General features: G+C 61.5%; 64 protein-coding genes and 1 pseudogene (1 of these 65 running past the window's edge). 34 read left to right on the top strand and 31 right to left on the bottom strand.

The window, feature by feature from the left end; translation table 11 throughout:
* Positions 1-123 precede the first annotated feature (123 nt).
* A complete protein-coding gene (locus tag ABX75_RS09600; RefSeq protein WP_047881828.1) occupies positions 124-1,545 on the bottom strand; it encodes a cbb3-type cytochrome c oxidase subunit I in 1,422 nt (473 codons plus the stop codon).
* A gap of 3 nt (positions 1,546-1,548) precedes the next feature.
* Complete coding sequence (locus ABX75_RS09605; RefSeq protein WP_040268608.1) at positions 1,549-1,989, bottom strand: cytochrome c; 441 nt, start codon at positions 1,987-1,989, stop codon at positions 1,549-1,551.
* Between the two features lie 239 nt (positions 1,990-2,228).
* Between ABX75_RS09605 and ABX75_RS29955 the strand changes: the two are divergent.
* Positions 2,229-2,315: pseudogene (locus ABX75_RS29955) on the top strand (type II toxin-antitoxin system RelE/ParE family toxin); the annotation flags it as partial.
* Position 2,316: 1 nt separating this feature from the next.
* Complete coding sequence (locus tag ABX75_RS09610; protein WP_047881829.1) at positions 2,317-2,706, top strand: addiction module antidote protein; 390 nt, start codon at positions 2,317-2,319, stop codon at positions 2,704-2,706.
* Positions 2,707-2,812: 106 nt separating this feature from the next.
* On the opposite strand, the gene ABX75_RS09615 is transcribed toward ABX75_RS09610, so the two are convergent.
* The 3 genes from ABX75_RS09615 to ABX75_RS09625 are packed head-to-tail and all read right to left on the bottom strand — an operon-like array spanning position 2,813 to position 4,369.
* Positions 2,813-3,040, bottom strand: coding sequence for a cytochrome C oxidase subunit IV family protein (locus tag ABX75_RS09615; RefSeq protein ID WP_047881830.1), 228 nt, complete (start codon positions 3,038-3,040; stop codon positions 2,813-2,815).
* Complete coding sequence (locus ABX75_RS09620) at positions 3,037-3,609, bottom strand: cytochrome c oxidase subunit 3 (protein ID WP_034114058.1); 573 nt, start codon at positions 3,607-3,609, stop codon at positions 3,037-3,039. The genes ABX75_RS09615 and ABX75_RS09620 overlap by 4 nt, the downstream gene beginning before the upstream one ends.
* Positions 3,593-4,369, bottom strand: coding sequence for a CbbQ/NirQ/NorQ/GpvN family protein (locus ABX75_RS09625; RefSeq protein WP_034098482.1), 777 nt, complete (start codon positions 4,367-4,369; stop codon positions 3,593-3,595). Before ABX75_RS09625 ends, ABX75_RS09620 begins: the two co-directional genes overlap by 17 nt.
* 327 nt (positions 4,370-4,696) lie before the next feature.
* Between ABX75_RS09625 and nirS the strand changes: the two genes are divergently transcribed.
* From nirS to ABX75_RS09680, 11 genes are read left to right on the top strand one after another with little or no spacing between them, the layout of a single operon-like run.
* The gene (nirS, locus tag ABX75_RS09630; RefSeq protein ID WP_236238674.1) at positions 4,697-6,238 is read left to right on the top strand and encodes a nitrite reductase; all 1,542 of its coding nucleotides are present in this window, start codon (positions 4,697-4,699) and stop codon (positions 6,236-6,238) included.
* Between the two features lie 24 nt (positions 6,239-6,262).
* A complete protein-coding gene (locus ABX75_RS09635; RefSeq protein ID WP_034098486.1) occupies positions 6,263-6,577 on the top strand; it encodes a c-type cytochrome in 315 nt (104 codons plus the stop codon).
* A 16-nt stretch (positions 6,578-6,593) separates the two neighbouring features.
* Positions 6,594-6,911, top strand: a complete 318-nt coding sequence (locus ABX75_RS09640; protein WP_034114060.1) for a cytochrome c — start codon at positions 6,594-6,596, stop codon at positions 6,909-6,911.
* A complete protein-coding gene (locus ABX75_RS09645) occupies positions 6,908-8,077 on the top strand; it encodes a cytochrome D1 domain-containing protein (RefSeq protein ID WP_034138476.1) in 1,170 nt (389 codons plus the stop codon). Before ABX75_RS09640 ends, ABX75_RS09645 begins: the two co-directional genes overlap by 4 nt.
* Position 8,078: 1 nt before the next feature.
* Positions 8,079-8,537, top strand: coding sequence for an Lrp/AsnC family transcriptional regulator (locus tag ABX75_RS09650; protein ID WP_034098492.1), 459 nt, complete (start codon positions 8,079-8,081; stop codon positions 8,535-8,537).
* A gap of 23 nt (positions 8,538-8,560) precedes the next feature.
* The gene (locus ABX75_RS09655) at positions 8,561-9,049 is read left to right on the top strand and encodes an Lrp/AsnC family transcriptional regulator (protein WP_034099829.1); all 489 of its coding nucleotides are present in this window, start codon (positions 8,561-8,563) and stop codon (positions 9,047-9,049) included.
* Positions 9,042-9,485: an Lrp/AsnC family transcriptional regulator gene (locus ABX75_RS09660; RefSeq protein ID WP_034098493.1), complete on the top strand. Its 444-nt coding sequence runs from the start codon at positions 9,042-9,044 to the stop codon at positions 9,483-9,485. Before ABX75_RS09655 ends, ABX75_RS09660 begins: the two co-directional genes overlap by 8 nt.
* Entirely contained in the window at positions 9,460-9,960 is a 501-nt protein-coding gene (locus ABX75_RS09665) for an Lrp/AsnC family transcriptional regulator (protein WP_047881832.1), read from the top strand. Before ABX75_RS09660 ends, ABX75_RS09665 begins: the two co-directional genes overlap by 26 nt.
* 13 nt (positions 9,961-9,973) lie before the next feature.
* Positions 9,974-11,152, top strand: a complete 1,179-nt coding sequence (gene nirJ / locus ABX75_RS09670; protein WP_034114063.1) for a heme d1 biosynthesis radical SAM protein NirJ — start codon at positions 9,974-9,976, stop codon at positions 11,150-11,152.
* A gap of 43 nt (positions 11,153-11,195) precedes the next feature.
* Positions 11,196-12,017: a uroporphyrinogen-III C-methyltransferase gene (gene cobA, locus ABX75_RS09675; protein WP_047881833.1), complete on the top strand. Its 822-nt coding sequence runs from the start codon at positions 11,196-11,198 to the stop codon at positions 12,015-12,017.
* On the top strand, positions 12,014-13,468 hold the full coding sequence (locus ABX75_RS09680) for a nitrite reductase (RefSeq protein ID WP_047881834.1): 1,455 nt from the start codon (positions 12,014-12,016) through the stop codon (positions 13,466-13,468). Before cobA ends, ABX75_RS09680 begins: the two co-directional genes overlap by 4 nt.
* Here ABX75_RS09680 and ABX75_RS09685 read toward each other — a convergent pair.
* The 4 genes from ABX75_RS09685 to ABX75_RS09700 form a co-directional block, all read right to left on the bottom strand.
* The gene (locus ABX75_RS09685) at positions 13,465-14,721 is read right to left on the bottom strand and encodes a coproporphyrinogen III oxidase (RefSeq protein WP_034114068.1); all 1,257 of its coding nucleotides are present in this window, start codon (positions 14,719-14,721) and stop codon (positions 13,465-13,467) included. The genes ABX75_RS09680 and ABX75_RS09685 overlap by 4 nt on opposite strands.
* Before the next feature lie 77 nt (positions 14,722-14,798).
* Positions 14,799-15,242: a membrane protein gene (locus tag ABX75_RS09690; RefSeq protein ID WP_034098503.1), complete on the bottom strand. Its 444-nt coding sequence runs from the start codon at positions 15,240-15,242 to the stop codon at positions 14,799-14,801.
* 67 nt (positions 15,243-15,309) lie between these two features.
* Entirely contained in the window at positions 15,310-15,831 is a 522-nt protein-coding gene (locus tag ABX75_RS09695) for a putative natural product biosynthesis protein (protein ID WP_034114070.1), read from the bottom strand.
* Positions 15,832-15,893: 62 nt separating this feature from the next.
* Entirely contained in the window at positions 15,894-16,277 is a 384-nt protein-coding gene (locus tag ABX75_RS09700) for a DUF2946 domain-containing protein (protein WP_034114072.1), read from the bottom strand.
* A 195-nt stretch (positions 16,278-16,472) separates the two neighbouring features.
* On the opposite strand from ABX75_RS09700, the gene ABX75_RS09705 reads away from it, so the two are divergent.
* Together ABX75_RS09705 and ABX75_RS09710 are read left to right on the top strand one after the other, a co-directional pair.
* Positions 16,473-17,078, top strand: a complete 606-nt coding sequence (locus ABX75_RS09705; protein WP_034098508.1) for an SCO family protein — start codon at positions 16,473-16,475, stop codon at positions 17,076-17,078.
* The gene (locus tag ABX75_RS09710; protein WP_034098510.1) at positions 17,078-17,545 is read left to right on the top strand and encodes a copper chaperone PCu(A)C; all 468 of its coding nucleotides are present in this window, start codon (positions 17,078-17,080) and stop codon (positions 17,543-17,545) included. Before ABX75_RS09705 ends, ABX75_RS09710 begins: the two co-directional genes overlap by 1 nt.
* A gap of 42 nt (positions 17,546-17,587) precedes the next feature.
* Here ABX75_RS09710 and ABX75_RS09715 read toward each other — a convergent pair whose 3' ends face one another.
* Positions 17,588-17,917 (bottom strand): DHCW motif cupin fold protein, encoded by a 330-nt coding sequence (locus ABX75_RS09715; RefSeq protein ID WP_034098512.1) that lies wholly within the window; start codon positions 17,915-17,917, stop codon positions 17,588-17,590.
* Positions 17,918-18,056: 139 nt separating this feature from the next.
* On the opposite strand from ABX75_RS09715, the gene ABX75_RS09720 reads away from it, so the two are divergent.
* The gene (locus tag ABX75_RS09720) at positions 18,057-18,542 is read left to right on the top strand and encodes an HIT family protein (protein ID WP_034114076.1); all 486 of its coding nucleotides are present in this window, start codon (positions 18,057-18,059) and stop codon (positions 18,540-18,542) included.
* 122 nt (positions 18,543-18,664) lie between these two features.
* Positions 18,665-18,934: a hypothetical protein gene (locus tag ABX75_RS09725; protein ID WP_034114078.1), complete on the top strand. Its 270-nt coding sequence runs from the start codon at positions 18,665-18,667 to the stop codon at positions 18,932-18,934.
* Positions 18,935-18,955: 21 nt separating this feature from the next.
* Here ABX75_RS09725 and ABX75_RS09730 read toward each other — a convergent pair whose 3' ends face one another.
* Both ABX75_RS09730 and ABX75_RS09735 read right to left on the bottom strand, forming a co-directional pair.
* Entirely contained in the window at positions 18,956-19,432 is a 477-nt protein-coding gene (locus ABX75_RS09730) for a DUF488 family protein (protein ID WP_047881835.1), read from the bottom strand.
* 150 nt (positions 19,433-19,582) lie between these two features.
* Positions 19,583-20,050 carry a GNAT family N-acetyltransferase gene (locus ABX75_RS09735; protein WP_034098518.1) on the bottom strand — a complete coding sequence of 156 codons (468 nt, stop codon included), beginning with the start codon at positions 20,048-20,050 and terminating at the stop codon, positions 19,583-19,585.
* Positions 20,051-20,407: 357 nt separating this feature from the next.
* Between ABX75_RS09735 and ABX75_RS09740 the strand changes: the two genes are divergently transcribed.
* Both ABX75_RS09740 and ABX75_RS09745 read left to right on the top strand, forming a co-directional pair.
* Positions 20,408-20,899, top strand: coding sequence for a GNAT family N-acetyltransferase (locus tag ABX75_RS09740; protein ID WP_034098519.1), 492 nt, complete (start codon positions 20,408-20,410; stop codon positions 20,897-20,899).
* A 17-nt stretch (positions 20,900-20,916) separates the two neighbouring features.
* Positions 20,917-21,342, top strand: coding sequence for a GNAT family N-acetyltransferase (locus ABX75_RS09745; RefSeq protein WP_034099831.1), 426 nt, complete (start codon positions 20,917-20,919; stop codon positions 21,340-21,342).
* Between the two features lie 14 nt (positions 21,343-21,356).
* Here the strand turns inward: ABX75_RS09745 and ABX75_RS09750 are convergent, their stop codons facing one another.
* Positions 21,357-22,556: a YgcG family protein gene (locus ABX75_RS09750; protein WP_047881836.1), complete on the bottom strand. Its 1,200-nt coding sequence runs from the start codon at positions 22,554-22,556 to the stop codon at positions 21,357-21,359.
* Positions 22,557-22,683: 127 nt separating this feature from the next.
* On the opposite strand from ABX75_RS09750, the gene ABX75_RS09755 reads away from it, so the two are divergent.
* The gene (locus ABX75_RS09755) at positions 22,684-23,499 is read left to right on the top strand and encodes an alpha/beta fold hydrolase (protein ID WP_047881837.1); all 816 of its coding nucleotides are present in this window, start codon (positions 22,684-22,686) and stop codon (positions 23,497-23,499) included.
* Positions 23,489-24,631, top strand: a complete 1,143-nt coding sequence (locus ABX75_RS09760; RefSeq protein WP_047881838.1) for a PAS domain-containing sensor histidine kinase — start codon at positions 23,489-23,491, stop codon at positions 24,629-24,631. The genes ABX75_RS09755 and ABX75_RS09760 overlap by 11 nt, the downstream gene beginning before the upstream one ends.
* Here the strand turns inward: ABX75_RS09760 and dapF are convergent.
* The gene (dapF, locus tag ABX75_RS09765; RefSeq protein WP_047881839.1) at positions 24,619-25,422 is read right to left on the bottom strand and encodes a diaminopimelate epimerase; all 804 of its coding nucleotides are present in this window, start codon (positions 25,420-25,422) and stop codon (positions 24,619-24,621) included. The genes ABX75_RS09760 and dapF overlap by 13 nt on opposite strands.
* A gap of 78 nt (positions 25,423-25,500) precedes the next feature.
* Between dapF and ABX75_RS09770 the strand changes: the two genes are divergently transcribed.
* Positions 25,501-26,001 (top strand): AAA family ATPase, encoded by a 501-nt coding sequence (locus ABX75_RS09770; RefSeq protein WP_047881840.1) that lies wholly within the window; start codon positions 25,501-25,503, stop codon positions 25,999-26,001.
* A 166-nt stretch (positions 26,002-26,167) separates the two neighbouring features.
* Here ABX75_RS09770 and ABX75_RS09775 read toward each other — a convergent pair whose 3' ends face one another.
* The gene (locus tag ABX75_RS09775) at positions 26,168-27,769 is read right to left on the bottom strand and encodes a murein L,D-transpeptidase (RefSeq protein ID WP_034098530.1); all 1,602 of its coding nucleotides are present in this window, start codon (positions 27,767-27,769) and stop codon (positions 26,168-26,170) included.
* 38 nt (positions 27,770-27,807) lie between these two features.
* On the opposite strand from ABX75_RS09775, the gene ABX75_RS09780 reads away from it, so the two are divergent.
* Both ABX75_RS09780 and ABX75_RS09785 read left to right on the top strand, forming a co-directional pair.
* Positions 27,808-28,521, top strand: a complete 714-nt coding sequence (locus tag ABX75_RS09780) for a murein L,D-transpeptidase catalytic domain family protein (RefSeq protein ID WP_034098532.1) — start codon at positions 27,808-27,810, stop codon at positions 28,519-28,521.
* Between the two features lie 30 nt (positions 28,522-28,551).
* The gene (locus tag ABX75_RS09785) at positions 28,552-29,298 is read left to right on the top strand and encodes a creatininase family protein (protein WP_034098534.1); all 747 of its coding nucleotides are present in this window, start codon (positions 28,552-28,554) and stop codon (positions 29,296-29,298) included.
* 48 nt (positions 29,299-29,346) lie between these two features.
* Here ABX75_RS09785 and ABX75_RS09790 read toward each other — a convergent pair whose 3' ends face one another.
* Positions 29,347-29,688: a hypothetical protein gene (locus ABX75_RS09790; protein WP_034098536.1), complete on the bottom strand. Its 342-nt coding sequence runs from the start codon at positions 29,686-29,688 to the stop codon at positions 29,347-29,349.
* A 34-nt stretch (positions 29,689-29,722) separates the two neighbouring features.
* Positions 29,723-30,367, bottom strand: a complete 645-nt coding sequence (locus ABX75_RS09795; RefSeq protein ID WP_040268640.1) for a hypothetical protein — start codon at positions 30,365-30,367, stop codon at positions 29,723-29,725.
* Between the two features lie 130 nt (positions 30,368-30,497).
* Here ABX75_RS09795 and ABX75_RS09800 point away from each other — a divergent pair, with 130 nt between their 5' ends.
* Positions 30,498-30,770, top strand: coding sequence for a hypothetical protein (locus tag ABX75_RS09800; RefSeq protein ID WP_034098540.1), 273 nt, complete (start codon positions 30,498-30,500; stop codon positions 30,768-30,770).
* On the opposite strand, the gene yfcF is transcribed toward ABX75_RS09800, so the two are convergent.
* Positions 30,745-31,377, bottom strand: a complete 633-nt coding sequence (yfcF, locus tag ABX75_RS09805) for a glutathione transferase (RefSeq protein ID WP_047881841.1) — start codon at positions 31,375-31,377, stop codon at positions 30,745-30,747. The two genes, ABX75_RS09800 and yfcF, sit on opposite strands and share 26 nt — an antisense overlap.
* Before the next feature lie 94 nt (positions 31,378-31,471).
* Positions 31,472-32,032 (bottom strand): DUF924 family protein, encoded by a 561-nt coding sequence (locus ABX75_RS09810; protein ID WP_047881884.1) that lies wholly within the window; start codon positions 32,030-32,032, stop codon positions 31,472-31,474.
* A gap of 118 nt (positions 32,033-32,150) precedes the next feature.
* On the opposite strand from ABX75_RS09810, the gene ABX75_RS09815 reads away from it, so the two are divergent.
* A complete protein-coding gene (locus ABX75_RS09815) occupies positions 32,151-33,305 on the top strand; it encodes a DUF1624 domain-containing protein (protein ID WP_047881842.1) in 1,155 nt (384 codons plus the stop codon).
* A gap of 55 nt (positions 33,306-33,360) precedes the next feature.
* Here ABX75_RS09815 and metE read toward each other — a convergent pair whose 3' ends face one another.
* Positions 33,361-35,649: a 5-methyltetrahydropteroyltriglutamate--homocysteine S-methyltransferase gene (metE, locus tag ABX75_RS09820; protein WP_047881843.1), complete on the bottom strand. Its 2,289-nt coding sequence runs from the start codon at positions 35,647-35,649 to the stop codon at positions 33,361-33,363.
* A gap of 117 nt (positions 35,650-35,766) precedes the next feature.
* Positions 35,767-36,432, bottom strand: coding sequence for a DUF2268 domain-containing putative Zn-dependent protease (locus tag ABX75_RS09825; protein ID WP_034098547.1), 666 nt, complete (start codon positions 36,430-36,432; stop codon positions 35,767-35,769).
* Positions 36,433-36,616: 184 nt separating this feature from the next.
* Here ABX75_RS09825 and ABX75_RS09830 point away from each other — a divergent pair, with 184 nt between their 5' ends.
* Entirely contained in the window at positions 36,617-37,714 is a 1,098-nt protein-coding gene (locus ABX75_RS09830; RefSeq protein ID WP_034098549.1) for a carboxynorspermidine decarboxylase, read from the top strand.
* A gap of 28 nt (positions 37,715-37,742) precedes the next feature.
* On the top strand, positions 37,743-38,987 hold the full coding sequence (locus tag ABX75_RS09835; RefSeq protein WP_047881844.1) for a saccharopine dehydrogenase family protein: 1,245 nt from the start codon (positions 37,743-37,745) through the stop codon (positions 38,985-38,987).
* Between the two features lie 232 nt (positions 38,988-39,219).
* On the opposite strand, the gene ABX75_RS09840 is transcribed toward ABX75_RS09835, so the two are convergent.
* Positions 39,220-39,999 carry an IclR family transcriptional regulator gene (locus tag ABX75_RS09840; protein ID WP_034098552.1) on the bottom strand — a complete coding sequence of 260 codons (780 nt, stop codon included), beginning with the start codon at positions 39,997-39,999 and terminating at the stop codon, positions 39,220-39,222.
* Between the two features lie 212 nt (positions 40,000-40,211).
* On the opposite strand from ABX75_RS09840, the gene ABX75_RS09845 reads away from it, so the two are divergent.
* From ABX75_RS09845 to mddA, 5 genes are all read left to right on the top strand, one after another.
* Positions 40,212-40,994 carry an ABC transporter substrate-binding protein gene (locus ABX75_RS09845; protein ID WP_034098554.1) on the top strand — a complete coding sequence of 261 codons (783 nt, stop codon included), beginning with the start codon at positions 40,212-40,214 and terminating at the stop codon, positions 40,992-40,994.
* Complete coding sequence (locus tag ABX75_RS09850; RefSeq protein WP_034098556.1) at positions 40,991-41,659, top strand: amino acid ABC transporter permease; 669 nt, start codon at positions 40,991-40,993, stop codon at positions 41,657-41,659. The genes ABX75_RS09845 and ABX75_RS09850 overlap by 4 nt, the downstream gene beginning before the upstream one ends.
* Positions 41,656-42,408, top strand: coding sequence for an amino acid ABC transporter ATP-binding protein (locus ABX75_RS09855; protein ID WP_034098558.1), 753 nt, complete (start codon positions 41,656-41,658; stop codon positions 42,406-42,408). The genes ABX75_RS09850 and ABX75_RS09855 overlap by 4 nt, the downstream gene beginning before the upstream one ends.
* Positions 42,405-43,673, top strand: coding sequence for an FAD-binding oxidoreductase (locus ABX75_RS09860; protein WP_034098561.1), 1,269 nt, complete (start codon positions 42,405-42,407; stop codon positions 43,671-43,673). Before ABX75_RS09855 ends, ABX75_RS09860 begins: the two co-directional genes overlap by 4 nt.
* Before the next feature lie 133 nt (positions 43,674-43,806).
* Positions 43,807-44,574: a methanethiol S-methyltransferase gene (gene mddA / locus ABX75_RS09865; protein ID WP_047881845.1), complete on the top strand. Its 768-nt coding sequence runs from the start codon at positions 43,807-43,809 to the stop codon at positions 44,572-44,574.
* A gap of 1 nt (position 44,575) precedes the next feature.
* Here the strand turns inward: mddA and glsB are convergent, their stop codons facing one another.
* The 3 genes from glsB to ABX75_RS29355 all read right to left on the bottom strand — a co-directional run bounded on the left by glsB (position 44,576) and on the right by ABX75_RS29355 (position 46,339).
* Positions 44,576-45,484 carry a glutaminase B gene (glsB, locus tag ABX75_RS09870; protein ID WP_034098563.1) on the bottom strand — a complete coding sequence of 303 codons (909 nt, stop codon included), beginning with the start codon at positions 45,482-45,484 and terminating at the stop codon, positions 44,576-44,578.
* 55 nt (positions 45,485-45,539) lie between these two features.
* Positions 45,540-45,884 carry a hypothetical protein gene (locus tag ABX75_RS09875; protein WP_034098564.1) on the bottom strand — a complete coding sequence of 115 codons (345 nt, stop codon included), beginning with the start codon at positions 45,882-45,884 and terminating at the stop codon, positions 45,540-45,542.
* Between the two features lie 74 nt (positions 45,885-45,958).
* Positions 45,959-46,339: a hypothetical protein gene (locus ABX75_RS29355; protein WP_158248575.1), complete on the bottom strand. Its 381-nt coding sequence runs from the start codon at positions 46,337-46,339 to the stop codon at positions 45,959-45,961.
* A gap of 230 nt (positions 46,340-46,569) precedes the next feature.
* Here ABX75_RS29355 and ABX75_RS09885 point away from each other — a divergent pair, with 230 nt between their 5' ends.
* The gene (locus ABX75_RS09885; protein ID WP_143506393.1) at positions 46,570-47,184 is read left to right on the top strand and encodes a hypothetical protein; all 615 of its coding nucleotides are present in this window, start codon (positions 46,570-46,572) and stop codon (positions 47,182-47,184) included.
* 27 nt (positions 47,185-47,211) lie between these two features.
* Here ABX75_RS09885 and ABX75_RS09890 read toward each other — a convergent pair whose 3' ends face one another.
* The 6 genes from ABX75_RS09890 to ABX75_RS09915 all read right to left on the bottom strand — a co-directional run.
* Entirely contained in the window at positions 47,212-48,399 is a 1,188-nt protein-coding gene (locus ABX75_RS09890; RefSeq protein ID WP_034114111.1) for a sugar transporter, read from the bottom strand.
* Between the two features lie 111 nt (positions 48,400-48,510).
* Positions 48,511-48,873 (bottom strand): hypothetical protein, encoded by a 363-nt coding sequence (locus ABX75_RS09895; protein WP_047881847.1) that lies wholly within the window; start codon positions 48,871-48,873, stop codon positions 48,511-48,513.
* A 94-nt stretch (positions 48,874-48,967) separates the two neighbouring features.
* The gene (locus ABX75_RS09900; RefSeq protein ID WP_034114113.1) at positions 48,968-49,369 is read right to left on the bottom strand and encodes a hypothetical protein; all 402 of its coding nucleotides are present in this window, start codon (positions 49,367-49,369) and stop codon (positions 48,968-48,970) included.
* Positions 49,366-50,592 carry an EAL domain-containing protein gene (locus ABX75_RS09905; protein WP_034114115.1) on the bottom strand — a complete coding sequence of 409 codons (1,227 nt, stop codon included), beginning with the start codon at positions 50,590-50,592 and terminating at the stop codon, positions 49,366-49,368. Before ABX75_RS09905 ends, ABX75_RS09900 begins: the two co-directional genes overlap by 4 nt.
* A gap of 109 nt (positions 50,593-50,701) precedes the next feature.
* Positions 50,702-51,793 (bottom strand): fimbrial protein, encoded by a 1,092-nt coding sequence (locus tag ABX75_RS09910; protein WP_034114117.1) that lies wholly within the window; start codon positions 51,791-51,793, stop codon positions 50,702-50,704.
* Positions 51,790-54,334, bottom strand: the 3' portion of a protein-coding gene (locus tag ABX75_RS09915; RefSeq protein ID WP_052229576.1) for a fimbria/pilus outer membrane usher protein. The gene runs 53 nt beyond the window's last position; 2,545 of the gene's 2,598 nt are visible here — the last part of the coding sequence; the start codon falls outside the window, past its right edge — the gene reads right to left on this strand; its stop codon occupies positions 51,790-51,792. Before ABX75_RS09915 ends, ABX75_RS09910 begins: the two co-directional genes overlap by 4 nt.

Consider the following 54,334-nt stretch of genomic DNA (forward strand, 5'->3'; position numbering starts at 1 on the left):
CAGCCAGGCGCCTCGGTATACCAGATGAAACGCATCGTCTGGAATGGGACTGCTTCGCAGCCCAGCGCAGGGCAAGCCTGCTCACTACAACAAATCTGCTCCCACATTGGGATCGCGTTACTTTCAGTAGACGATCGGCACCGCTGCTCCAGCCATCCGGGCGCGTTGCCGGAAGCTGTACAGGTAGCAGAGCAGCCCAAGCAGGAACACCAGGCCGCAAACCAATCTGGCCCAGAACAGCAGGCGCAGATGCTCCACCGTGGCCATGAACGGCAGTGCCACGCCATCCACCGGCCAGCGCTGCAACCACACTTGCACGGCGCCGGCGGCGGTGAGGAACAGCGTGATCATCACCATCGACAGCACCATCATCCAGAAGCCCCACACTTCGACGGTCTGCGAGCGCGCATCCGGCGCTTCACCGATTCCGCGCAAGCGCGGCATGGCGTAGCTGATCAAGGTCATCACGATCATGGCGTAGGCGCCGAAGAACGCCAGGTGGCCGTGAGCCGCCGTGAGCTGAGTGCCGTGGGTGTAGAAGTTGACCGGTGCCAGGGTATGCAGGAACCCCCACACACCCGCGCCGAAAAACGCCGTGACCGTGGTGCCCTTTGCCCACAACGTCGCCGCGCGATTGGGGTGCTGGCGCCGCCGGCGTTTGACCATGGTGAAGGCGAACATCACCATCGCCAGGAACGGCAGCGGTTCCAGGGCCGAGAAGATCGAACCGACCCACAGCCACACCTCCGGTGCGCCGATCCAGAAAAAGTGGTGGCCGGTGCCGATGATGCCGGTGATCAAGGCCATGGCGATGATCACGTACAGCCATTTTTCCACCACTTCGCGGTCGACCCCGGTGACCTTGATCAGCACGAACGCCAGCATCGAGCCCATGATCAATTCCCACACGCCTTCCACCCACAGATGCACCACCCACCACCAGTAGAACTTGTCCCGTGCCAGGTTGCCGGGGTTGTAGAAGGAGAACAGGAAGAACACCGCGAGGCCGATCAGACCGGTCATCATCACCAGGCTGACCGTGGTTTTGCGGCCTTTGAGCAGGGTCATGCCGATGTTGTAGAGAAAGCCCAGGCACACCATCACGATGCCCATTTTAGTGATGGTCGGTTGCTCAAGAAACTCACGCCCCATGGTCGGCAGCAGTTCGTTGTGGGTCAGTTTGGCCAGCGCCGCATACGGCACCAGCAGGTAGCCGAGAATGGTCAGCACCCCCGCCACGGCGAACACCCAGAACAGCAGGATCGCCAGTTTGGGGCTGTGCAGTTCACGGTCGGCCTCTTCGGGCACCAAGTAATACGCGGCTCCCATAAAGCCGAACAGCAGCCACACGATCAGCAGATTGGTGTGAACCATCCGTGCCACGTTGAAAGGAATCAGCGGGAACAGAAAATCGCCGATTACGTATTGCAGGCCCATGATCAGCCCGAACAGCACCTGGCCGACGAACAGCATCAGCGCAAACACGAAGTAGGGTTTGGCCACGGCCTGGGATTGGAATTTCAGATAGGGGTTGGCGCTGCGCATGGCTCAGCCCTCCTTGTTCGGTGGCCAGTTATTGGTATCGATCTTCGAACTCCATTTAAGGAACTCGGCCATGTCATCCACCTCTTGGTCAGTGAGGTTGAATTGCGGCATGGCCCGGCGCCCCGGTACACCCAGGGGCTGCATTTTCATCCAGGCATGCAGGAACGGTTTAAACCCCTCTTCACCGCCGCGCCGCTTGAACACATTGCCCAGCTCCGGCGCAAAGTACGCGCCCTCGCCGAGCAGGGTGTGGCAGCCGATGCAATTGTTGCGCTCCCACACACCCTTGCCACGCACCACCGATTCGGTGAGCTGATCAACGTTGCTGCGGGTGGGAAAGGTTTGTTCGGTGTGATAGGTCAGGGCCAGGAAAATCAGGAAGAAGAACACGCTTCCTCCGAAGTAGATATTCCTGGCCATGCCCTTGGTGAAGGTATCTGACATGGTCGCTTCCTCATGGCTTGGCGGGGGTCATGATAGGAAGGCGGCGGGCGAAAACGGCTTGATGGCGATCAAGAAATGTTGATGGTTTTAGTCGGGTATGGAACGGACCCACCTGCCACTTCATTCGGCACAAATGGGAGTGCTCTAAACGAGCTTCAGCGCATGAAGGCAGAAGGAGAAACACGCGCTAATAGTCTCGTCTGGCCGCACGTACGACCTCTGGACTAGGTATTTTCTAATTGATGCTTTGGGGCAGTGATAAAACCGACCGGAAAAGAGCGATCAAACGGGCAAAAGAGATTCTCGATGCCCTGAGAGGTGGATGAAATGACTGAATCGAAATTCAAACCCGAGGACATGCCGGTCCTCGATCTTGATACATCCGGCACAAGCGTTTATGAGGCTTCGCGCTTCCTCGACAGCCCGGAAACCATCAGCGCTTATCTGGCGCAAAGCATGCACTCGCACGAGCCGCAGTTGCTGATGAAAGCGCTTGCCGAAGTGGCCAAGGCCCAAGGTGTGAACAAGGTGGCGGAGGCCGCGGGAGTTAATCGCGAGAGCCTGTATAAAACGCTCAAGGGTGGCTCGAAAACCCGTTATGAAACGGTCCAGAAGCTGATGCTGGCCTTAGGTGTCGAACTGACTGTACAGCCGATTGCAGCAGCGAGACTCAAGAGAACTGTACGAACCAAGCCGGCGGCGCCCGGTAAGCTCTGAGCGAACGACCGTCCTCAGTGGGAGGCTCGCCTCCCAGCGCCCCAGGCCACGAGGCGTGCGGTTCAGGCATTGGTGTCCTACCAGGTCCTTAAGGGTGATCGAATTCTCAAGCGCTCAACCCCACAATCCCCGCCAACACCACCAGCCCCCACCCCAGCATCGCCACCCTCCACTTCCAGGGCCCGTGCCGCAACTCCATAAACCCATCCACAATCACCCAGCCCTTGACCATCGCCAGCAACACCACTACCCCCGCCGCGCCACTCCACACGGTGCCGAGGCTCATTACCATCAGGCCCGCCCAACACAGCCACAACCTCACTGAGGTGTTCATCGGATCACATACACCAGCGCAAACAACACCACCCACACCAGGTCGACCATGTGCCAATACAACACGCCGGATTCCAGCCCACTCAAGTGTGGTGCCAGGTACTGCCGTTGCCAGCAGCGCCACCCGAGCCAAGCGAGAATCACCAGGCCCAGCAGCACATGCAAAAAGTGAAAGCCGGTGACGATCCAGTACAAGGTGAAGAATGTGCTGCGCTCAAGCCCCAGCCCTGCGTCGATCAGATGGCGGTATTCGGTGAGTTTGATCCACACATACACCAGCGCCACCAGCCATGCGCCGAGCAGCAAGACACTACCGCGCCGCGCGCGACCCAAGCGCACCTGCTGCACGGCCAATGCGGCCAACGCACCCGCGCTCAACAGGCTGTAGGTCATTGCCAGGCCGGTCGAGGTATCCAGTTGCGCGCGCCCTTGGGCGAACACCTCGGGTAGGAGCCGCTGGGTCACGGCAAACGCCAGGATCAATATCGCGAACACGGTCAGTTCAGCGAGGATGAACAACCACATCGCCACGTCCCCCGGCAGGCGCCGGGGCTCAGGCAAAGTGCACATCCACCACGTCCATCAGCGCCGCGATGGTTTGCGGGTCGTCGCTCAGGGCCTGGGCCAGGCAGGCCATGCACGCTTCGCGCGGCGGCATGCCGGCGGCGATCAGGCGCGCGGTAAAAATCAGCAGGCGGGTGGAGGCCACTTCCTCCAGGTCGTGCTGATCGAGGCGCCGCAAGGCTTGGCCAAGGCGCACCACCTGGCTGGCCAGGGCGTTATCCACCTGCGCTTCGCGCGCGACGATACGCGCTTCGTCCGCCGCCGCCGGGTAGTCGAAACGCAGCGCCACGAAACGCTGGCGAGTGCTGGGTTTCATGCCCTTGAGCAGGTTCTGGTAACCGGGGTTATATGACACCACCAGCATGAATGACGGCGGCGCCTTGACCACTTCGCCGGTGCGTTCCAGGTACAGCTCGCGACGGTCGTCGGCCACCGGGTGCAGGACCACGGCGGTGTCCTGGCGCGCTTCGACCACTTCATCGAGGTAGCAGATGCCGCCCTCGCGCACAGCGCGGGTCAGCGGGCCGTCCTGCCACCAGGTGCCTTGGCTGCCGATCAGATGGCGACCGACCAGGTCGGCGGCGCTCAGATCGTCGTGGCAGGCCACGGTGTACAGGGGCAGGTTCAGGCGATGCGCCATGTGCTGCACGAAGCGGGTCTTGCCGCAGCCGGTGGGGCCCTTGATCAGCACCGGCATGCGGTGCTGCCAGGCGTGTTCGAACAGACGCTGTTCGTTGTCGAGAGGCTGATAGAAAGGCGCGTTCATCGTGTATATCCGAGGCGGGTTCGAGGGCCACGCTAAGGGCGCCTGCGACAACCTGGCAAGCGCTAACCCAGGCAAACTTGATCGCCGTCAAGCGAGCTTTGCGAGGCCACGCCATAGTCTGGCCCGGCACTAAGAACCTGCGCCCCGCACCGTGTTGCGAGGCACCGCAAAGGTCTCGCCTGAGGAGTAAATGGAATGCTGACTCGCCGCACGAACCCCTTCACCTTAAGCCTCGCCAGCCTCGGCTGCGCACTGGCCCTGACCCTGCCCCTGAGCGCCCACGGCAACGCCCAGCCCGCCGTGGTCAAGACCGCCGGCGCGCCGGACATGAGCCAGGCTGATTTCGACGCGTCCAAACAGATCTATTTCGAACGCTGCGCCGGCTGCCACGGCGTGCTGCGCAAGGGAGCCACCGGCAAGCCCCTGACGCCGGACATCACCCAGGCCCGCGGCCAGGCCTACCTGGAAGCGCTCATCACCTACGGCTCGCCCGCCGGCATGCCGAACTGGGGCACCTCCAATGCGCTGACCAAAGCGCAGATCAGCAGCATGGCTACCTTCATCCAGCACACCGCGCCGACCCCGCCGGAATGGGGCATGGCCGAGACGCTCAAGACCTGGAAAGTGCTGGTCAAGCCCGAAGACCGCCCGAAAAAACAGCTCAATCACCTCAACCTGCAAAACCTGTTTTCGGTGACCTTGCGCGACGACGGCAAGATCGCCCTGGTGGACGGCGACACCAAGCAGATCGTCAAGCTGATCGAAACCGGTTATGCCGTGCATATTTCGCGGATCTCCGCCTCGGGTCGCTACCTGCTGGTGATCGGCCGTGACGCCAAGATCGACATGATCGACCTGTGGCCCACCGAGCCCACCAAAGTCGCCGAAATCAAGGTGGGTATCGAGGCGCGGTCGGTGGAGACCTCGAAGTTCAAGGGCTACGAAGACAAGTACACGATTGCCGGGTCCTACTGGCCGCCGCAGTTCACCCTGATGGACGGCGAGACCCTGGAACCCAAGCAAATCGTCTCCACCCGCGGCATGACCGTCGACAAGCAGGAGTACCACCCAGAACCCCGTGTGGCGGCGATCATCGCGTCCCACGAGTGGCCGGAGTTCATCGTCAACGTCAAGGAAACCGGCAAGGTCATGCTGGTCAACTACCAGGACATCAAGAACCTCACCATCACCACCATCGACGCCGCGCCGTTCCTGCACGACGGCGGCTGGGACAGCACCCACCGCTACTTCCTCACAGCGGCCAACAACTCGAACAAGGTGGCGGTGATCGACTCCAAGGCGCGCACCCTGGCCGCGCTGGTGGACGTGGGCAAGACCCCGCACCCCGGGCGTGGCGCCAACTTTATCCACCCCACCTACGGGCCGGTGTGGGCCACCAGCCACTTGGGCGACGGCGGTATTTCGGTGATCGGCACCGACCCGATCAAGCACCCGCAATACGCCTGGAAACAGGTGGAAACCCTCAAGGGCCAGGGCGGCGGTTCGCTGTTTATCAAGACCCACCCCAACTCCCATCACCTGTACGTGGACACCACCCTCAACCCCGACGCCAAGCTCAGCCAGTCGGTGGCGGTGTTCGATATCAACCAGCTCGACAAGGGCTACACCGTGCTGCCGATCGCCGAATACTCGGGGATCAAGCAAGGCGCTATGCGCGTGGTGCAACCGGAATACAACAAGGCCGGCGACGAGGTGTGGTTCTCGGTGTGGAACGGCCAGACCGAAGAATCGGCGCTGGTGGTGATCGATGACAAAACCCTGAAGCTCAAGCAGGTGATCAAGGACAAACGCCTGATCACCCCGACCGGCAAATTCAACGTTTACAACACCCAACACGACATTTATTGAGCCCCATCAACACGAGGTCCGCCCATGAAAAATATGCTCCTCGCACTGCTGGCTTGCAGCGCTGCGTTCAGCCTGCAACCGGCCCTGGCTCAAGACGGCCAAGCCCTGTTCAACAGTAAACCCTGTGTCGGCTGCCACACCCTGGACAGCAAGTTGGTAGGCCCGGCCATGAAGGAAGTCGCCGCCAAGAACACCGGCGTGAAAGACGCCGCCGCGACCCTGGCCAGTCATATCAAGAACGGCACCCAGGGTAACTGGGGGCCGATCCCTATGCCGCCGAACCAGGTCACCGATGAAGAAGCCAAGGTGTTGGCCGATTGGGTCCTGAGCTTGAAATAACCACAAGGAGCACGCCATGAAAGCATCGATGTTCGGTTCGGCCATGGCGCTGCTCATGCTGGTCCCCGCGTGGGCGACGGCGACACCCGACGCCGCCCGCCTCGAACACCTGCTGACCCAGGACTGTGGCGCCTGCCATGGCCTGCACCTGACCGGCGGCCTCGGCCCGCCCCTCACGCCCCAGGCCCTGGCCGGCCAACCCCGCGCCAGCCTGATCGCCACCATCACTTACGGTCGCCCAGCCCGCGCCATGCCCGGCTGGGGCCCACTGCTCAGCGCCGGCGATATTGCCTGGCTGGCCGACCGCCTGCTGCAAGGACGCCCCACCCCATGATGCGACCCGCCGTGTTCTCCCTGTGCCTGCTGCTCGGCGCCTGTGCCCAACCGACGCTGCGCGGCAGCGGCGACCTGGGTCTGGTGATCGAACGTGCCAGCGGCAGTGTGCAGATCGTTGAAAGCAGCGGCATGACCGAGCTGGCGCGCATCGAAGGGCTGGGCGATCTGTCCCACGCCTCGGCGGTGTTTTCCCGCGACCAACGCTATGCCTATGTGTTCGCCCGCGACGGCGGCTTGACCAAGGTCGACTTGCTGACCCAGCGCATCGCTAAACGCATCATCCAGGGCGGCAACAGTATTGGCGGCGCGATCAGCCAGGATGGCCGCCTGATTGCCGTGTCCAACTACCAGCCGGGCGGGGTCAAGGTCTTCGATGCCGTCACCTTGGAGCAGGTCGCCGACATTCCCGCCACGCCCCTGGCCAACGGCAAACGCTCGCGGGTGGTGGGGCTGGTGGACGCGCCGGGGCAGCGTTTCGTGTTCAGCCTGTTCGACACCGGCGAGATCTGGAGCGCGGACTTCAGCCACGGCAACACCCCGACCCTCACCCGTTTCACCGACATCGGTGAGCAGCCCTATGACGCACTGATCACCGCCGACGGTCGCTACTACATGGCCGGTCTGTTCGGCGAGGACGGCATGGCCCAGCTCGACCTGTGGCACCCGGAGCGCGGTGTGCAACGGGTACTCAAGGACTACGGACGCGGCCAGGCCAAGTTGCCGGTGTACAAAATGCCGCACCTGGAAGGCTGGGCCGTAGCCGACAACCAAGCGTTCGTGCCCGCCGTGGGCCGACACCAGGTGTTGGTGATGGACGCGCGCAGTTGGCAGCAGAGCGCCGCGATCGCCGTGGCCGGCCAACCGATCTTCGTCACCGCACGGCCGGATGGGCGCCAGCTGTGGGTCAATTTCGCCTACCCGGACAACGACCGCGTGCAGGTGATCGACAGCGAAACCCACCAAGTGGTCGCCGACCTGCGCCCCGGCCCCGGCGTGCTGCACATGGAGTTCACCGGGCGCGGCGAACAGCTGTGGCTGTCGGTGCGCGACGGCGAGCAGGTGCAGGTCTGGGACCCGTATCGAATGACCTTGCTCAAGACCTTGCCGGCCTTGAGCCCCAGCGGAATTTTCTTCAGCACTCGTGCACAAAAAATGGGGTATTGAGATGGACCTTGATCGACTCAGCCAGCACTTGATCGAACGCTACCAGCACGGCATGCCGCTGTGCGCCGAACCGTACCGGGAAATGGCCCAGGTCTTGAAATGCAGCGAGGCCGAATTGATGACCTGCCTGCAACGCCTGGAACTGGCCGGCGCCCTCTCGCGCGTCGGCCCGGTGTTCGAACATACCCGCGCCGGTGCCAGCACCCTGGCCGCCCTGGCAGTCCCGGCCGAACGCCTGGAACAGGTGGCGGCGCGGGTCAGCCAATACCCGGAAGTCAATCACAACTACGCCCGCGAGCATCACTACAACCTGTGGTTCGTGGTGACCGGCCCGCACCGTCAACATCTACAGCAGATCCTCGATGAGCTGGAACAAGACACCGGCCTGACACCGCTGGATCTGCCGATGCTCAGCGCCTACCGCATCGACCTCGGGTTCTCCCTGGGAGGGCATCCGTGATCGCGCCGCTGACCCAGGAGCAGATGCTCGACCTGCGCCAGTGCCTGGAGCGCGGTTTGCCACGGGTCTCGCGGCCTTACGACGCGCTGGCGGAGCAGATCGGTGCCCATCACGACCAGGTGTTGCAGCAAATGCAGCACTGGCATGAACAAGGCTTGTTCCGGCGCGTCGGGCTGGTACTCAACCATCGCGCCCTGGGTTTTGTGGCCAACGCCATGCTGGTGCTGGATGTGCCGGATGCCTTGGTGGATAACGTCGGCCAGCGCCTGGGCCGCGCGCCGGGGGTGAACCTGTGTTACCAGCGTCCGCGCCGCCTGCCGCAGTGGCGCTATAACCTGTTTTGTATGGTCCACGGCCGCGAGCGGGCGGTGGTCGAGGCGCACATCGAGACGCTATTGGCCGAGCACCTGCTCAACGACCTTCCCCACCAGGTGCTGTTCAGTACCCACGCGTTCAAACAATGCGGCGGACGTTTTGCGCCGCCACCGTCGCAGGTGTGGGCCCATGGATGAACGGGATCGCCAATTGATCAATCGCCTGCAACACGGCCTGCCCCTGGTACGTCAGCCCTGGCAGTCAGTGGCGCAGGAACTCGGCTGCGCGCCCGGTGAGGTACTCGACCGCCTGCACGCGTTGCTTGAAGACGGCGTGCTCACCCGGTTCGGCCCGATGTTTGATATCGAGCGCGTCGGCGGGGCATTCACCTTGGCCGCGCTGGCAGTGCCCGAGGCGCGCTTCGATGCCGTCGCCGAGCAGCTCAACGCCCTGCCCCAGGTGGCCCACAACTACCGCCGCGAACATGCCTGGAACATGTGGTTCGTGCTGGCCTGCGCCAGCCCTGAGGAACTCGACGCCACCCTGTCGCGCATCGAAACCCTGACCGGGTTGACGGTGCTCAACCTGCCCAAGGAGCACACCTACCATGTCGGTCTGCATTTCCCGGTCTGACAGCCCCCTGGCCCTGCGGCTGATCGCCCTCACCCAAGACGGCCTGCCGCTGCTGGAAGACCCGTGGGCGTGGCTGGCCGAGCAGTTGGGAATCAGCGTCGAGTCGACCCTCGACCTGCTCAAGCGCCTGCAAACCGAGGGCGTGATCCGGCGTATCGCGGCGGTGCCCAACCATTACCGCCTGGGCTATCGGCATAACGGCATGACTGTGTGGGACGTGGCCGACGAGCAACTGCCGCGCCTGGGCGAACTGATAGGCGCGCAGCCGTTCGTGAGCCACTGCTACCGCCGCCCCCGGCGCGCGGGCTGGCCCTACAACTTGTTCGCCATGGTGCATGGGCGCAGTCGTGAAGAAATCGACAGCTACCGCGAGCACCTGCGTTTTTTGCTTGCCGATGCCTGCCGCGCCGACGAGATGCTGGTGAGCAGTCGCATCCTGAAAAAAACCGGCCTGCGCTTGCCGCCGGCGCACTGAAAAGGAATAGCCCATGCTGCGAATCAGTCAGTACTTGCGCACCCTGGCCGGCCAATGCCCGGCGCCGCGCGTCTCGGCCCCCGGCAGCGAGCGGCCGCCAGTGGTGATCTGGAACCTGCTGCGCCGGTGCAACCTGACCTGCAAGCATTGCTATGCCACCAGCGCCGACAGTGTGTTCCGCGATGAGCTGGACACCGCCACCGCGCTGCGGGTGATCGATGACCTGCACGAAGCCGGCGTGCGCGTACTGATCCTTTCCGGCGGCGAGCCGCTGCTGCGCGCAGATATATTCCAGCTGAGCGCCTACGCCCGCGACAAAGGCTTTTTCGTGGCGTTGTCCACCAACGGCACGCTGATTGATGAGCGCAATATCCAGCAGATTGCCGACGCGCATTTCGACTACGTGGGCATCAGTATCGATGGCCTGGAGGCGACCCACGATGCCTTTCGCCAGTCACACGGCAGCTTCCAGCGCTCGTTGCATGGCATACGTCTGTGCCGCGAAGCCGGCATCCGCGTGGGCCTGCGGACCACCCTGACCCAGGACAACCACGCGCAGCTGCCGCAATTGCTCGCGCTGATGCGCGCTTACGACGTGCAGAAGTTCTACCTGTCGCACCTCAACTACAGCGGGCGCGGCAAGCGCAGCCGCCAACTGGACGCGCACCGGCAGATCAGCCGCGACGCCATGGCGCTGATTTTCCAGCAAGCCTGGGAGGACATCGAAAACGGCGTGGCCAGCGATTTTGTCAGCGGCAACAACGACGCCGACGCGGTGCTGTTGCTGCAATGGGTACATCGCCATCTGCCTGAGCATTACCCGCAGCTGGAGCACCTGTTGCACGGTTGGGGCGGCAATGCGTCGGGCTGCGGCATCGCCAATATCGACAACACCGGCGAGGTGCATCCGGACACCTACTGGTGGCAGCACTCGGTGGGCAATGTGCGCAACACCACGTTCCGCCAGCTCTGGCTCGACCAACCCGACCCCTTGCTGCAGCGCCTGCGCGAATACCCGCGCCGCATCGGCGGGCGCTGCGCCGAGTGTCGCTGGCTACCGATCTGCAACGGCAACACCCGTACCCGCGCCTGGGCCGATGGCGACCTGTGGGGCCCGGACCCGGGTTGCTACCTGAGCGACGATGAAATCGCCATGCGCTCGCCCAACCTGATTCCGTGCTCCACCCGGTGACACAACCGGGGCAGCACTCCTGATGATCGACCAAGGATGTCCCATGCACACCACTGCCCTCCCCCCCAGCCTGCACAGCCCGTTGCACCCCGGTGAAGTTGCGCTGGTGGGCGCCGGACCCGGCGACCCACGCCTGCTTACCTTGCGCGCCTGGAGCCTGCTGATGCAGGCCGATGCCGTGGTGTTCGACCGGCTGATCAGCGCCGAACTGCTCACGCTGATCCCGCTCACCTGCGCCCGCCATTACGTGGGCAAGGCCAGCGGCCATCACAGCCTGCCCCAGGATCAACTCAACGAACTGCTGGCGGAACTGGCCGGCGAAGGCCAGCGCGTGGTGCGCCTCAAGGGCGGCGACCCGTTTATTTTCGGGCGCGGCGCCGAGGAGCTCGAATACCTGCTGGCGCGGGATATTCCGTGCCAAGTGGTGCCAGGGATCACCGCCGCGTCCGGGTGCAGCGCCTACGCCGGAATCCCGTTGACCCATCGCGATCTGGTCAACTCGTGCCGTTTCGTCACCGGGCACCTGCAGCGCGACGGTGCGCTGAAATTACCCTGGGCCAGCCTCGCCGAGCCGAGCCAGACCCTGGTGTTCTATATGGGCCTGTCGAACCTGGCGCTGATCGCCGAACACCTGGTGGCTGCCGGTTTGTCGGCGGATACCCCGGCGGCGCTGATCAGCAACGGTGCGCGCGCCGATCAACAAGTGGCCCGTGGCACCTTGCGCCAGTTGCCGACCCTGGCCGCCGACTGCGAACCCGGCGTGCCAACCCTGACGGTGATCGGCCAGGTCGTGGACCTGTTCGCCGGCGCCGTCCTGCACTTCCCGGCCAGCCTGGCAGCGCCGCGCGCAGCGGTGGCGATATGAAACGCCTGCTGCTGGTGCCGCTGTTGTGGGCCAACGTCGCCAAGGGCACGCCAGCTGAGGATTACCGCCAGTACTGCGAGCAGTGCCACGGCCTCAACCGCATCGGCGCCACCGGCCCGGCGTTGTTGCCCGAAAGCCTGGGGCGGATCAAGCCCGACGAGGTGCGCCAGGTGATCCGCGACGGCCGCCCCGCCAGCCAAATGGCCGGATTCGCCGCGCAATTGGACAGCGCGCGCATCGACGGCCTGGTGGATTTTCTGCAACAGCCGCCGGCATCGCCACCGACCTGGGATGCCCAGGCGATCCGCGCCAGCCACACCGTACTGGCGAACCTGAACCAACTGCCGACCACCCCGCAGCACCACGCCGACCCGCTCAACCTGTTTGTGGTGGTGGAATCGGGGGATCACCACATGGACATTCTCGACGGTGACACTTTCAACGTGCTGGACCGCTTCCCCACCCACTTCGCGGTACACGGCGGGCCGAAGTTTTCCCCGGATGGGCGCTTTGTGTACTTCGCCTCCCGGGACGGCTGGATCAGCCAATACGACCTGCATAACCTCAGGCTGATCGCCGAAACCCGCGTTGGCCTCAACACTCGCAACCTGGCGGTGAGCAAAGACGGGCGCTGGGTGCTGGCGGGCAACTACCTGCCGGGCAATCTGGTGTTGCTGGATGCGCGCGATCTGTCGCTGGTCAAGATTCTGGACACTGGTTCGCGGGTCAGCGCCGTGTACACCGCACCGCCGCGCAACAGCTTTATCGTCGCGCTCAAGGATCTGAACGAGGTGTGGGAACTGGCGTATGCCGACGCGCAACCGCGCTTCGAGCCCCGGCGCATCCAGGCCCAGGACGTGCTCGATGACTTTTCGTTTTCTCCCGATTACCGACAGTTGGTCGCCACCTCGCGCAAGGCCGGGGGCGGCCAGGTAATCGACCTGGACAGCGGCGCGGTGGTCACCGATATCCCGCTGGCGGGCATGCCGCACCTGGGCTCGGGCACCTATTGGCAACGCGATGGGCACTGGGTGTTCGCCACACCGAATATCAGCAAAGGGCAAATCTCGGTGATCGACCTGAACACCTGGGCGCTGATCAAACAGATTCCCACCCTGGGGCCAGGCTTCTTTATGCGCAGCCATGTGAACTCACGCTATGTGTGGAGCGACGTGTTCTTCGGCCCGGACAACGACGCCATCCACCTGATCGACAAACAGACCCTGGAAATCGCCCACACCTTGCGCCCGGTGCCGGGCAAGACCGCCGCCCATGTGGAATTCACCCGCGACGGGCGCTACGTGTTACTGAGCATCTGGGCCACGGACGGCGCGTTGATCGTCTACGACAGCCAAACCCTCAAGGAGGTCAAGCGCCTGCCCATGAACAAGCCGTCGGGCAAATACAACGTGGGCAATAAAATCGAGTTCGCCGAAGGCACCTCCCACTAGGCCTGTTCGAACAACCCACACAGCTCATCCACCTGCCGGCGCCCGTCCGGCAGCACACACAGAAACTGCGCCGACAATTCGATCAGGCCGTCCCGCGCCCATTGCTCCAATAGCGGCCAGAGCGTGGCGAAATACTGGGAAAACACCAACCCGTAACGCCGCTCAATCGCCTGGATATCCAGTTCCAGGTCGCAGGCCAAGCGCTCCACCACGTATTCGCGCAACCCGTCGCCGACCTGGCGTTGCCAGCCCTGGCAGGTGGGGAGCTGGCCATTGTGCAGGGCTTGGGCGTAGGCAGGTTCGGTGCTGCTGTTTCGCGCGCACAAGCCGTCGATCTGGCTGATGGCGCCCAGGCCCAGGCCGATATGGTCGCAATAGCCGTGCAGGGTGAAGCCTTCGCTGGTGCGGCTCAGGCGGCCGCGCTCCTGGGCCTGGATCAGGTCGTCGTCGCCACGGGCAAACAGGCCCAGGCCGATGTAGTGGTAACCCGCCGCGCCGAGGCGCTCGAAGCACAACTGGCGCATCTGGGCTTTATCCGCCGCGCTGCATTGCGCCTGGGCAGGCTGGGCCAGATAACGGCTGGGCGGCCGGGCGTAGTCAAACACCTGCAGGCGGTCCGGCTCCAGGGCGATCAGGCTGGCGAGCTTGGTATCGAAGCTGGCGAGGGTCTGCCAGGCGCTGCCGTAGCCGAGATCGACGCTGACCGAACGGAAATCGAAAGTGCGCGCCGCATCGATCAAGGACTGGATCGGCGCAGGGTCGCGGTACCAGGCCAGGGCGTGCACCCCTTCGGCACGCGCGTCGGGCACGCCGATACAGACGTGGTTGAAGCCCAGGTCACGCAGCAGACCCATGCCGGCCCAATCGGTGTGGTACGGGTCGAGGTCGATGCCGTAGTCACCACGGCCGGGGGCGAGAAAATGAAAGCGCTCGCGCATGGCCGCCATCAGCGTTTGTACCGCGCCGATGCTCGCCGCGCCGCGCCACTGGAAGTACTCCAGCGGCTGGCGAGCGCCCAGGTGGCAGCCGACCAGCTGGATCTCTTGGGCCAGGCTGCGTGAGTACTCGTCACTCGGTGGGTTGGCCGGCCAATGCAGGGTCACGGCCAGCGGGCGTTGCCGTTGGCGGCTGGTGCGCAGGGCGCGCAACATATCCAGGGAGCCTATGCCGGGGTGGAAACGGCGGATATCGGCCTGGCCATTCAGGTCCAGCACGCCTGGACCGTGACGAGCGAGGGGGATGACAGTGTGCATGGCAGGCTCCGGATCAAGGGGCGGTGAGCCATTGTCCGGCGGCGGGGCTCGACGCACCTTGATGTGCATCAAGGGCCCTACCAGCTGAGGTAGAACATGCTCTTGGCCAACAGCACGATGGCGACCATATGCGCAAACAGGCTCAGGTGTACCCCGCGCAGGTAGCGCTCGCTGGCGCGGCCACGGCGCATAAGCAGTAAGGTCGTCACAAAATGCAGCAGCACACTGGCGGCCAGTAGCAGTTTGAGCGAAAGCAACATGCCAAAGGACGACGCCGTAGGCGCGGCCAGCACCGGCAGGTATCGCAGCCAGACCATCCCGAGACCGGCACCGAACAGCACCAACAGCACCCACGGCATCAGCGCCCGGGCGCGGCGGCCGATGCCTTGTTCCACCAACACCCGCGCCCGGGCGGGCAATTGCGCCTGTACCTTGGCCAGGATCAGCACTTCGAAAAACACCGTGCCGATAAAGATCAGCGCCGCGAACAGGTGGGCCAACAGAAACAGCAGATAGAGCATGATGGCCTCACAGGTCGCGCCGGGATTGCAGTGTGGCGCGCGCGGCGGCGGGCCACCTTGATGCCGATCAAGTCAGCACCTGCCAGCCGCAGCACTCACCGCGCCGGCTCAGCGGGCTCCAGGCGAAATCCCAGCCGGACGCTGGCAATGGCGGTTGCTCAACGGCGGCGGGCGGCGTGACTTTCCAATCGAATACCCGCAGCGCGCGCCACGCCAGCACGATGCCCTCGGCCTGGCTGTGGTCGGTATTGATCCAACTCGCCGCAGCGGCGGCCATGAACGCTTCGATGGGTTCTTCATTGATGCGCGTGCGGTAGGCCGAGCCGAGCAACCAACGGCACACGTTCAGGTGGTAGGTCCAATCCGCGGCCGGCTGGTTGCGGTAGGCCCAGGTCATAAAGCTGCGAAACAGGTTCAGGCCTTCGGGCGGGTCGAGCTTGAGCAGCGCCGGGCAGATGTCGAACAGGCTGTGCCAATACGGCAACAGACGCGCGTCCAAGTGGACGAAACAGCGGGCATTACTGGGGTATTGCGCAGGCGCCGGTGCTGCACGCAGGCGCAGGGCGCCGGCTGGCGATGGATGATTCATGGAACGCACTCACACTCGTGACGATAGAACGCCCCCTGGTCACAAGGGGCCCAAGGCACACGTCAGCAGGCGGGAGAAGCGCGGGGGTTGGCCGAGGGCCAGGCGTAGCGCGGCGGCGCTTTGTTGCGCTGGGTATGGGCTGCGCGCGGGGTTTGACCCAGGCCGAGCAGCCAGGCCAAGCCGATCAGGAACACCAGGGCGACGGTCAAGGCGGCGCACACCGGGCAGGCAAAGTAGTTCGAAATGTTGCTGGAAGCCGCGTCGCCCGACCCTTTATCGGAAAGTGGCGCCGGTTTGCCGTCCACCGAACAGAACGCCCCGCCGATTCCATTGAGCTGCTGGCCGAGCATCTGGCCATGGCTCAAACCGCACACGAACAGGTTCATCAGCACGCAGCAGTACAGGATCCAGGCGATCAGCGAACGGTCGGGCAGGCTCAATTTCATGGCCGCGACTCTACCATCCCAGCCGCCAACGGATGAAGCGCGACGCGCCCCTGTGGCAGAACGTCGCAGATTACGCAGGCCGGCGTGGGTTGGTAGACTTGCCGCCCTCCTCGTTTCTTACTTCAAATGCCTGCTTTTTCACGGCCTGATGGGTAGATCCAGCGCAATGCAGGCGTTTCACAGGATGCACAGTTGATGAGTACGTTATTCACCCGCCGCAAGGTCCTGACCGGTATGGGCTTGTTGGGCCTGGGCCTGCTGGCCGGTTGTGACAACAGCCCCAAACTGAATTTCAAGTACGGCAAGGACTTGAGCGACAAGATCATGGGCCGCACGTTCAAGCTCAAGAACACCGAGGGCGAGACGGTCACCCTCAGTTCCTACCGTGGCCTGATGCCGGTAGTGTTCTTCGGCTTCACCCAATGCCCGGCGGTGTGCCCCACCACCCTTGCCCGCGCGGCCCAGGCCAAGAAACTGATGGGCCGTGACGGCGAGATCATGCAGGTGATCTTTATCACCCTGGACCCAGAACGCGACACGCCGGAGATTCTCGACAAATACGTAAAAGCCTTCGACCCCAGCTTCGAAGCGCTGTACGGCACCCCGGAAGAAATCGCCGTGGCCGCTAAGGAATTCGGCATCTTTTATGAAAAGATCCCGGCCGGCGACACCTACACCCTGTCTCACACCGCCACCAGTTTTGTCTTCGACACCCGTGGCAACCTGCGCCTGGGGCTCCAGGCATCCCTTACCGCTCAAGAGTGCGCAGAAGACCTGCTCACCGTCATGGAGGTCTGCTAATGACTGCCGTTCAACACCTCAAGCGCCTCACCCTCGGCCTGACCCTGCTGGGCCTCGCCGCCCACGCCAGCGCCCAGGTGCAGGTCAGCGACGCCTGGGTCCGCGCGACCGTCCCAGGCCAACCCGCCAGCGGCGCATTCATGACCGTCACCGCCGACGTCGACAGCAAGCTGCTGCGCGTGGCCTCGCCGGTGGCCAAGGACGTGCAGATCCATGAAATGAGCATGCAAGACGACGTGATGCGCATGGGCCCGGTGGACTCGGTGGCCCTGCCTGCCGGCAAAGCCGTCACCCTCGACCCCAATGGCTACCATGTGATGCTGATGGGCCTGACCGGCCAGATCAAAGAAGGCGATCCGGTGCCGCTGACCCTGACCGTGGAAAACGCCAAGGGCGAGCAGCAAGCCGTTGAAGTCAAAGCCATCGCTCGTGGCGTGGACGGCACGGCCCCTAGCCATAAGCACTAATTGCACCCGTTCGGTTCGGGTTGGCTCACCTCAACCCGCCCATCAATCCACGATAAACAGCTTCGCACCGTCCAGCGTCGATGAACGGTGCGCTTCCATCTCATTGCCCACCTGATAACTCATCCCGGCCGTCAACGTAAACCGACGCCCATCCGCCAGCTCGGTGTGCAACTCGCCCTCCAGACACAGCAGCACATGCCCGCGGGTGCACCAATGATCCGCCAGGTACCCGGCGCTGTACTCCACCATACGCACACGAGTCGTACCAAAGTGCCCGGTGCGCCAGGTAGCGCTGCCGGTCACACCGGGGTAGATGACCGGTTCAACAGTGGACCAATCGGTGGTGCAAAACGGGACGGCGGTAAGATCCATGGGGGACTCGGTCGTGGGTTAGGGTAGCTTGAGGCTAACTGGCTGATTGGGGGGCGGGTAGACACAGATGGAGTGGTTTTGCGGCATACAGGCAAGCGTGCTTGTTATTCTGCTCGCCCATCTCCGAAGAGACATGCTGATGCTGATCGACCCCGCTTACGTCTTGTTTGAGACCGACCATTGGCAGCTCAATCATCACCTGACGTCCAGGCTACCGGGTTACTTGATACTGGGCGCCAAGGCGCCGATAGATTCTCTTGCCGACATGCCCGACGCCGCACTGGCCGAACTGGGGGGATTGCTGGCGAGAGCCCAGCGGATTATGCAGACGCAGTTGCGGCCAAAGTGGCTCTATATCAGCCGCTATGGGCATATGCCGGGCTTCCCGTTGCATTTTCATTTGATCCCGGTGTACGACTGGGTGGAAGACGCGTTCTGGCAGGATGAACGTTATCGGCAGTTGCAACGCTTTGGCTCGCATAACCCGACCCAACTAGTGACCGACGGGGCTGAGTTGACGCTATTTGTATGGCGCGAGTTCGGCGAGAGTCCGACGACGCCGGCGACTCAAGGTCCGTCCGTCGCGCAGGTCATCAACCGCCTGCGCGCCTGTATGCGCGATTGATACCGACCTTTGCGTGAACTGACATAGCGGTAATGCAGGCGATCTGCATATGCGGTTACACGTCTATCTGGCAGTTTTCCGGTCTCTGGATACAGTTCAAATAACGTCTGGATATGGCCCGCATGAAACGCAAAGTTCGGATATTGATCGGTGTGGACAGCATTTGTGCGGGGAGAGTTTTGCCCGCAGGTGATTGGTGCGAGCGGCGCGTGTTGCTGGACAGGCTGAAAATTTATGAGAATTTTGACGCCTTGGATAAAGCCAGGGCTGAGCATAACGTCACGCTAGGCCTGATCAAACCTGCACGCGTCACCGCACTTCGCATTCAGAAGTCAGCCTCGAAAGCATGGACTTCGGAGGAAATTGACAAGCTGCAATCAACCAGTGGTTGATCGTGAGCCTGATTTATCCGCCTAAGCCACAGAAAGAAGACGATCATCAAATAGCGTTGTTTTGAAGGGTAGGTGTTGAATGTCGAGCGAGGGCTTCAATTCCTGCGCGGCTTCAGCGATCAAACTGCGATGGCAAAAACGGGCGTCCGCCTCATAACAGACCATACAAATCCGCTGCTGGGCTGCATTGCAAACCAGCTCGTTCAACACCGTGCCTTGGGTGCGGATATAAGCCCTGAACTCGCGCGCATACGTTGTCCAATCACCGTCTTCCTTGTACTGCTTGCGTATGGGCTTTGGGCAGCCGAGCGACGGGTTATGCTCGTAAGCGATCCCCTGTGCGGCCAGATCCCGGGCAAAGGCATTTTTGGAAAAACCTTTTTTCCGCGATAACGGGTATTCACGCACATCCAATACTCTGTCGATCCCGGCCTGCTTGAGTCGTGCAATGAATGCGTCGATGGTCAGTCCCTCGTAGCCTGCGGTGTAGAGGTTCATGCAGATTCTCCTAAGGCCTGCCGGCGCGATCAAATGGTAAAAAAACGCCGGGGCTATAACATCGGCTGAAATTGACGAGCCGTGGCGAGTGACGAGCGGAGCCAATTATTGCGTAACAAACCTATTGCCCTCGCCCATCAGGCCATCGGTTCAGCCAACCCGCTTCTTCATCGGGATACACGCCAACTGCAACCCCGACGGTGAGTGGTAAATGGCCTGTTCATCCCCGACATAACCACATGCTCGATAGAAACTCGCGGCGTTCAACGTCGCATCCAGCACCACCTCTTCAATCGCCAGTTCCCGCGCGAGACTTTCAAGGTGATCCAGCATCGCCTTGCCATAGCCACGCCCGGTGAAAGCGGGCAACACGAACAGCGCACCGATTTCGTTGTTGTCCAGGTCAAGCATGCCGGTGGCGACAGGCTCGTCGTTGAACCAGCCCAGATAAAACGATTTGTCCATCAGTGCGCTGTAGCCGTCCTCAGCGTTGCCACGCGTCCAGAGTGCCATTTGTTCAGCGGTGTAGGCGCCGACGCATTGGCTGCGGATGGCTTCGCGGCGGATGTCAAACGCGGCATCGGCATCGTTGAGGGTGGCGCATTTTATTTCCAGCATGAGGTCCTTCCTTCATACGTATTCATACCCGCTCGGGTGAATGAATAACGGTCGCTATCCGTGCGTAGTTGGTAAGCCTGGTTTCGCCAATTATATGCGGCGCGGGGTCAGTGATAGATGCGCTGACCGACATGCCGCCATCGGGGGCAAGCCCCCTCCCACATTGGTATCACGGTTACCGTCAGGTTTCACACTGCCTGCTTGACGTCGACGACCATGGCCAAAATCGTCGAAAAAGTATCCGTTACCATGCTTGACGCGAACAAGCCCCTTCCCATTTTTTGAGCCCTGTTCAGCGCAGAGGCCCAGCGAGGCCGCTATGATGTGGCCTTTCGCTCAATGTCCCAGGAAACACCGATGCCTGCCCTAACCCTGCGCAACGCCCTCCCCACTGATGCCGCTCGCTGCTATGCAATCGAAATCGCCGCCTACGAAGGCGACGAAGCCGCGACGCTGGAAAAGATCGCCACGCGCATTGCGCAGTACCCCCAGGGGTTTCTGATCCTGGAGGCGGATGGCGAGGTGGTGGGGTTTATCAACAGCGGCTGCGCCCATCAGGTGGTGATGTCGGACGAGGCGTTCAAGGAGTTGGTGGGCCATGCGCCCGAGGCGCCGAATGTGGTGATCATGTCGGTGGTGGTCGACCCGGCACATCAGGGCCACGGCTATTCCAACGTGCTGATGACCGAGTTCGTGCAACGCATGCGCGTCATGGGCAAACAGACGATTCATCTGATGTGCAAAGAGCAGCATGTGCCGCTGTATACGCGCATGGGCTACACCTATGTACGCCCATCGCCTTCGGATCACGGCGGGATGGCGTGGCATGAGATGGTGATGGCGCTGTAATCCAGGGAGGATCGATGATGACCGCACCGCGCATTGAAATCAGCGACCAACCCAACCCCGAAGCCGAGCGCATTCTGGGTGGCGGTCTGGCCGCGTTCAACGAGGCCATCACCGGTTACAACGACCGCGTGCCGCTCACGCTGTTGATCAAAGATCCGGACACCCAGCAAATCCTTGGCGGCATCAGCGGTAAAACCACCCTCGGCATGGCGTTCCTCGATCTGTTCCACCTGCCCGACTCACTGCGCGGTGCCGGGTTGGGCCGGCAGTTGCTGCACGCTTTCGAGGATGAAGCCCGGCGCCGAGGCTGCCGGCAGGCGGTGCTGTATACCCTCAGTTTCCAGGCGCCGGGGTTCTACGAAAAACACGGGTGGGTGCGGTTTGGCGAGATCCCGTGTGACCCCGTCGGCAGTAGCCGGGTGTTCTTGTCCAAGACCCTGTGAACGCTGGCGTGACTTCACCAACTCCCCGACGCCCCGCCACCGCCGCTGGAACCGCCGCCACCGGATGAACTGCTGCTGGAACTGGAACTGGAACTGGAACTGCTGGAGTTTGACCCGCCACCCGACCCGGTCCCCGCGCTGCCTTGGATAAACACAAACAGCGCCAGAAACGATGCGATCGGCACCGCGATCAGCCAGCCCTGGGCGCCGTGCCCCAGCAGCAGCCCCGCCGCTGCGTAGATCGCCGCCACCGCAAACAATCGCAGCAGGAACCCGCGCGGGCTGTTCTTCCAGGAAGCCTTGATCAGCAGAAACAGCAGGACGTACAACCCCAGGACCACCAGGCCACCCAGCGGCCACGCCAGCCAGTGGACATAGCTGACCTCCACAAACCGATTGGCTATCACCACCCCGAGGATATAGGTCAACAGCCCTATCACGCCGTAGAAGGCCGCGCGCGCCAGCCACAATGCGCCGAATGTCGCGCCGCCGATCAACAGGGTCAGCGGCACCACCAGCAGATACATTAGCCATTCGCGGCCACCGGCAAATATCGCCAATCCGACGGTAATCACTAGTGTGGCGATCAGCGCAGCGCGCCAATCCAGCTTGCGCGCCGCGAGCAGCACACCACCGATGGCGCCGAGGATAAATGCCAGCAACACCGCGATAGCGCCGGGCGCAATGGCGGTATCGGCGACCGCGGGCAGATCGCCGCCATCCACTAATGTGGTCAGGTCATCGACCGCTTGTTGTATCCCGCCTGCATAGTCGCCCTGGCGAAAAGCCGGGGTGATATGTTCCGCGATGATGCGGTGCGCCAGCAGGTCGGTGACCGTGCCTTCAAGGCCGTAGCCTACTTCGATGCGCACCTTGCGATCGTCCTTGGCCACCAGCAACAGGATGCCGTCGTTAACGTCCTTGCGCCCCAGCTTCCAGGCGCGGAACAGTTGATTGGTATAGTCCTCAAGGTCCGCGCCGCCTAGGGTGGGCACCAACAGCACGGCGACTTGCGCGCCTTTGCGCTGTTCCAAGTCAGCCAATTGTTGCTTGAGACCGGCGGTAGTAGTGGCGTCCAAGGTATCGGTCAGGTCGATCACCCGCTGGTCCAAGGCGACGCCGATGGGAGAAGTCTCGGCGCGAACGGTCAGCAACAGGCTGGCACACACAAGCACCAGCAGACTCAAAAGTGTTTGCCGCAACCGACGCATCATATTTGTTACCTGAGGTTTCTTCCTGAAGGCGCCGACTTTACCCCATCGGCGCTATAACGCGTGACCCAATGCGCCTGACTATCTAAACTGGCCGCCAATAGCGATACGCCATAATCTTGAGATGCCCATGGATCTACGTCACCGCAACAACGTCAATGTCATGGGCAACGGGACCTCGACCCTGGTGTTCTCCCACGGTTTCGGCTGCAACCAGGCCATGTGGAACGACTTGGCGCCACCGTTTCTAGAGCACTTTCGCGTAGTGCTCTATGACTTGGTGGGCGCGGGCCTGTCGGACCTGAGCGCGTTCGACAAGACCAAGTACGGCACGCTGGACGGCTACGCCCACGACTTGAACGAGATTATCGCCGCCTATGCCCAAGGCCCGGTGATTCTGGTCGGGCACTCGGTCAGTGCGATGATCGGCACCCTCGCCGACCGCCTGGCGCCAGGGCGTATCGCGGCCCATGTGATGATCGGCCCGTCGCCGCGCTATATCGATACGGACGGTTACGTGGGCGGTTTCAAGCGCAGCGATATCGATGAGCTGCTCGACACCCTCGACAGTAACTACCTGGGCTGGTCCAGCGCCATGGCCCCGGTGATCATGGGCGCGCCGGGGCAACCGGCACTCAGCGACACCCTGGCCGACAGCTTTTGCCGCACCGAGCCGGATATCGCCAAGCACTTCGCACGGGTGACGTTTACCTCGGACAACCGCCAGGACGTGATCGGCCTGACCACCCCGGTGTTGATCCTGCAATCGAGCGACGACCTGATCGCCCCGGTGGCAGTGGGCAAGTACCTGCACAGCGTGATGCCCAACAGCACGTACTGCCTGGTGGACAACGTCGGCCACTGCCCGCATATGAGCGCCCCCCAAGCGTGCGCGGCGGCCATGCAGGGTTTCCTGGCGCCGTGGACGGCCACCCGTGCCGGCTGAATTATTCGACAGCGCCGCGTGTGCCCTGGCCGTTACCGGCGAAGACGGCACGATCCTCAAGGCCAATGCGCGGTTCGGCGATTGGCTGGGGTTCAGTATTGCCGAGCTGTGCACGCGCAGGTTCCAGGACCTGCTGACCATGGGTGGGCGAATTTTCCACCAGACCCATCTGGCCCCTATGCTGCGCATGCACGGCAGCGTCACCGAAGTGAAACTGGACATCCTGCACCGCGATGGCCACAAGGTGACTGTGCTGCTCAACGGCAATAAACGCCAGCAGGCCGATGAGGTGGTCTACGACCTGGCGCTGTTCGGCACCACCGACCGCGACAAATACGAACGCGAACTGCTGAACGCCCGCAACCTGGCCGAAGCGCTGCTGCAGGAAAAAACCTCCACCGAGCTGGCCTTGCAGAATACCCAGGCGGAGCTGAAGCAGGCCTACGCTATCTCCCAGCGACGTGCGGTGTTCGCCGAACAGATGATGGCGATCGTCAGCCACGACCTGAAAAACCCGCTGACCGCCATTCGCATGGCCTCGGACTTTCTCAGCCGCAACGAGCGCACCGCCAAGGAGCGCCAACTGTTGGGGCATATCGGCCAATCCTCGGAACGCGCCCAGCGCATGATCGCCGACCTGCTGGATTTCACCCAGGCGCGGGTCGGCCAAGGCATCGTGATCAAAGCCGCACCACTGGACCTGCACAACGTGATTCATCGCGCGGTGGATGAACTGCGTGTGGCCTTCCCCAAGGCCACCCTGGTGCATTGCACCGAAGGCGCTGGCGAGACGTGCCTGGACGCCGACCGCGTGCAGCAGATCATCGGCAACCTGGTGGCCAACAGCGTGGCCTATGGCGATCTACAGCAGCCCATCACCATCACCTCGCGCCTGGACAATGGTGCAGGCGCGGTATCCGTGCATAACCACGGCGCGCCGATCCCTCAAGCCTTGCTGGCCGGGCTGTTCGAACCCATGACCCGCGGCACCGACCAAGGCAGCGATGTGCGCAGCGTAGGCTTGGGTTTGTACATCGTGCGCGAATTGGCCAAGGTGCATGGCGGCGATGTGACGGTAAATTCCTGCGCGACCGCCGGCACTGAGTTTACGGTGACGTTTCAGAACACGTAGGCGTTGCCCTGCATGACCGGCTCGACACTGCCGGTCAAAACCACTGCGCCTCGCCCGTCCCAATCGACGCTGACCGTGCCGCCATCGCATTGCACCTGCACTCTGCTGTCCAGCAAACCACGGCGGATACCATTGACCACTGCCGCACAACAACACGTTCCCGAGCCCAACGGCACGCCGCCGCCGCGCTCCCAGATACGCAGGCGGATGTGGCCACGGTTGAGCACCTGGACGAAATGTACGTTGGTTCCCGCCGGGAATAATGGATGCTGCTCCAGCTCCGGGCCCGTAACGGCCGGGTCGACGGCGAGGATATCCGCCACGAAAAACGTGCAATGCGGGTTGCCCATGCTGCACGCCGCCGGGCGCCCTTCGAGCGGTAAGTCAAGGGTGTCCAGGGCTTCGGCCAACGGTACCGCTGCCCACTCCAGCGATGGCGGCCCCATGCTTACCGACACCCGCCGCCCTGCCTCACGGGTGCAAGTGAGCAAGCCGCGATCGGTCCGCAGCACAATCGAGTCACTCCCGGCTTCATGCATCAAACGGTCGGCCACCCCTCGCGTCGCACTGCCGCAGGCTTGCAAGGCCGTGCCATTGGCATTCCAGAATTTGACGCGTGCGGCGGCGTCATCGCAGTCCAGCACCACGGCCAGTTGATTGAAGCCGATGCCGGTATGACGATTGCCCAGACGCCGAGCGATCTGAGCGGTAATGGGGTCGTCCAGACCCCGACGGTCGATGATGATGAAGTCATCACCCAGGGCGTGCATTTTCACGAAAGGTAGAGTCACGGGCTGTCCTGAGGTCGACCGCAGAGGGAACCTGAGGATACCCTGAAGCCGCACCCTGGCCTATCGAAGGACCGAACCATGCTTATTGTCTTCAGCGGATTGCCCGGCACCGGCAAGACCACCCTGGCCTATGAACTGGCGCGGCGGCTCAACGCGGTTTACCTGCGGATCGATGTGATCGAGCAGGCCATTCGCGATGCCGGGGTGCTGGCGGGCGATGTGGGCAGCAGCGGTTACGGTGTGGCCAATGCCGTGGCGTTGAGCAATCTGCGCTTGGGCCATTGTGTGATCGCAGACGGTGTCAACCCCGTGCGGGAAAGCCGCGCCTCTTGGCAAACGGTGGCCCTGGCGGCGGGCGTGGAGTTAGTGGACGTAGAGGTGATTTGCTCTGACCGACAAGAACATCAACGCCGGGTTGAATGCCGTACGGGGGATATCCCCGGCCTGACGCCACCCACCTGGCGGTCGGTGATGGCCCATGAGTACGAAGCCTGGGCGCAGGCGCCATTGAGCGTCGACACGGCGAACCTATCGGCAGCCGAGGCGGTTGAAAGGCTGCTCGCTCATCTGGGGCGATAAGTGGAATCGCGCTGGTGTTTTTGGGGCTGCTGCGCCACCCAGCGCGGGGCAAGTCCGCTCACCCCATAAAGCCACCCTAAGCACGCTTTTGCCGTGAGCTTTTAGGTGGTGAGCGGGCTTGTGGAATCGTCGCACCGCCCGCGCTAGGGCGCGAAGCAGCCCTGTATCAAAGCACGCTGCCCATCGCCTTCATCAGCACCGGGTCGCGCCCGTAGATATCCGGCGCGTACACCAGCCCGCCTTGACGATCCACTTCCACGGTCCAGTAACTCAACAGCACCGGCACGGGAGTGGCCAGGCGGAATTCGTGGGTCACGCCGGTGGCCAGCAGTTCGTCGGTGCGAGCGCGCTCGGCAGGACTGACCAGCAGGTCGCGCAGCAGCAACGGTTGTTCAACCCGCACGCAGCCGGAGCTGAACGCGCGCGGGCCCTTGGTGAACAGCGGCTGGCTGGGGGTGTCGTGCAGGTACACCGAGTAGGGATTGGGAAAGCGCATCACGATTTTGCCCAGCGGATTGCGCGGGCCGGCTTCCTGGCGCAGCAAGATATTGCCGGGGCGCGCCCAGTCGATTTGTTCCGGCGCCAGCGGGTGGCCTTCGGCATCGAGCACTTGCAGGTTCTGCTGGCGCAGGTATTCGGGGTTGAGGCGAATGGCCGGGAGCTTGTCCTCGCGCATGATGGTGGGCGGGATGGTCCACGTAGGGTTGAGGGTCAGGCGGGTGATGCGCGACTTGAGCAACGGTGTCTGGCGCTCGGCGCGCCCCACTTGCAGACGGGTTTGCCATACGGGAATGCCGCTCTGGTACACGCTCAGTTGCGCGGCGGCGACGTTGACCAGCACGCCTTCGGGTTCCAGGTCCTGGGCCAGCCAGCGGAAGCGTTCGAGGTTGATGCGCAACTGCTCGCGCCGTACCGCCGGGCTGATATTGAGTTCGGCCACCGTGCCGGCGCCGATCACGCCATCGGCCTGCAATGAATGGCTGAGCTGAAAGGCTTTGACCGCGTCTACCAGTTCCGCGCGGTACTGCTTGCCGCCTCCCTTGGGTTCAGCGGCCAGGTAGCCGCCACTAAAGAGACGCCGTGCCAGCTCCGGTACTCGCGCGTCTTCCATGCCAGGGCGCAACAACGGGCCGCTGCCCACCGGGTCCCAATGGGGCAAGGGTTGCTGACGCACGCTGGCGTAGGCATTGCGCAGGCTGCGGTAGAGGTCGGCGCTGGGGCGCGCCTGGTCGAAGGCTTGCGCCATGTCGTGCAGGCCCAATGCAGCGAAGGCCAACACCTCGGCATTCGGATCGCCGCTCGGCGGCTGCGCGTGCCACAGCGGCTCGAAGCGCGATTGCTGCAAGCGCCCGTAGTGCAAATCCTGCAGGGCTTGCAGATAGTGGCGGCTGCTGTCGATATCGCTGCACAGCACGTTGGCCGTGGCATCTACGGTTGGCAGGCTATAGTGGGAAGGGTCCAGGCCGTCATCGGCGAGCAATTGCAGTTGGGCATGCAAGGCTTGGCGACGGGCTTCGTCGGACCACAACGCGACATCGCCCTGCTGCTGATAAAAGGCTTGCAGACGCAGTTGCGCGGCGGCGTCGATCTGCGGCGCCAGGCCAGGGCAGACACTGGGCAACTGCGCCAGCGCCTGTTGCACGGGGGCCAGGTCGATCGGCGCCGGCGTGGTCACCGGCAAGGGTTCAACGGGCAGCGCTTCGGCCGTGGCGACCAGTGGTGCAACGAGCAAGCAAATGCTCAAGTAACATGCGTGTTTTTTGAACAATGCCTTAGCTCCAATCCACAGTGGGGGAAGTACTGTAGATGCTGACTTTTATGTGCCGCCTCGGCCTGATCACCGCAAGCCTGGCTGTGTTGAGTACATCTGTGCTCGCCGCCGACGGCAACGTTCCTTCCTTGTATAGCAGCCTGGCGCGCTCGGCTCCAGAACTCAATCCCACTGTGCTCAAAAGCGCCCTGAACGCCGTGCAATGTGCGGTCAATAATGGCGAAGAACGTTCCGAGCGCCTGGCTGTGATCGATTATTCCCAACCTTCGACCGCCCGTCGCCTGTGGATCTTCGACCTGCGCAAGAAAACCCTGCTGCTGCGCGACTTGGTGGCCCACGGCGCCAAGTCCGGGGAAAACTTCGCTACGCAGTTCTCCAACCTTGAAGGCAGCCATCAATCCAGCCTGGGCCTGTTCCGCACCCAGGAGAGTTACCTGGGCACCCACGGCTATTCGCTGCGCATGGATGGCCTGGAGCCAGGCTTCAATGACTCAGCCCGCGACCGCGCCATTGTGATTCATGCCGCCGACTACGTCAGCCCGCTGTGGAGCAAGCGCGAAGGCCGTATCGGTCGCAGCCAGGGTTGCCCGGCCGTCCGCCCGCAAGTGGCGCGTCAAGTGGTGGACAAGCTCAAGGACGGGCAGTTCATGTTTTCGTGGTATCCCGACCAGCGCTGGTTGAAGTCCTCGACCTACCTCAATTGCAAACCCCAGCAGGTGGCCAGTAGTCGTACAATCCGTGGCGGTTAGCCTGTCCCCACCGATTAAAGAGAGCACTCAATGCTTCTACATAAGTCCACCTGGATCGAGATCGAGCAGTTTCTACAGCGCAGCCGCACGGTGGTGGTGCCCATCGGTTCCAACGAGCAACACGGCCCCACCGGCCTGCTGGGCACCGACTGGATGTGCCCGGAAATCATCGCCCATGAAGCGCAACGGCATGCCGATCTGCTGATAGGCCCCACGTTCAATATCGGTATGGCCCAGCACCACCTGGGGTTTCCCGGCACCATCTCGCTGCGCCCTTCCACTTTTATCGCTGCGATTGGCGACTGGGTGCGTTCGCTGGCCGGGCATGGTTTCGAGAAGATCCTGTTCTTGAACGGCCATGGCGGCAATATCGCCACCATCGAGGCAGCCTTTTCCGAGCTGTACGCTGAAGCCAGCTTTGCGCGGCGCCCGGCCGGGTTCGCGCTGAAACTGGTGAACTGGTGGGATCTGGAGGGCGTCAATGAGCTGGCCCAGCGTCAGTTCCCGGTCGGCCATGGCAGCCACGCCACACCGTCGGAAATTGCGGTGACGCAATGGGCCTATCCGGACGCAATCAAAACGGCCGACTACTCGCCACAAATTGCCAACACCGGGCCAATCCGCGAAGCCCTGGACTTCCGGGCGCGCTTCCCCGATGGCCGCATGGGCTCGGACCCGGCGTTGGCGACGGTGGAAAAAGGTGGGGAGTTGGTGGCGTTGGCTGCTCAGGGGCTGATTAAAACGGTGGGCCACTTCGCTGACGAAGCCAAACCGTAAATCACCTTTGGTGAGAGGGGCAAAGCCCCTCTCATCGCCGTCATCGGGTTATTGGCATTCCTTGGCCGCTATCTCCAGCCGCGACGGGGTAATGGTCGATGCCAGCGGCTTGCGCTCATACAAAAACACCTTGGCGCCCTCCCCGGCTTTGTAGGCTTCCAGCACGTCGTCGGCAGCAATCTTGCTGGTCAACACCACTTTGACGTGACGGGAATTTTGCGTGACCGTGGAGGAGATGCCGTGTTTTTCCAGCTTGGGCAGCACGCATTGCACATAGCTTTCAGGCGCCTTGGTGGTCTGCAAGGTCAAGCTCGGGGTGTTGGGTGCGGAAACGCATCCGGCCAGTAACACAGAAGCGAAGGCCGTGGCCGGTACGAAAAAAGAGCGCATGAAAAAATCCTGACAATAACAATAAAAGTTCATATCAACCCGCACGAATCAGGGCCTTGAGCGACGCGTCGAACTGCTTCAGGGCATCGAGCTGCACATCGCGCTGCTGTTCGATCTGCGCGGCAATCTCCGGTGCAGCCTTGTCACGCACCCACACCGACGGCACTTGCCGCTGCACCGAGCCTTCGGCTTTGGCGATGTATTGCAGGTTGGCGTCATAGAACCGCGCCACAAACCGCGCTTGGACCTGGTCATTGCGCGGTGTGAGCAACTGATTATGGGTGTCGAGCATCACCACCACATCGGGATGGGCTTGTACCAAGGCGTCCAGAGTGTCGTAAACGGTGACCGAGACAAAACTGCCCTGCAGCGAATGCATCAACCAGTCCATAGCCAGCTCCGGGTCGGAACTGTTAACGAACGCCGCACGGATGCGTGAGTCGAGGGCATCCTTGGCGCCATTCAAGGCCATGTCGTGGTAGCGTTCAAGGTAGCTGAGGTTGTCGCGGGTGTAGTCGCTCAGCAAAACACCCACCGACTGCGTAGGCTGCAGAGAGTCTACGCTAGCAACGATCGGTAGCAAATGGCCTGTACGCAGATCGCCGGCGATTGCCGCGTTGTTGAGCAAGGCAGTGCCGAGCATCAGCAACATTGAACACAGTTGAATTAAAGTCCTCATCGCGCATTTCCCTGAACGGCGTGTCGATGGGGCAATTTTGCGCTTATGCGGCAAAAACAGAACTTGCGTTACGTGATGGTGACTATTATCTGAACCGATAGTGCACCGATAAAACTATAAGGACTATTCCATGAAGCCCCACCAGAAAACCTTCGACCGCATCCGCGAAGCCGTCCTGCCGGAGTTTCGCGACCGGGTCGCCGATTACCTGGCCGAGTACGAGCAGGTGCTGCAGGATAAGACGGTGGACGCCGACCGGTTCCAGGCCAGCGCCCACCAACTGCGCGGTTATCTGCGCGGTTTGAACACCACGCGGGTGCTGGGCATGGCCGATTGGGAAGACCTCGACCGGCGTGCCGCGCAATTGACCGAACCGGCTACAGCGCCGGACGTTGCTGATTGACCCACGCCTGTACCGATGGGCGTTGCCATTGGCGCTGCGCATAGGCCACCAGCTCGGCAGGCATCGGGTCACCGTTGAGGATCAAGCGGTTGAGCATCACTGCCAGGTCTACATCGGCAATCGACCACTGGCCGAATAGATAATCCGGATTACCCGCCAGCAGCGCCTGGGCCGCCGCGATCAGTTTGACCGCGGCCGCTTCGGCCACCGGCGACAACGGCGGCATCTTCTGCCCGCAAAACACCACCAGCGTCGAGCGCTCCTGGCGAATCGGCAGTAAATCGCTGCGCAACCATGCCTGCACTTGGCGCGCCTTGGCCCGCTGCTTTGGGTCAGTCGGGTACACCGGCGTATGCGGGTAGACCTGATCCAGATACTCCGTGATCGCGGAAGACTCCGATAATGCAAAGTCCCCCTCAACCAGGGTCGGCACCCGTTGCGTCAGCGACAACCGGGTGTAATCGGCTGCCTGGTTCTGCGCAGCGTCCAGGTCCACGGGAATGGTGTCAAAAGCCAGGCCTTTTTCCCGCAGGGTGACGAATACCGACATGGCATACGGACTGGTGTAGAGCGAATCGACGTATAGACGCAGCGGTTCGTGGTGCATGGCGATCTCCTTGAAATAAAGCCCACGCTACGAGATCGGCGACGATAAAGACAATGCAGGCTTTTTATGGGGGCATTCCCGGCAGGAATAGCACTTAGCCGGCAAAACCTCCTGCGTCCAGAAACGTCTGTTCCTCCGCGGTAGTGACCCGCGCCAACACGGCATTGCGATGGGGGAAACGCCCAAAGCGCTCGATGATGCGCGCGTGTTCCTTGGCCCAGTGATAGGTGCTCGCGTCCAGGTGCTGGTTGAGGTCCAGGGAGCGTTGCTGGTCGGCAGGGTCTTCGGAGTGTTCAAACGGCAAGTAGCAGAATGCCCGCAGGGCCGGCTCGACCTGCTGATCCAGGCCGGCGTCGAGCAGACGCTCTGCATATAGCCGTGCCAGCGGGTCGGTGGCGAACATATGCGCCGTGCCGCGAAAGGCATTGCGCGGGAATTGATCGAGCAGAATCAGCAAGGCCAGCGCACCTTCCGCCGAATCGAGCCAGCCCTCCAGCTCGCGACGGGCGGCTTGCAGATGGGTCGCATAGAACCTGTCGCGGAATGTGGCATCGAAGGCTGCGCTCTTGGCGAACCAGCGTTTGGGGCCCGCGGTTTTCCAAAAATCAACAACGCTTTGGGGAGTATGGCTGGCTGTAGCGTCATGCAGGGTCACGGTGGCGGCCTCCAATGAAGGTTGAGCGAATACCGCAGAAGGTATCAGAAGCAGGACGCTGCGCACCTGAATGTTATAGGATAACACTCCGTCTATCTCTAGCCTGCGACCCTCGCCCATGACCGACGCTCCTCCCCTGCGCCAACGCCTGCTCTCCATCGACGCCCTACGCGGCTTGGTGATTCTGTTTATGTTGCTCGACCATGTACGCGAGACCTTCTTACTACACCGCCAGGTCGGCGACCCCATGAACATCGACAGCACTGAGCCGGCGCTGTTTATCAGCCGTACCCTCGCCCACCTGTGCGCGCCGGTGTTTGTGTTACTGACCGGGCTGTCGGCGTGGTTGTACGGTCAGAAGTACCAGGGACGGCGCGACGTGTCCGCGTTTCTGTTCAAGCGCGGGCTGTTTCTGGTGGCGTTGGAATTCACCTTGGTCAACTTCGCCTGGACCTTCCAACTGCCGCCCAGCGTGATCTACCTGCAGGTGATCTGGGCGATCGGCGTAAGCATGCTCGCCCTGGCCGCGCTGGTGTGGTTGCCGCGCCCATTGTTGATTGTGTTCGCGCTGCTGCTTATCGCCGGGCACAACCTGCTCGATGGTGTGCACTTCGCGCCAGGGTCGGCGCTGCAAACCCTATGGTCGATTCTGCATGAGCGCAGTTGGATCGATGTCAGCGACAACCTGCGCCTGCGCGTCACCTACCCGGTGTTGCCGTGGATCGGTGTGATTGCCCTGGGTTACGGCCTGGGACCGTGGTTTGCCAATGCCACGCCGCCCGGCACCCGTCAGCGTTATCTGCTACTGGCGGGCGTGAGCGCGCTGGTGGGGTTTGTGGTGTTGCGCACCATTAACGGCTACGGCGAAAAGCCGTGGCAGGCGTATGACGCAGGCGTGCAAACGATGATGAGTTTTTTCAATGTGACCAAGTATCCGCCTTCACTGTTGTTTCTGGCGTTGACCCTGGGCATGGGTCTGCTGCTGTTACTGGCATTTGAACGCGCCGGGCCTCGACGCTGGATCGGGGTGTTGGCGGTGATGGGTTCGGTGCCGATGTTCTTTTACCTGCTGCATCTTTATGTGCTGAAGGTGCTGTATATCGCCTGTGTTGCGCTGTTCGGCCTCAACCATGGCAACTACTTCGGCTTCGACTCTGTGGGTGCAGTGTGGCTGCTGGCGTTGATGTTGCCCCTGGCGCTCTACCCGCCCGTGCACTGGTTCGCCAGGCTCAAGGATCGCCGCCGCGACCTGGCCTGGCTTAAGTACCTTTGAGCTTAAGTACCTTTGATCTGACACAAATCTGGGCGGGGGCAAGCCCCCTCCCCATTCAAGCCAACTCGGCACGCAATTGGCGGGCGGCGGCGACCATATGAATCAACGCCGCCTCCGTCTCCGCCCAACCCCGCGTTTTCAAGCCGCAATCGGGGTTGACCCACAGCCGCTCGGCGGGTATGCGCCGGGCCGCCTTGCGCAACAGGTTGGCCATCTCCGAAGCATCCGGCACGCGGGGCGAGTGGATGTCATACACGCCCGGGCCAATCTCGTTGGGATAATCGAAGGCTTCGAAGGCTTCCAGCAGTTCCATGTCCGAACGTGAGGTTTCGATGGTAATCACATCGGCATCCATGGCCGCGATGGACTCGATCACGTCGTTGAACTCGCTGTAGCACATGTGCGTGTGGATCTGGGTTTCATCGCGCACGCCAGCGGCACATAGGCGGAACGCTTCGGTGGCCCAGTCCAGGTAGGACTGCCACTGCGCCTGACGCAACGGCAAGCCTTCGCGGAACGCCGCTTCGTCAATCTGCACGATGCGGATGCCCGCGGCTTCCAGGTCCAGCACTTCATCGCCAATCGCCAGGGCCAGTTGCCGAGCCTGCGCTTCGCGGCTCACGTCTTCGCGCGGGAATGACCACATCAGCATGGTCACCGGGCCGGTCAACATGCCTTTCATTACCTTGCGGGTCAGGCCCTGGGCGTAGCGGATCCACTCGACGGTCATGGCGTGCGGACGGCTCAGATCGCCGACAATCACCGCCGGTTTCACGCAACGCGAACCATAGCTCTGCACCCAGCCAAAACGGGTGAACGCATAGCCATCCAGCTGCTCGGCAAAATACTCAACCATGTCGTTACGTTCGGCTTCGCCGTGTACCAGCACGTCCAGCCCGAGGTGTTCCTGCACCTCGACGGCGTGACGAATCTCACTGTGCATGGCTTCGACGTATTCGGCTTCACTCAACTTGCCTTGCTTGTAGGACTGACGCGCCAGGCGAATCGACGCGGTCTGCGGGAATGAACCGATGGTGGTCGTGGGAAACAGCGGTAGATTCAGGCCGGCGCGCTGTTGCTCGATACGCTGGGCAAACGGCGACTGGCGCTGGCTGTCCCTGGCGGTGATGGCCGCCACGCGCGCCTGCACCGCCGGTTTATGGATACGTGGCGACGCCGCGCGAGCGGCCTGCACGGCGCGGCTTTCCGCGAGCGCGGCGCGTACGTTGGCGGCGTCGGGTTGGTCGACTGCCTGGGCCAGCACGGCCACTTCGGCGCATTTCTGTACCGCAAATGCCAGCCAACTTTTCAGCTCGGCATCAAGTTGGTCTTCACGGCCAAGGTCCACCGGGCTGTGCAGCAACGAGCACGACGGCGCCACCCATAACCGATCGCCAAGGCGTTCGTGGGCGTGCTGCAACGTTGCCAGGGTTTTTTCCAAGTCGCAGCGCCAGACGTTGCGGCCGTTGACCACGCCAAGGGACAACACTTTGTAAGCCGGCAAACGGTCGAGGATGGTCGGGTATTGCTCCGGCGCACGCACCAGGTCGATGTGCAGGCCGTCCACCGGCAGGTTGGCGGCCAGGCCGAGGTTTTCTTCCAGGCCACCGAAGTAGGTGGCGAGCAGTTTTTTCAGCGGGTCGCGCTGGATTTGGTTGTAAGCGCGTTCGAAAGCGTTTTTCCACGCCTGCGGTAGGTCGAGCACCAGGATCGGTTCGTCGATCTGTACCCACTCCACCCCCAACTCGGCCAGGCGCTGGAAGATCTGGCCGTACAGCGGCAACAGACGGTCAAGTAAATCGAGCTTGTTGAATTCGCCGCCCTTGGCTTTGCCCAGCCACAGGTAAGTCAGCGGACCAATGATCACTGGCTTGACGCTGTGGCCCAGCTCGCGGGCTTCCTTGACCTCATCGAACAACTGATCCCAGCCAAGGTGGAAGTGCTGGTCGGCGCTGAACTCAGGCACCAGGTAGTGGTAGTTGGTGTCGAACCACTTGGTCATTTCCTGGGCGTGGGCACCGCCGCAGCAACTGTCGCTGACACCCCGGGCCATGGCGAACAGGGTATGCAGCGTGGCCTGGCCATCGGCTGGGCGAAAGCGCTCGGGGATCACGCCGAACATCAGCGAGTGGGTCAGCACCTGGTCGTACCAGGCAAAATCGCCGGCCGGCAACAGCTCGATGCCCGCCTGTTTCTGCACATCCCAATGGGCCTTGCGCAGGTCGCGGCCAACGGCAAGCAGGCCGGCTTCGTCGAGTTCGCCCTTCCAGAATGCTTCCTGGGCTTTTTTCAATTCACGATCGCGTCCAATGCGTGGAAACCCGAGGGTATGTGCGACTGCCATGACGTGCAACTCCAATGCCGTAAGTAATGGCAGGCATTGTCGGCAGACACTGATCGTGAAACAAACTCATTTTATTCTAGATGATCACGAATATAGCTCATGATCAGATGCTGGCCACTAACAACGCAGCAAGCCTTCCTTAAGCCCTACCGCCATCACCTCTTGCGCCGAAACATTGAGCCACGCCTCCACGCCTGGCTCGCCAACCGAGGCCAACCAACGCCCGACCATCTGATACCCCAACGAATACCCCAACCACCGAGGCTTGTCGCCAGTGCCGAAAAACCAGGCGCTATGGTCGTAATACCGCGCCTCAAGTTCACCCATCGGCACAGGCGCGGTTTGCAGCGCTTCAATGCTGAACGTCCGCTCCCAGGGTTCCGCTGCGCTGCCCAACAGATGCGCCACGAACTGTCCCGCCAGCCCTTCGCTGACCAGCGCTTCTCCCAATGTCCAGCCGTAGCCGGGACCGGCCATGCGCAGGCAGTGATGCACCTCATGCACAATGTGACGTTGCAGCGCGCCGTTGTGGAGGCTGTCGGCAAAGTGCGGGTTGTCGGGGTCCAGGGTCATGGAGAACATCGTGCTGCGGTAGGCCCGTCCGACCAGACCCAGCTCGGCAAGGGTTTCGCCGGGCAGACGCTGGATCAGTACGTCGAGTCGCGGCGGCGGCATCCAGCCAGCAATCGCGCGGTAAGCACTTTCGAATGCCGCGCTCACCTCGCGGCGACACTCGGCCAAGGGGCCCGAGGCCTCCAGCCAGTGCAGTGTCCATGCATCCATTCTCACCTCTCGTCGTCCTGCATCGGTTCCATCATCGAAGGGGGCCATCATACTGACGGCCTGTCATATTGGCAGGCCAGATTAAACGGGGGCGGCAAAATCCGCCCACTAACCTTTCGATCTGTTCCAAGTGCGGGCACAATGCGTGTCCTTTTTTGGCAGGCACCGCCGCAGGCTCTGAAAAATGATCAAAACGCCGTACTACCTCATCGATAAACAGAAGCTTCTGGTCAACATGCAGAAGATCGCCTACGTGCGCGAGCAGTCCGGCGCCAAGGCGCTGTTGGCGCTCAAGTGCTTTGCGACCTGGTCGGTGTTCGACCTGATGCAGCAATACATGGACGGCACCACGTCGTCGTCGCTGTATGAGTTGAAGCTCGGCCGCCAGAAGTTCGAAGGTGAGGCGCACGCCTACAGCGTGGCCTGGGCCGACGATGAAATCGAAGAGATGCTGGAGAACTGCGACAAGATCATCTTCAACTCCATCAGCCAGTTGCAGCGTTTTGCCGAACGTTCCGAAGGCAAGACCCGCGGCCTGCGAGTCAACCCGCAGGTGAGCAGCTCCGACTACCTGCTGGCCGACCCGGCGCGTCCGTTCAGCCGCCTGGGCGAATGGGACCCGGTGAAGATCGAAGGCGTGATCGAGCAGATCAGCGGCTTCATGTTCCACAACAACTGTGAGAACGGCGATTTCAGCCTGTTCGACAAGATGCTCGGCACCATCGAAGAACGCTTCGGCGCGCTGCTGCACAAGGTCAAGTGGGTCAGCCTCGGCGGCGGCATCCACTTCACCGGCGAAGGCTATGCGCTGGACGCATTCTGCGCACGCTTGAAGGCGTTCTCCGAGAAGTACGGCGTGCAGGTCTACCTGGAACCGGGTGAAGCGGCGATCACCAACAGCGCCTCCCTGGAAGTCACCGTGCTCGACACCCTCTACAACGGCAAACACCTCGCCGTCGTGGACAGCTCCATCGAAGCCCACCTGCTGGACCTGCTGATCTACCGCCTCAACGCCAAGCTGGCGCCAAGCGAAGGCGAACACACCTACATGGTGTGCGGCAAATCCTGCCTGGCCGGGGATATCTTCGGCGAATATCAATTCGATCGTCCGCTGGCCATCGGCGATCGGCTGTCGTTCATCGACACCGCGGGCTACACCATGGTCAAGAAAAACTGGTTCAACGGCCTGAAAATGCCGTCCATCGTAGTGAAACAACTCGACGGTACAGTCGAGGTGGTTCGTGAATTTGGTTACGACGACTACCTGTCCAGCCTTTCGTAAGCTGGCGGATAAAGGAGAGATAAAGCAATTGAAAAAGAACGTTCTTATCATTGGTGCAGGAGGTGTCGCCAAGGTGGTGGCCCACAAGTGCGCGCAGCACAACGACGAACTCGGTCGTATTGCTATCGCGTCGCGCAACATCTCCAAATGCCAGGCCATCATCGACAGCGTCAAGGCCAAGGGTAGCCTTAAGGTTCCCGCCGATATCCAAGCCTTCGCGCTGAACGCCCTGGACGTGGAAGCGACCAAGGCCCTGATCCGCGAGACCGAATCGCAGATCGTCATCAACGTCGGTTCCGCGTTCCTCAACATGTCGGTCCTGCGTGCCTGCATCGACACAGGCGTAGCGTACCTCGACACCGCCATCCACGAAGAGCCGGGCAAGGTCTGCGAGACCCCGCCGTGGTACGGCAACTACGAATGGAACCACCTGCAAGAGTGCCAACAGAAGAACATCACCGCCATTCTCGGCGTGGGCTTCGACCCGGGTGTCGTCAACGCGTATGCCGCGCTGGCGCAGCAACAGCATTTCGACCGCATTGATTCGATCGACATCCTCGACGTCAATGCCGGCTCCCATGGCAAATACTTCGCCACCAATTTCGACCCGGAAATCAACTTCCGCGAATTCACCGGACAGGTGTGGAGCTGGCAGAACAGCCAGTGGACCAGCAACACCATGTTCGAAGTCAAACGCACCGACGACCTGCCTGTGGTCGGTTCGCAGAATCTGTACCTGACCGGCCACGATGAAGTGCACTCGCTGTCGAAAAACCTCGACGTGCCCAACGTGCGTTTCTGGATGAGCTTCGGCGAGCACTACATCAACGTGTTCACCGTGCTGAACAACCTCGGCCTGCTCTCCGAAAAACCGGTCACCACCGCCGAAGGCCTGGAAGTAGTGCCGTTGAAGGTGGTCAAGGCCGTGCTGCCCGACCCGTCTTCGCTCGCCCCTGGCTACACCGGCAAGACCTGCATCGGCGACCTGGTCAAAGGCACCAAGGACGGCCAGCCGCGTGAGGTCTTCATCTACAACATCGCCGACCACGAAGAAGCCTTCGCCGAAACCGACAGCCAGGGCATCTCCTACACCGCCGGGGTACCACCGGTAGCCGCCGCGCTGCTGGTAGCCCGTGGCGAATGGGACGTGCAACGCATGGCCAACGTCGAGGAACTGCCGGCCGAACCGTTCCTGAAAGCACTGGATGTGATGGGCTTGCCGACTCGGATCAAAGACGAGCACGGTGATCGGGCCTGGGATGCAATGGCCTGATAGGCGATAGCGGACCGAACGCAATGTGGGAGGGGGCTTGCCCCCGATAGCGGTGGGATCAGCAAAGATGGGTTGGCTGACACACTGCCATCGGGGGCAAGCCCCCTCCCACCTTTGATAATCATTGCCTGGTCTGGATCATACGGCGTACTCAGCCAGGGCAGAAAATCACTCACTGAGTCCTTAACTGACAGGCTTTAGGACAAGCCCTCTCCCGCATCTGCCTTGCCGGTTATTCCAGGTTCCGCGCCGAATTACTCAATGCCCGCGAACACTGCAACAGCGCAGGCGCCAACTGCCGCTCCGCGTCCGCCCTGCTCCATCGACTGGTCGGCGCCACCACATGCACCGCTGCTACCGGGCGGCCATTGGCACCCAACACGGGCGCGCCGATGGTCATGTCGCCGAGGAACAACTCCTGGGTATTCACCGCGTACCCCTGCTCCCTCACCTGTTCCAGCGACGCCATGATCGCGGCCACATCCGTCAACGTATGGCTGGTGTGTGCAATACGCTGGCTATGCTCGATCAAGCCCAACGCCTCCTGCGCCGGCAGCGCGCTCAAATACGCCCTCCCCGACGCCGTGCAATACATCGGCACCCGCGAGCCGATCGGCATATGCACCGGCACAAAGCCTGAACTGACGAAGCGTGCGATGTAGGTCATGTCGTAGCCTGCCGGTTCGGTCAAGCACGAGGTTTCGCCGGTCAGCCGCGTCAACTCGGATAGAAACGGGTTGGCCACCTCAATCAATGAATGCGCATCCAGGTAACTGAAGCCCAGTTCCAATACCCGTGGGGTGAGTTGGTAATGCCGGGTGCGGGAGTGTTTCCGAAGGTAACCCAAGCTTTCGAGGGTAAACACCATGCGTTGGGCCGAGCTTTTGGTCATCCCGGCCGCCTCGGCCACCTCTGCGAGGCTCATGCTACGGCGCTGGGCGCTGAATGCCTTAAGCACCGACAGGCCTTTTTCCAGGGATTGGTTGTGCAAGCTGTTGCGTTCTTCGGACATGGCGAACTCACGGTCAGGTCAATCAGGCGTGGGCTATTTCTACCTGAAAATACGAAAACAGACCATTAAATATCGCATATCGATACGAATGGTTCATTTTGTCGATTTTATACAGCGCTATGCGATTTATTAGTATCGAAATGGCACAGAGCTTGCGGTTCATCGGCAGCCGCTTGCGCTACTGACTTTCCGTTTTCTTCTGGAGTAACCCGATGAACAGTCTTTCGCCCTTGTTCCGCCGTCTCGTCGTTGGTCTTTGCGTCGCACTGTGCGTCACCACGGCGCACGCTGAAAGTGCAACCACGTACAAAGTCGGTGCGACCGCCAGTGGTTCGCCGTTCACCTTCCTCGACATCAAGAGCAACAGCATCCAGGGGGTGATGGTCGATGTGGCCGAGGCTGTCGGCAAGGCCGGCGGCTTTACCAGCCAGATCGAGCAGACCAACTTCGCTGCGCTGATTCCCTCCCTCACCGCCGGCAAGCTCGACTTCATTTCCGCCGGCATGCTCAAGACCGCAGAGCGCAGCAAGGTGGTGGATTTCAGCGCGCCGGTGTACGCCTACGGTGAGGGCCTGATCGTCAACGCCGACGACAACACCGCCTACCCGGACCTGCAGCCGTTGAAAGACCAAGTGGTCGGCGTGCAAGCCGGCACGGTGTTCTATGACCAATTGAACAAGCTCGGGATCTTCAAGGAGATCCGCACCTATGACTCTATCGGCGAGATGGTCCGCGACCTGTCCCTTGGCCGCATCAAGGCTGCGGTGGGCGATCAACCGGTGGTGGCCTATCAGATCCGTCAGAAGCTGTTCAAAGGCGTGAAACTGGCTCCCGACTATCAGCCTACGAACGTCGGCGAAGTGTGCCTGGTGGTACGCAAAGGCGATGCACAAACCCTTGAACGTTTGAACAGCGCCATCGCCAGCATCCGGGCGGACGGCACCCTGGACAGCATCCTCAAGAAGTGGGGGCTCGACACCCAGGTGCGCCCATGAGCCCGGCCGAATTCCTGCAAAACGCCCAAGACTTCTTGCCGATTTTGCTGCAAGGCGCCTGGGTGACGATCCAGATCACCGTGCTGTCGTTCCTGCTCAGCAGTGCCATCGGCCTGGTGCTGGCGTTGCTCAAGCTGTCGCCGATCCGTGCGCTGTCATGGACGGCGAGCACCATCATCAACGTGATCCGGGGCCTGCCGATCATCGTGCAGTTGTTCTACATCTACTTCGTGCTGCCGGACATGGGCGTGCACCTGACGGCGTTCTACGCCGGCGTGATCGGCATGGGCATCGCCTACTCGGCGTACCAGGCGGAGAACTTCCGCACCGGCATCATCGCCGTCGAACAGGGCCAGCGTGAAGCCGCCGAAGCACTGGGCATGCGTTCAGCGCTGATGATGCGCCGGGTGATCCTACCCCAGGCGTTTCGCATCGCACTGCCGCCTTATGGCAACACCCTGGTGATGATGCTCAAGGACTCGTCACTGGTGTCCACCATCACCGTGGCCGAAATGACCCGCCAGGGTCAGCTGATCGCCTCGTCCACGTTCCAGAACATGACCGTCTACACCCTGGTCGCCCTGCTCTACCTGCTGATGAGCCTGCCGCTGGTGTACGGCCTGCGCCGTATGGAACAGCACTTGAGCCGGAGGAAAAAAGCATGATCGAGATTCGCCAACTGCAAAAACACTACGGCAGCCATCGCGTGTTGCACGGCGTCGACCTGGATGTGGCCAAGGGCGAAGTGGTTTGCTTGATCGGCCCGTCGGGCTCGGGCAAATCCACCCTGCTGCGCTGCATCAACGCGCTGGAAGCCTACGATGGCGGCGTGATCACAGTGTTCGGCGAAACCGTGCAACGGGGCAGCAAAACCGTGCACGCCTTGCGTAGCCGCATGGGCATGGTGTTCCAGCGCTTCAACCTGTTCCCCCACCGCACAGTGCTGGAAAACGTTATGGAAGGCCCGCTGTATGTGAAGGGCGAACCGCCGCAGCAAGTGCGCGAAGAAGCGCTGGTATTGCTGGAAAAAGTCGGCCTGAGCGCCAAGGCAGATGCTTACCCGGAACAGCTTTCCGGCGGCCAGCAGCAACGCGTAGCCATCGCCCGCGCTCTGGCGATGAAACCCGACGCGATGCTGTTCGATGAACCCACCTCGGCCCTCGATCCGGAGCTGGTCGGCGACGTGCTCGCGGTAATGCGCACCCTCGCCGACGAAGGCATGACCATGATCGTGGTCACCCACGAGATGGGTTTTGCCCGCGAAGTGGCCGACCGCGTGTGCTTTCTGCATGGCGGTTACATCGTTGAAAGCGGCCCGGCCGAAGAGGTGTTGGGCAATCCGCAACACGCACGCACCCAGGACTTCCTACGCCGCGTGCTGCACCCCACCGGTAACACGCGGAGCCTGTCATGAAGTCATTGTGGTCGGCGACGGCGCCGTCGGTTGTGCCGACGCCTGCGTTGAGCGAATCGGTGAAGGTGGATGTGGCGATTGTCGGTGCCGGCTACACCGGCCTGTCGACGGCCCTGCATTTGGCCGAGCGCGGGGTCAGCGTGTGTGTGCTGGAGGCTCACGAGCCGGGCTGGGGCGCTTCGGGGCGCAATGGTGGGCAGGTCAACCCGACGCTCAAATACGACCCGGAGCAATTGGTACAGATGTACGGGCCGGAACGGGCCGAGCCATTGATTTCGACGGTGTCGAATTCGGCGGACCTGGTATTCAATTTGATCAAGCGCCATAGCATCGATTGCGCACCGGTGCGTAAAGGCTGGATGCAAGTGTCGTACACCGATAAAGGCGTGGCCGGCCTGCACGCGCGAGCAGATCAGTGGGCCCGCCGGGGGGTGCCGGTGCAACCGCTGGATGCCGCGGCGGTGACCGCGCGCATGGGCAGTCAGGCCTTCGCCGGCGGCTGGTTGGATGGCCGCGCCGGGGCGATTCAGCCGTTGGCATACGCCCGTGGCTTGGTGGGCGCGGCATTGGCGGCCGGTGCACGGATTCACGGCCAAAGTGCGGTGACCGGGTTACAGCGCAGCGGCGCAGGTTGGCTATTAAAGACGGCCGGCGGTGCCCATGTGACCGCCGATCAAGTGGTACTCGCGACCAATGGCTACAGCGGCAACCTGTGGCCGGGCATGGCCCAGAGCATTCTGGCGGCGAACAGCTTCATCGTCGCCACCAAGCCCCTCAGCGGTCGCACGGCCGATTCCATTTTGCCGGGGCAGGAAACCGTCTCCACCGCGCAACGCCTGCTGCTGTATTGGCGCAAAGACAGCCATGGGCGCTTGTTGATGGGCGGGCGCGGGTTGTTCAACGACCCCACCTCGCCCACGGATTTCGCGCACCTGGAACGCTCCCTGGCGCTGCTGTTTCCGCAATTGGGTCCGCTGGAGTTCGAGTACCGCTGGGCTGGTCGGATCGCAATCACGCGGGATTTTATGCCCCACGTACATGAACCGGCACCCGGGCTGACCTTGGCGCTGGGTTGCAATGGACGCGGTATCGCCTTGTGTACCAGCCTGGGCCAGCAACTGGCCGGGCGATTGTGTGACCGCCAGGCGCAGTTCGCCTACCCGGTGACGCCGCTGCAACGCTTGCCGATGCATGGGCTGCAACGCTTCTACATCGGTGCGGGGGTGGCGTGGTACAGCTTGTTGGATCGGCTCAATATCAGCTGAATCCGATTTCCAAACGCATTGAGAACGGTCATTTCTCATAGGTCGCTCGGTCTGCAAAACCCGCTAGGCTTAAGCCTGGACTGGCTGAATGGCGGGTTTTGCGGTCCATCAATCCTGTGGGAAAAACACGCTCATGAACGTCAACAACAAACCCATCGCCGGGGTCATCGGTCTGGTGTACAGCGCGTGCTGCTACGGGGTGTTCCTGTTCACCTGTTTGTATCTGATCGGCTTCGTTGGCAGCCTGGCCGTGCCCAAGAACATCAACGACGGCGTGTATATGCCGTGGCCGGCCGCTCTGTCGATCAATAGCGCGCTGATCCTGCTATTCGGTATCCAGCACTCGGTCATGGCGCGCAAACGCTTTAAGCGGTGGCTGACGGCAATCGTCCCGGCGCCGATTGAACGCTCGACCTATGTATTGCTCAGCAGCCTGGTGCTCGCAATGGTGTTCTGGCTGTGGCAACCGATGAGGTTCAACCTATGGCAGGTTGAAGCGCCATGGGCCCAGGCCCTGCTGGTTGGCCTGTTCTGGCTGGGTTGGGGCATTGCGCTGGTGTCGACTTTTCTGATCAATCACTTCGAGCTATTCGGGCTCAAGCAGCCCCTCGACCATTGGCGCGCCGTCCCACCACAAACGCCCACCTTCAGCACGCCGCTGTTCTACAAACGGGTACGTCATCCCTTGTACCTGGGCTTTCTGATCGCCTTCTGGGCGACGCCACACATGACCGCCGGGCATCTATTGTTTGCGCTGGGGATGACGGTGTATCTCTTGATTGGCGCCCGCTTTGAAGAGAGGGATCTGGTGGCGACGTTCGGTGAACGTTATCGCCGCTACCAGAAGGAGGTAGGCATGATTTTGCCGTGGACGGCGACGCGTAAAAAAGACCCTGGATGACTTAAAACACCGACCACCCAATCCGCTCACTCAACAACTCCAACGCCTTGATCCCCGCCAGCGAATTCCCCGCTGCGTTCAACTCCGGCGACCACACGCACACCGTGAATTGCCCCGGCACCACCGCGACGATCCCGCCGCCCACACCGCTCTTGCCCGGCAAGCCCACGCGATAGGCAAAGTTGCCCGCTTCGTCATACAGCCCGCTGGTGGCCATGATCGAGTTGACTTGCTTGGTCTGGCGCGCGCTGAGGACCTGTTCGCCGCTGTGGGCGCTGACGCCTTCGTTGGCCAGGAAGCTGAACGCCTTAGCCAGGTCCAGGCAGCTCATTTGCAGCGCGCAATAGTTGAAATAGCTGTGGAGCACCGCGTCCACGTCGTTGTGGAAGTTACCGAAGGATTTCATCAGATACGCCATGGCTGCGTTGCGCGCGCCATGCTGGGCTTCGGAGTCGGCGACCACGCTATTGACCAGGATCTGCGGGTTGCCGGACAGGCGCCGCACGAAATCGCGCATCGATAGGATTGGCACGGCGAAGCGCGATTGGTTGATGTCGCAGATCACCAACGCGCCGGCATTGATGAATGGGTTGCGCGGGCGACCGCGTTCGAATTCCAGCTGCACCAGGGAGTTGAACGGCTGCCCCGACGGCTCGTGACCGAGGCGTTCCCAGATGCTCTCGCCGCCGTGTTCGATGGCCTGCACCAGGCTGAACACCTTGGAAATACTCTGCACCGAGAACAGCGTATCGGCGTCGCCGGCGCAGTAAGCCGAGCCGTCGTTGCCGTACACCGCGATACCGAGTTGGTCGGCCGGCACATCGGCCAGCGCGGGGATATAGTCGGCGACTTTGCCGAGGCCGATCAAAGGGCGCACTTCGTCGAGAATCGACTCCAGCAGCGCCTGCATGTCTTGTCCTGTCATCGTGGATTGAATCAGTGGTAAACGGGGCGCGCAGGATACTTCAGTGGGCGCGAAAGCCCCACACAATCTCTACCACTCGCTCGGCCACGACCAGATACACCAGGATCAACAGCACTTGCAGCGCCAGGTGATAGCGCAACTTAGCGAGGCGGCGGATGCCATCGCTGACGTTCAATAGCATCAGCATGCTCGACAACACAATCAGCCCCCACCCCGCTACGTTAGCGGCGAACACTCCGATAAACAGCGGCTGCTGCCCGAGCAACGTATTGGTGCCAGCGGCGAACAGCAGCGCGCACACCAGCAGATTTTTCACGTTATCGAAAATCTGCGCACTCAAGTCGTTTTCCAGCAGGGCCACATATCGCTTCCAGAACGTACGCATCAGTCATCACCGGGCAGGGGTCGGTCGTCAATCAAAGTAGTTCAAATGCCCAGGTGCTGCACCGTCCCATGAACTTAGATAGGCGCCAGGTTGACCCTCGCGCAACCTTCCACATAGGTGCGTTCCAAGGCTATCGCCAGCAGAACGACCGCAGCCAACAATGATGGCTCATAGCCATGTTTTGAGATAGGATCAGCGCCCTTGACCTCAACAAGGACGATGAACACATATGTCAGGCGAAGTAGGTTTTTCAGAGTGGCACCCGTGGTGCCGACCGTGGCGAACTGCCTGGTAAACACTTGCCCGGGGTGTATTTCATCGCGCGCAGCAAACACAAACCAGATACTCACCGAAATTGCGATGCGACTATCTATATCGGTGAGACCACCGGTCAGAGCCTGGCTGATCGGCTGCGTCAATTCAATGTATCGGCTTTCAGCGAACGGGCCGGACACTCGGGAGGGAACACCTTCAGGCTGACGCTGCTTGAAACAACGCCCGCCGAACATATCTGGGTGTCTACTTGCCCGGTGAGTATGGGCATGCCTTACACCACCGCCTACATCAAGCATTTGGAGCGCAAGCTGCTCTGGGAATATGTATGCACATGGGGAAGGTACCCGGCGTGCAATCACAGCTGATTGCACATTCCGCACACATCATTGACCAGGCAAGCACTTAAGACATGACCCCATTGTTTTCGAAAACCACACCTTCAGAAGCCACACTGATCGCTGCTCGGATTGCTCCCGTGTTTGACGCGGTGCTGAACGAGTACGACTTCCTCAAGTATCCGGCAGCCCATTACCAAGCATTCAAGACCTCTTACTCAGCGCGAACGGCCCAGAACCCACAGATTGCAGACTCGCTGCTGTGGAAGTGGGGCCATTGGGGCAAACCGAACTACCCACAACGCCATCGCAACCTGATTGCAGAGGTAGAGGGGCTCTGGCCACGGTTCATCGGTTCCGGTTGCGCTCAAGCGCCAGACCAAACCTTCCAGTGGTGGCAGGCGCAGTTCAAACGACAAACGACCTACATCACGTCGGCCTACATTACGCACCTTGTACATCACAGCGCGCCCCTGCCCATTATCGACCAGCACAACTTTCGCGCGATGAACGCCCTGTTCGAGACAGTGCGCCCGTCCCAGAAACGCAAGAAACGGCCATCCAGCTGGAATGACATTCAAGTGCTCAAAGACTTTATGTCGCAGGTCCTGCTAGCCATGCCTCAGCGCAGCTTTTCTGAACTGGACCGATTCCTGATGATGTATGGACGCAACCACGTCCCTCGCTGACAAAACCCGGAGTAGCCAATTGGTTGGCTACTCCCGCGGCACCACCCCCGTCCCAAACCGCCGAATCGCCAGGCAATAGCCCACCAACGCCAGCGCCGCCAGCAATCCGCCCGCAGCGCCGATCCAGGCGAAGCCGAAATGGCTGCCGACCCAACTGCCCATCAGGGCGCCGCCGCCGATGCCGATGTTGTAGATACCGGAGAACATCGCCATGGCCACATCCGTGGCGTCGGGTGCCAGCACCAGCACCTTGGACTGCATGGCCAGGCCGAAGCCCATGATCGCCATGCCCCAGAACACGCTCAAGCCCACCAGGTAGGATTCGGCGCCACTCAACGGCAGCAACAGCGCCAGGCAGGCCGCCAGCAGGAACACCGTCCCGACCACGAACAGGTGCGGGTTGAAGCGATGTACCAGGCTGAACAACAGCGAGCCGATGATGCCGGCGCCGCCGAACACCAACAGGATCAGGGTCACGGCGCCGCCGCCCAGGCCCGCCACCCCTTCGACGAACGGTTCGATGTAGCTGTAGGCGGTGAATTGCGCGGTGACGGTCATTGCCGTAAGCACGTACAACGCCACCAGCGCCGGGCGCTTGAACAGCAGTGGCAGGCTGCGCAGGGAGCCGGAGTTCTGGCTCGGCAACAGCGGCAAGGTGCGCGCCAACCAGAACACCAGGCCCGCCGCAAAGGCAGCGATCACCAGGAACGTGGTGCGCCAGCCCATGGCTTCGCCGAGCAGGCGCCCCAGGGGAATGCCCAGCACCATCGCCAGGGATGTGCCGGTGGCCAACAGGCCCAGGGCTTGCACTTGCTTGCCCTGCGGCGCCAGGCGCACGGCCAGGGACGCGGTGATCGACCAGAACAGCGCATGAGACAAGGCGATGCCGATACGACTGACCATCAATAGGCCGAAGCTGGTGGCGACACTGGACAGGATATGGCTGGCGATAAACAACCCAAACAGCACGATCAGCAACTTACGCCGCTCAATGTTGCGGGTCAGCAGCATCACCGGCAGCGAGGTCAGCGAGACGATCCACGCATAAATCGTGAGCATCAGACCAACGTTGGCGATGGGCATGTCGAAGCTGACGCCAATCGCACTGAGCAGCCCGACGGGTACGAATTCAGTGGTGTTGAATACAAAAGCGGCCAACGCCAGGGCGATGACCGGTTGCCAGTTGGGCTGGGGAGTTGCGTTTGAAAGGCTCATTGACGGGCGCGGTACTCTGACGGTGATCGAGCGGCCACCCAGGACAAGCGCCGCCGCCGAGCATTCTATAGGTTTCTGGGCCGACTGTTGGCGCTCATCCGCAGCGCAGCCTCAAGGCGACGTCAGGGTAATCACATAAGCACCCGATTTGACCGGCTGACCGAGACGGTCCACCAGCAAGTACTGCTGATCGTAATTACGCCCGCTGCGGCTGTCCGCCACCAACCGCAGAATGGCCCCGTTGACGCTTGCCACGGGTGCCACGCCGCGGACCGTGAACTGGTTACCGCGGCTGGCGCTGGGGCACCCCGTGACGTCAAACTGCGCGTCACTGTGCGCATTTGTCGCACACACTGGCTCGGCGATACTCCCAATGAAATTGATGGTGCCTTGGTTCGGCGGCTGCGCCGCGCCGCATGTGCTAGCCCAGAGGCAAAGGAGACCTGTCGTTGCCGAAAAACCGTTGATACGCATGCTGGTACTCCTTTCTGGTTATTAAGAAGTAAGTCGTCAGCATCGGCACTAACTTGAGGTTAGTCGTCGGTGAAGGTCACCGCGTGGGCAGCAATTAATGCATGAGCGGCCTGGGAAGTGGGTCCACTATGCTCAATAAATGACGGATCGGTAAACCTTCAGGCAATTGCACAGAGCTGACAGCGATCCGTCCGTTGATCTTCGCAGTCAGTCGCACCAGATGTGCGTCCGGCACATCGTAGATGAACACCTGACCAACGCGAGGGCTGTCCAGACAGAATGCCAAGAGGTCCAAACGAACATCGGCAGCCAAGTTAGCGTTCACCAGAACCAGGTCAAATGCGGTATGACCATACTCCAGCAAGATGAGCATTTCTTCCAGGTTCGAAACCGGTGCAATCGCGTAATACCCCTGCTGGTTGAAGTCGCGTTCCAGGCGCAGGCGCTGAAAATGCTGGGGGTCGGCGATCATGATACGCAGAGCTTTGTTGATCATGGGTGGGCTCCTACCAACTCAATGGGTTTAAGCGGTTGCACACTGCGCCGCAGCCAGCGCAATAAGTCACCGCCGTTCATAGGGCGAGCATGCCAATAGCCCTGACCTCGGGTACACCCTAGTGCCAGCAGCGCCTGCTGCTGCTCTGTGGTTTCAATGCCTTCGACCACCACCGACATGCCCAAGGTCTGCCCCAGCGCCAGGGTGCTGCCGATAACGGCGCGACAGCGCGGGTCGTGCAGTAAACCGCGAACGAACTCGGCATCGAGCTTGATCTCGTTGAAGGGCAGTTGGCACAGGCGCTGCAAGGAGGAGAACCCCGCGCCAAAGTCATCAATCGATAATTGGCAGCCCATCATGCGCAAGCGCACCAGGTTTTCCAGAGCCACCGCCGGGACCTCAAGCAAGCCGCTTTCAGTCAGTTCGAAGGTCAAGCTGCTGCACGGCGTCTGATGGACGGCAAGCAGGCGCTTGATCCGCGCGGTCAATTGCCCCTCGGCCAACTGCGCCGCGTGCAGGTTGAACGCTAGGTCCACCGATAGATGTTGCCGCCTGGCCTGGCGCTGCAAGCGCAGGGCTTGGCCCATGAGCACGAACAGCAAGTCGTTCATCAACCCCCAGCGCTCGATGGCCGGCAAAAAAACTGCCGGTGATAGCACCCCTTGGGACGGATGATTCCAACGTGCGAGCACTTCCACCCCGTGTACAGCCCCGCTGATTAGATCGAATTTAGGTTGGTAATAAGCTTCCAATTGCTGCTCAGCGATGGCACGGCGCACCTGCTGCTCGCTGGCCATTTCCACGTACGGCCGTGCGTTCACCGGTATGCGATGTTGGGTCACCGCCCGTTCAAGCAATGGTTGCAAGGTTTCCAGTTGCAACGGTTTACCGACATCGCCAAGCATGTTCGCCCCCAGCAATGCCGCCATCCGCCCCACGGCGCGCCGCACATCCCAAGGCAGGCTGCTGCTGACAATGATCGCCAGCGCCTGGCCGGTCGAGCTGACGTGCTGAATAAAGTCCAGACCATCCATGCCTTCCATGTGTAGGTCGCACATCACCACGTCCACCGGCCCCATTGCATGCAGCACGGCCAGAGCCTCTGCGCCGTTGCCAGCCTCAAGCACATAACCACACCCCAGTTGCTTGAGCAGGCTGACGGCAACGCAACGTTGGAACAGGTGCTCTTCAAGGACCAGTACCCGAAGCGGTAAGAAGGACATGATGACTATCTCGCATTAACTGAGTTGAACAGCCCCGCGGCGGCTCAATGAAATCCGCGCGACGATGCGTGAACGTAGATAAAGGTATTCCGCGCGCCCGACCGAGTGCTCAGTAATAGTTGAGGGTGAACGTGGTGGTTGCGTTCGCCGGGCCAGCGGTAATGCTGTTGCCGGTCTGTATGTACCTGGCCTTCAACGGGATGCTGTAACTGGCGCCCTCCTCGGCGCGCGGCGTGATGCCGCTGGCGCGTAACGTAGCCAATGGCAACGGCGTGCCAGCGCTGTCCGCCACTTGCACACCCACACCGGTAGCGGCCGGGTTATCCCCGGGGGCGCTGGGGTTTAGGCTGAGGATGCCCAACGACGCGTTCAACGGCATGCGGGTCGGGTCGAGGCGTACTCGCAGCACATTGTTCTTGCGTGAGTCCAGGTTACTGACAGTGCCATCGCTGGCCCAGTGCGGGCCACTTTCCTGGTAGTACCCGTTGAACGCCGGACAGTTGTTCAGTGCGATGGAAAAGTCTTTCCAAGGCGTAAAAGAGTTGGGGCCGGAGAACTCACTGAGCTGATGGCTGCCCATCGGCACATTGACATCCGGCGTAGAGCACGTGCGCGAGACGATATTGATGCTGCCGGAGAAGTTGACCCGTTGAACCTGCAGGGAGTTAGTACTGATACGGGCCTGGGTCATGGTCGGTAACAACGAACCCTGGATCGTCCCCGGCGAAACGTCACCGATTTTTATGAAGGACAAATCAAAAGCCAGTGTGCCGGTGATATTCAAGTAGCAGTTGGCGCTCGCCCCGCCACAGTTTAGGAGAGTTTGGGAAGACGGCATCGGTGTGCCCGCATACCAGAGCGCCACTCCAATACCGGGCACTCCGGTCTGATAGACATGGCCGCCGTAAGGCGTTCCCGCCCAGTTGGACAATGGTAAAGGAGTGGTCGGCAAGTCGCGTCGAGTTTCAATGTTATAGATACCTGCGGAGCACACGATCGTGTAATTAGCCGCCGACGAAAAGGTCTGCCGATAAATCTCCGCACCCAAGGGCACATCCCGGCCAACCGTCAAGTTGCCACCCAGCAACGGCTGGGTGCGCACCAGGCTGGCATTGGGGGTTGAATAGTTGCAATCGGCCATCGCTACACCCGTCATCAGGGACACGCTTGCCGCAACCGCCACGCGGATCAATATCTTCATTTTTTTGCTCCTGCAGTGCTCGACGAAGCAATGCGATTATCGGGTTGAGTCCTCGAACAAACGACATCGACTTGCTGCAATTGCTTGTCGTCGCTGGTGCCAGGCGGCAGTGGCAATGCACATTGCTGGTCGGCCTGACGACCCCAGTTGATCAACAACCGGCGCGCGCCGTCCTTGACGCGGGCATACAACTGCCCGCCCTGCCCAACCACACCCACGGACACGCCGCGGTCATCCATCACCCCAGCACCGAACGGCAGCTTGCTGCCATCGCTGAGGGTCACATTGAGCAGCAATGCTTGGCCGTTACGGGTGCCGTACTTGAGCGCCACCACCGCACCAGCGCGCGGTGCCACTTGTTGGCTGGTTTCATCAAGCTCGACGTCCAGAGAAGTGCCTAACGGATCGATGGCGACCTCGTTCAATTCGTAAGGGCGCAGATAAGGCACCACTGCGTTGCCACGACCATCAAGCTTAAGACCGGGGAATCCGACCACCCCGGCACCCTGGGCGCCTTCGGCAGTGATCACCGCCATGGTTTCGCCGCGATAAGGCGTAAGCGTCACCCCGTTAGGATGGGCAACCACGCTGCCGCTGGCATTCAGGGACAGACTGTCGTAGCCCGCTCCACGGCTGACAGTCGCGCCAACCATCGCTTTGGGCCCGGTGTACTGGCCACTGATTGCTGTGCTGTTGGAGCCCGTGGCTCCTTCATGGCCTCCGGTTAGGCTATAGCTGTATTGGCGATCTTGGCCTGCGGTGCCACTGAGCGTCGCTTGTTCGCTGTATTGTCCGTGGGTATCGCGCAACAAGCGTGCCGACAGCTGTGGTTGATTGGTCGAGGCACCGAATTCCAGGGGCATGCTCACGGTAAACAACAGGCTGTTATCCATGTCTCCCAGGCCGATGCGGCTGCGGTTGGCATTTACACCATAACTAACACTACCGACCTGCTTGTTGTAACTGAACTGGTACTGCACATCCCGCCCCGGTTGGTTCCAGTAGTCTTGCGAAAAGCCGCTGAACGCTACCTGCCCCCACGAGCCCAAGCTCTGATTGGCAGTGAGGGATAGTCGACTGCGAGCACGGGCATACAGGCTGGTGTCGATACCGTTGCGTTCGGCGTCCAGCAACAATATGGCGCTGTTGAAGTCCAGGTATTTCTGCGTGGAAAATCGCGTAGCGGCCACGGCAAAGTTAGTGCCGGTGCTGAGAATGTTCTTGCTGTAGCTCATACGCACGCTCTGGCCGCTGTCCAGTCCCCCTTTGAACTGGGTACTTCCCTGGGTCACGTCAATGGACATCGCACCGATCGGCGTACTGAATGCCAGACCGCCCAGCAGCGCACGATAGTCGTCGCTGCCCTGGCCGCCGATATAGCCGGTAAAGATATTGCTCAGACCCAACTGATAAGTGCCCTGCGCCAACCGTGCCTGGTTCGAGATGAAGTTATTGCGCGTTTCACCGGCAGTGATGCTGTAGCGTGAAGTGCCTGGGCGCAGTAATTGCGCCGCGGCCGCATAGGGCACGATAAAGCGCTGTTCGCTGCCGTCGGCTTCATAGACGGTCACGTCCAGATCGCCGCCATAGCCCGTGGCATACAAGTCATCAATCACAAAAGCGCCGGGCGCCACGGTGGTCTCAAAAAGCAGGTTGCCGGCCTGGCGTACAGCCACCCGTGCACTGGTGCGCGCAATCCCTCGAATAACCGGTGCATAGCCACGTTGGGACTCGGGCAGCATGCGGTCGTCAGTGCCTAACTGCACCCCGCGATACGCCAGAGTGTCGAAGATCTCGCCACTGGTGTTGGACTCGCCGACAGTCAGTTGGCTTTTCAGGCGGGTGACATCCCGCTGGGCGTAGGTGTTGAGCGTCTGGTAGTTCTGCCCAGTCTGTTTCTGCCAGCTCATCGAGCCGTTATGACGCAAACGCCAATCCCCCAGGTTCAGGCCCGCGTTCAGGCCCAGGTATGCCGAATCGTCACTGCCGTAATCAGTTCTGTTGTGGTTAGCATTGAAGGTGTAACTCACCATACCGGCGGTCACACCCCGGTCCCACAGCTCCGGGCTGACATACCCACGAGCATCGCGGCGCAATACGATTTGAGGGATGCTGATGTCCAGCTGTTGGCTGGATGGGGAAAAACTGGCCGTGGCCCCTTTGATCAGTTGGCCGATGTCCAGGCACGTCACGCCGCTTTCCAGACTCGCTATGGCATGCGCCGACAGTTTGAGCATGTCCACCCCGACCCGCTCAAGCAAACCGCGATTGACACAGACCACAGGGTTGCTGCCGTCCGGGCCGGCGTTGATCCGAATATCCTGACGCATGACCAGCTTGCCGTTGATCACCATGTCTGCTCGGTACTCACCGGGCAATACCGGGTTGCCTTTCTCGTATTGCGTCAGGTCCAGAGAGCGCGAGTCTTCGGGCAGGAACGCATCGTTGAACTGCACGTCCTCGGCCCAGCCTGACTCGGCAATCAGTACCACAGGCAGCAGCGTCAGAGTTTTGAGAATGCGCAGCGTCGCAGGATTAAAA

Source organism: Pseudomonas sp. ARP3, from assembly GCF_001029595.1.
Classification (GTDB): Bacteria; Pseudomonadota; Gammaproteobacteria; order Pseudomonadales; family Pseudomonadaceae; genus Aquipseudomonas; species Aquipseudomonas rhodesiae.

Coding starts and splice junctions, on each gene's coding strand:
- ABX75_RS09600 (WP_047881828.1), bottom strand. CDS start 1,545: ATGCGCAGCGCCAACCCCTATCTGAAATTCCAATCCCAGGCCGTGGCC.
- ABX75_RS09605 (WP_040268608.1), bottom strand. CDS start 1,989: ATGTCAGATACCTTCACCAAGGGCATGGCCAGGAATATCTACTTCGGA.
- ABX75_RS09610 (WP_047881829.1), top strand. CDS start 2,317: ATGACTGAATCGAAATTCAAACCCGAGGACATGCCGGTCCTCGATCTT.
- ABX75_RS09615 (WP_047881830.1), bottom strand. CDS start 3,040: ATGAACACCTCAGTGAGGTTGTGGCTGTGTTGGGCGGGCCTGATGGTA.
- ABX75_RS09620 (WP_034114058.1), bottom strand. CDS start 3,609: ATGTGCACTTTGCCTGAGCCCCGGCGCCTGCCGGGGGACGTGGCGATG.
- ABX75_RS09625 (WP_034098482.1), bottom strand. CDS start 4,369: ATGAACGCGCCTTTCTATCAGCCTCTCGACAACGAACAGCGTCTGTTC.
- nirS (WP_236238674.1), top strand. CDS start 4,697: ATGAGCCAGGCTGATTTCGACGCGTCCAAACAGATCTATTTCGAACGC.
- ABX75_RS09635 (WP_034098486.1), top strand. CDS start 6,263: ATGAAAAATATGCTCCTCGCACTGCTGGCTTGCAGCGCTGCGTTCAGC.
- ABX75_RS09640 (WP_034114060.1), top strand. CDS start 6,594: ATGAAAGCATCGATGTTCGGTTCGGCCATGGCGCTGCTCATGCTGGTC.
- ABX75_RS09645 (WP_034138476.1), top strand. CDS start 6,908: ATGATGCGACCCGCCGTGTTCTCCCTGTGCCTGCTGCTCGGCGCCTGT.
- ABX75_RS09650 (WP_034098492.1), top strand. CDS start 8,079: ATGGACCTTGATCGACTCAGCCAGCACTTGATCGAACGCTACCAGCAC.
- ABX75_RS09655 (WP_034099829.1), top strand. CDS start 8,561: ATGCTCGACCTGCGCCAGTGCCTGGAGCGCGGTTTGCCACGGGTCTCG.
- ABX75_RS09660 (WP_034098493.1), top strand. CDS start 9,042: ATGGATGAACGGGATCGCCAATTGATCAATCGCCTGCAACACGGCCTG.
- ABX75_RS09665 (WP_047881832.1), top strand. CDS start 9,460: ATGTCGGTCTGCATTTCCCGGTCTGACAGCCCCCTGGCCCTGCGGCTG.
- nirJ (WP_034114063.1), top strand. CDS start 9,974: ATGCTGCGAATCAGTCAGTACTTGCGCACCCTGGCCGGCCAATGCCCG.
- cobA (WP_047881833.1), top strand. CDS start 11,196: ATGCACACCACTGCCCTCCCCCCCAGCCTGCACAGCCCGTTGCACCCC.
- ABX75_RS09680 (WP_047881834.1), top strand. CDS start 12,014: ATGAAACGCCTGCTGCTGGTGCCGCTGTTGTGGGCCAACGTCGCCAAG.
- ABX75_RS09685 (WP_034114068.1), bottom strand. CDS start 14,721: ATGCACACTGTCATCCCCCTCGCTCGTCACGGTCCAGGCGTGCTGGAC.
- ABX75_RS09690 (WP_034098503.1), bottom strand. CDS start 15,242: ATGCTCTATCTGCTGTTTCTGTTGGCCCACCTGTTCGCGGCGCTGATC.
- ABX75_RS09695 (WP_034114070.1), bottom strand. CDS start 15,831: ATGAATCATCCATCGCCAGCCGGCGCCCTGCGCCTGCGTGCAGCACCG.
- ABX75_RS09700 (WP_034114072.1), bottom strand. CDS start 16,277: ATGAAATTGAGCCTGCCCGACCGTTCGCTGATCGCCTGGATCCTGTAC.
- ABX75_RS09705 (WP_034098508.1), top strand. CDS start 16,473: ATGAGTACGTTATTCACCCGCCGCAAGGTCCTGACCGGTATGGGCTTG.
- ABX75_RS09710 (WP_034098510.1), top strand. CDS start 17,078: ATGACTGCCGTTCAACACCTCAAGCGCCTCACCCTCGGCCTGACCCTG.
- ABX75_RS09715 (WP_034098512.1), bottom strand. CDS start 17,917: ATGGATCTTACCGCCGTCCCGTTTTGCACCACCGATTGGTCCACTGTT.
- ABX75_RS09720 (WP_034114076.1), top strand. CDS start 18,057: ATGCTGATCGACCCCGCTTACGTCTTGTTTGAGACCGACCATTGGCAG.
- ABX75_RS09725 (WP_034114078.1), top strand. CDS start 18,665: ATGAAACGCAAAGTTCGGATATTGATCGGTGTGGACAGCATTTGTGCG.
- ABX75_RS09730 (WP_047881835.1), bottom strand. CDS start 19,432: ATGAACCTCTACACCGCAGGCTACGAGGGACTGACCATCGACGCATTC.
- ABX75_RS09735 (WP_034098518.1), bottom strand. CDS start 20,050: ATGCTGGAAATAAAATGCGCCACCCTCAACGATGCCGATGCCGCGTTT.
- ABX75_RS09740 (WP_034098519.1), top strand. CDS start 20,408: ATGCCTGCCCTAACCCTGCGCAACGCCCTCCCCACTGATGCCGCTCGC.
- ABX75_RS09745 (WP_034099831.1), top strand. CDS start 20,917: ATGACCGCACCGCGCATTGAAATCAGCGACCAACCCAACCCCGAAGCC.
- ABX75_RS09750 (WP_047881836.1), bottom strand. CDS start 22,556: ATGATGCGTCGGTTGCGGCAAACACTTTTGAGTCTGCTGGTGCTTGTG.
- ABX75_RS09755 (WP_047881837.1), top strand. CDS start 22,684: ATGGATCTACGTCACCGCAACAACGTCAATGTCATGGGCAACGGGACC.
- ABX75_RS09770 (WP_047881840.1), top strand. CDS start 25,501: ATGCTTATTGTCTTCAGCGGATTGCCCGGCACCGGCAAGACCACCCTG.
- ABX75_RS09780 (WP_034098532.1), top strand. CDS start 27,808: ATGCTGACTTTTATGTGCCGCCTCGGCCTGATCACCGCAAGCCTGGCT.
- ABX75_RS09785 (WP_034098534.1), top strand. CDS start 28,552: ATGCTTCTACATAAGTCCACCTGGATCGAGATCGAGCAGTTTCTACAG.
- ABX75_RS09790 (WP_034098536.1), bottom strand. CDS start 29,688: ATGCGCTCTTTTTTCGTACCGGCCACGGCCTTCGCTTCTGTGTTACTG.
- ABX75_RS09795 (WP_040268640.1), bottom strand. CDS start 30,367: ATGAGGACTTTAATTCAACTGTGTTCAATGTTGCTGATGCTCGGCACT.
- ABX75_RS09800 (WP_034098540.1), top strand. CDS start 30,498: ATGAAGCCCCACCAGAAAACCTTCGACCGCATCCGCGAAGCCGTCCTG.
- yfcF (WP_047881841.1), bottom strand. CDS start 31,377: ATGCACCACGAACCGCTGCGTCTATACGTCGATTCGCTCTACACCAGT.
- ABX75_RS09815 (WP_047881842.1), top strand. CDS start 32,151: ATGACCGACGCTCCTCCCCTGCGCCAACGCCTGCTCTCCATCGACGCC.
- metE (WP_047881843.1), bottom strand. CDS start 35,649: ATGGCAGTCGCACATACCCTCGGGTTTCCACGCATTGGACGCGATCGT.
- ABX75_RS09825 (WP_034098547.1), bottom strand. CDS start 36,432: ATGGATGCATGGACACTGCACTGGCTGGAGGCCTCGGGCCCCTTGGCC.
- ABX75_RS09830 (WP_034098549.1), top strand. CDS start 36,617: ATGATCAAAACGCCGTACTACCTCATCGATAAACAGAAGCTTCTGGTC.
- ABX75_RS09840 (WP_034098552.1), bottom strand. CDS start 39,999: ATGTCCGAAGAACGCAACAGCTTGCACAACCAATCCCTGGAAAAAGGC.
- ABX75_RS09845 (WP_034098554.1), top strand. CDS start 40,212: ATGAACAGTCTTTCGCCCTTGTTCCGCCGTCTCGTCGTTGGTCTTTGC.
- ABX75_RS09850 (WP_034098556.1), top strand. CDS start 40,991: ATGAGCCCGGCCGAATTCCTGCAAAACGCCCAAGACTTCTTGCCGATT.
- ABX75_RS09855 (WP_034098558.1), top strand. CDS start 41,656: ATGATCGAGATTCGCCAACTGCAAAAACACTACGGCAGCCATCGCGTG.
- ABX75_RS09860 (WP_034098561.1), top strand. CDS start 42,405: ATGAAGTCATTGTGGTCGGCGACGGCGCCGTCGGTTGTGCCGACGCCT.
- mddA (WP_047881845.1), top strand. CDS start 43,807: ATGAACGTCAACAACAAACCCATCGCCGGGGTCATCGGTCTGGTGTAC.
- glsB (WP_034098563.1), bottom strand. CDS start 45,484: ATGCAGGCGCTGCTGGAGTCGATTCTCGACGAAGTGCGCCCTTTGATC.
- ABX75_RS09875 (WP_034098564.1), bottom strand. CDS start 45,884: ATGCGTACGTTCTGGAAGCGATATGTGGCCCTGCTGGAAAACGACTTG.
- ABX75_RS09885 (WP_143506393.1), top strand. CDS start 46,570: ATGACCCCATTGTTTTCGAAAACCACACCTTCAGAAGCCACACTGATC.
- ABX75_RS09890 (WP_034114111.1), bottom strand. CDS start 48,399: ATGAGCCTTTCAAACGCAACTCCCCAGCCCAACTGGCAACCGGTCATC.
- ABX75_RS09895 (WP_047881847.1), bottom strand. CDS start 48,873: ATGCGTATCAACGGTTTTTCGGCAACGACAGGTCTCCTTTGCCTCTGG.
- ABX75_RS09900 (WP_034114113.1), bottom strand. CDS start 49,369: ATGATCAACAAAGCTCTGCGTATCATGATCGCCGACCCCCAGCATTTT.
- ABX75_RS09905 (WP_034114115.1), bottom strand. CDS start 50,592: ATGTCCTTCTTACCGCTTCGGGTACTGGTCCTTGAAGAGCACCTGTTC.
- ABX75_RS09910 (WP_034114117.1), bottom strand. CDS start 51,793: ATGAAGATATTGATCCGCGTGGCGGTTGCGGCAAGCGTGTCCCTGATG.